The sequence below is a fragment of the Embleya sp. NPDC059237 genome (assembly GCF_042754105.1).
Taxonomy (GTDB): Bacteria; Actinomycetota; Actinomycetes; order Streptomycetales; family Streptomycetaceae; genus Embleya.
In genome coordinates this window covers 228546-286216 of the sequence record NZ_JBHZAE010000013.1, presented here as the reverse complement: position 1 = coordinate 286216, position 57671 = coordinate 228546, and the positions used below count along the sequence as shown (strand labels likewise).

Genomic DNA, 57671 nt, shown 5'->3' with positions numbered 1-57671 from the left:
CTCCAACCGCGAGATCGCCGACCGCCCGTACATGGGCGTGACGACGGTGAAGTCCCACCCGGCCACGATGATGAGCAAGACCGGCACGAACAACCGCGGACGCCTGACCGTCCCGCCCACCCGCATGGGTTTGCTCGCCCACCGACACCAACCGCGACGCGGGATGAAACGGCGGTCGGGCCGGTCCCCGAGGGTTGGGCGACAATGCCTCGCAGTGGCTTGCCGCATAGAAGTCCTTGGGGCACGGTGCGCTTGGGTGCCGCACGCGGGCACGTCGGCGGTACGAAGCCGAATTCGGCGCTTCCGCTCGTTCGCAGCTCGATTCGGGACCGGGTTTCCACCCCACGTTGCGATCGCTCGTATCCCGTCGTGGCGGTAGGGTCGCGACGCATGACCGCAGAATCACCGGCGCAGACTGTGCAACGACTGTTTCCCCTGCTCGCAGAGGGGAGGAGCGCCGAGGCGGCGGCGTTGTTCGCCGATTCGGTGTCGTTTTCGATCCCGCACCCGCCGGGCATTCCGTGGGTACCGGCAGTCGACTCGGCAGACGGCATGCGGACGTTCTTCGAGTTGCTCCAAACCCACGTACAGCCCAAGGAGTTCGACCTGCACCAGGTGATCGCGGAGGGCGACGACGTGATTCTCGTCGGGCACATGGTCTCCGAGGTCAAGAAGACCGGCCGGGACATCGATACCGCGTTCGCCCTGCACACCACGGTCCGGGACGGCCGGATCACCCGCTACCACCTCTACGAGGACACCTACGCCGTCGCGAGGGCCTACTTCGATTCCTGATAGCGACTGTTGCGCCTTCGCCACCCCGTGCGAGCGCGTCGCGGACGCGAACTGCGGGGGAGGGCCGCCACCGCGCGAATCGGCAACCTGCGCCACTCGGGGTGGTGAACGCAGTACCCGGTTCCGGGTCTCCATCCCGTGCCCGCCCGCATCCTTCCAGAGCCCAGTCCACGTCCTCGGCGACCCCCACGCCGCCTGCCGCTGCGCCGCTGTCGGCCGTGCTGTCCGTGTCGTCGTCGGGTGCGTCGTCGAGGAAGACGGGGACGACGATCCCGGCGACCTTGCCCTGTCCCGGTTTCTGCCGTAGGGCTCTGCCCACGGCCTGGGTAATGCTGACGATGCTTGACATTTCGTCGAAAATGGCCACGGCATCGACGGCCGGACAATCGATGCCCTCCCCGAGGATCCGCACGTTCACTACCACGGACAGATCGCCCGGGACCCCCGGTTCGGCGAACCGGCCCAGGACGCGTCGCCGGTGCTCGACGGAATGCTCGCCGTGCAGTCACTCGACTCGGCCCGCACGTACGTGGATGTCCGGTTCGGGAGTTCGCCCCGCAGCCGCCGGCCGACGTCGGGCGGTCCGAGGGTGAACTCCTTGGCCTCGGCGACGCGATGGTGGAACGTGATGACGGTGCGCAGCTTGTTCTCGCGCGGTCTTCAACAGCGCGGTCTGCAACGTCGCGAGCCGTTTCCCGCGCCAGGCCTCGACGGACGGGGGGAGGGCCGAGGGTGCCGCTAGCGTGGACACATGGAGCGCAGCCCGCTGGACGAATGGCAAGCAATGCGTCGTGTCGTCGACGGCGTTCGGCGCGACGGCGCGTTCGAAGCGCGGACATCCACAAAGGCCCTGGCGGCCATTGTCGGCTGTACGGTGCCGTTGCTCGCGGCGATGGCGGGGTCGTTCGCGAGTCCGAATCCCGACATGCCGAAGGTGCTCGTCCCGGTGGTGGCGGTGCTGCTGGTGCCCGTCGTCGTGTGGATCGTCTGGCTGGTCGTGCCGCGTGTGCGGCTGCGGGTCGACGCGGACGGCATTGCCGTCCGCGGGCGGCGCGTCGTGGCGTGGGAGGACGTGGCCGAGTTCCGGACCGGGATCGCCGCGGGGCGGGCACCGCAAAGCTACGTGCTGGTCGAACGCGCCGGCGCCGCCGGCCCGCTGCCACCCGTGAAGCTGCCGATTCTGCTCGACGTCGACACGGCAATTCTGCGCGCCGCACTCAACACCCTCCTCGTCGAGCAGCGCGAAGGAACCCAGCCCGGCCCCGGACCCGCCTGGCCGCGCCCGAGCCGGCCCTGACGCGCCTGGCCAGTCCGGTGACGTCGCGGGCCCAGTCGGACACGGTGCGGTTGATGCGGTGCGCGAACGTGGCCATCGGGGTGCCGAGTCGTTCCAGGCGTTGCTGGTCGGACGGGGTCATGACGGCGTCCTCGGGGCTCACGCGAATCCTCCGCGAGCCGACGGAACCAATCGATCGGACGAAGACGAAGATGCGTCGCCCCGACCCGCAGCAATGGGCCGCGGGTGGGCACACCATTGCCTGCTACGCCCGCGACACCGGACTGCGTTGGACACGTCCATCCGAAAAGTAGGCGGAGTTGCGTCTGACGCATCGACTCCGCACGGGGCCGGCACGGCTTTGACTTGGTCGGATGGGGCTGATCGCGTCCTTCGTTCAGGTGGCGGCGGGGTGTCCGGCCTGGGCTGATGGGAAATGCAACGCCACGATGTTGCATCGGGTGCAACCGTGGCAGTTGGGTGTGCGGGGCCCTGACGGACGGGCCGTTGCCCACTTCGTTCGTTCTCCTGGTCGGGCGCCATCACCGGAGTACGACGGTGACGCCGTACTCGCGCAGGAGGTTCACGGTCTCCTCGAAGTAGGACAGGCCGCCGCAGTGGTGCAGGATGTGGCCGGCGAGGGCGCGGCGGGCGATGTCGGCGTGGTGCCACACGAGGGTGAACGGGGGGACGACGCAGGGTCCGCCGCACAGGCAGTCCACTACCGAATCAAGGCATGTCCCGTAATTGGCGCCGGGGCCGAGAAGGGCTTCGCCGAGCGCCAGGAGTAGGCCGGCCCTGTCGGTGACGTGCTGTCCGTCCAGGTGGTACGTCCCGCCGGAGAGGGCCTGCGGCCCGTGCGGGCCGACGCGGGTGAGGTCCAGCCACTCGGATCGGCCCTCGGCGTCGAACCGTGCCCACTGGTTGGGCCGCGTGGGAACACCGTCGGACCAGATTTCCCAGACTGCGCGAGCGGCGCGGGTGGGGCGGTCGTCACCGGGGTCGGTGACGGTGACGTCGATCAGGGCTCCGCCCAGGACGGATGGGCGTGCCTCGACGGTGTCCGGGGCGAGGCGGTACTCGGTCATCGTCCGACCGTCGCGATCGAGGCACCGGAGCGTGATCGGGTCGCCCTTCTGCGGAACGAGACGGCGCAGCAGGGCCGGCAGCGGTTCGGCGGGTTCGCAGCCGATCAGGTGCACGGGCTGGGTGGGTCGCGGCGGGCGCGGGGTGAACAGGCCGTCGATGGAACGGCATCCGCCTGAGGGGCCGTCCCCCCGAATCGAGGGGAACCACAGGTCGAACCGCGGATTCGAAGGCAGCCGCCTGCCGCCCCGGAAGTCGTCCTCCCTCCTGACGCCGGTGCCCACGACGATGTCCACGCGCCCGGGATCGCCCGGCGTGGGCCACTGGGCCAGCACGGCCGTGTCCTGCAGGTCCCAGAAGTGGGCCGGCCCGTCGTTCGAGGGATCCACGGGCTCGATCGAGAGTTTCCGTCCCCCAGCAGCCGCACCGGTGCGGCGCCGGCCGCCACGGCCCGGACCAGCAGGCTCTCGCGCGGGCACCCGCGCAGCGTCAGGACCTCACGCGGCAACGGAGGCGCGTCCACGAACAGGCCCTCGACCTCCGCGCACCGCCCCCACAGCACACCATCCTGCTCATCGCCGATATCCCCCTGAACCAGGAGATACCGGACTGGGAAGTCCTGCTCCCACCCAACGCGTTCCTTGGACCGCACGCTTGTCCCCTGCCACCAGGCTGTCTCGGCGCGCCAACCCTACGGCTCGCCGACGCCGAAGCCCTCCGAATATCGCCTGCTTGGAATGACGCTCCCCGCCGCGTCCGACGAGTACGAGGCGACGGCCGGCCGGGCGTCGTGGCATCGCCGTCCGTTCGTCGCCTCAGGCGACGGGTTCGTGACCGCGGCCGTCCGGCGACAGGGTTGCCCGGATCATCGCCCGGGGGTGTGCACGAGGTCGCGAACGCGGCCTCCCGGCAGGTGTGTTGCTCGCAGCGACCGGGTGCGCCGGGCACGAGGACGCCGGGGGGCGCCGGTCACGGCGCCGAGCTCGCACGACCGGCGCCACGGCGGAGGAGGGGCGGCCACGACCGGGATCGGCCCGACCGACCGCACATCGCGCTCCCGCATGACGTCTCCGACCCTGGATGTCACGGACGGCGATGGGCAGTCCGATCATCTCGCCCGCCTTGCCGAACCAGCAACGACCCCACCGTGAGGCCGACTTCGGGCAACGATCGTGGAGATCGTCGTGGCCCCGGGCACGCCGGGCGGTCGTCGAGCGGGTGGCGCCGTCCCACACCACGAAGTCACAGCCGCAATCCACGAGTCCGCCGGTCGCTTGGGCCGTTGTGGCTCGGCAGCCGCTCAGAGCACGTTCTTGCGCCGCGCCGCGGTGATCCACTTCGGGAACTCGGAAAGCAGTCGGTCGTACAGCTCCTGGTCGGGGACTTCGCCGATGTCGTCCACGGCGAAGAAGCCGACGTTGTCGACCCGGCGCCCGCGCATCGTGTCGAGGCGCCTCAGGATGCCGTAGTCCGCGTCGCCGAGCCCCACGAACTGCCAGAACGCCGGTTCCTTGGACGCGGCCTTGAGTTCACGCTTGATCTGGTCGTCGCAGTAGACGCCGCCGTCGGAGAAGAACAGCACCAACGTGGGGACCGCCGAGGGATTGTCCCGCAGATAGGCGCGGACCTCGGCGATCACCTTGTGCTCTTCGTTGCCGAAGCCGACCGCCGTCATGTCGACCTGGCTCGGCAACAGCCCGTGTTCGGGCTCGTCCATGCCCGGACGTACATGCAGCCGCAGCCATTCGGGCATGTCACCCACGCGAAGGTCCGGCAGGCGCGCCGGGTGCGAGGCGAACGTCCATGCCTGCATCACACCGTCGTCCTCGAGCTTCGCCGCCACGGCCGCCATACGCTCCACCACGTCGGCGACGACACCTCGCGAATAGAGCCGATCCATGGAACCGGACGAGTCCATGACCAGGATCACCCGCGCGGCGATCCCGTCCGCGCCCTGCTTCCGCAGGCTCACGGCCACCTGCTCCTTGCGCAGGGAAAGACGTTCGCGCATCTCCGCGGGCAGCGCCTCCTCGCCTTCCCCGACCGGCACGACGGCGGGCGCGGTGGCCGGCGGCGTCGCAACCGGCTGTGCGGTGATCGGGTCCGCCGCCGGTTCGTCGTGCACCGCGATGCCGAAATCCGCGGCCAACCCGGCCAGTCCGGAGGCGTACCCCTGTCCGACGGCGCGGAACTTCCACCGACCTCGATGTCGGTACAACTCGCCGCCGACGAAGGCGGTCTCGATCCCGGCGGTCATGTCGAAGCGGGCGATCTCGGCCGCCGTCGCCGCGTCCAGCACCCGCAGGGACAGGTCGGGGACCTGGCCGAAGGTGCCGCCGTCGGCCGACGCGCACAGCAGGACCCGGTGTACCGCCTCTTCCACGAGCGCGAGATCCACGGCGATCGCATCGACGACACCGTCGGCGTCCACGTCCCTGCCCAGGTGCGCCACCGCGCCGGACGGGTGCCGCGCCTGGTTGTAGAAGACGAAGTCGGCGTCCCCGCGCACGTGTCCGACGTCGGTGAGCAGCAGCGCCGACGCGTCGACGTCCGGCACGCCGGCCCGCGCGGACCACGACAGCTCCGCGCGAACCTGCGTGGACTCGACAGGCAGGTTGGCGCCTTGGCTCAAAGATGGCGATGTCATGGCGCAATCCTGCCGAATATCGATCGTCGCGCTACAACCAGGGTCAGCCTGATCGGTGTTCCGCGGCTTCGAGCGCCCGGACCGTCGAGTGGTACGCCGCGTTCGACCACCGGCACGACACCCACGGCGACGTCCACGGGAGCGGGAGCGTGCCCCACCCCGGGGCCGGGCAGGCGCGATCCACGCGGGCGGGAGGGGGTGCACGGAACACATGGCTTCTCATCGGCCCGGGGCGAGGACCAGGGCGAGCAGGCGACACCGGTCCCCGCGGCGGGTGGGTGGTGGCACGCCCGGGCGTGGGCGACGACGAAGCCGCCTTCGACGTGTGGGCCGCAGGCGGTGGCGGCACGGCCGGCGAGTGGTTCACCCGCGCTTCGGGAACCGCTGCCGCCCCATACCGGCACGGCGGACGAAGACGAGTGGGCGCCCGGACACCCCCGCCGCAGATCGTCGATCCTGCGCAGTACTTCGTCCCGCGGTCCGATGCGGCAGCGACCTACAGGTCGGGCAGGGCTGCGAGTTCACCGCCGCAGCCGACCGTGAGCCGCCCGTCCGCGCTCAGCGTCAACGCATAGGGCGTCGACAGGAACGAACGCCGGGGGAGGGCCGATGTGCCGCCGGTGGAGAGATCCCACAGGCGACGGGTCCTGTCGGCGTGGCCGGTCGCGGCGTGCGAACGCCCCCAGCGCGCAGGGACGTCCGTTGTCGCGACGGCCACCACCCCCGCCGACCGCACCCCGGTGCCGCGCCTGTGCCCCGGTGGCCAGGTCCCACAAGAGCACCGCCGCGTCGTCACCGCGGGTGATCGCGATCGCGCGACCGTCCACTTCGGCCGCGGCGACGGCCCCGGATCCCGTCGATGGGGCCGTCCAGGGCCGGGCCGGCCTGCTCGCCCGTGGCCAGGTTCCATACGCGTACCGCGTCGTACTCGGCGGCGGCGACCGCGGTCGGGCGACCGTCCAACGACCGGCAGTATGGTGCGCGGTTCCGGGGCCGGGCAGGTCGCCGGCAGCTCGGCGCGATGCGAGTTCGGCTGTTCAGCCGTGGGCGGAGCGGCAGACGCGGGCTTCGGGGGTGTCGTCGCTCCGGCCGCTGAACCGAAACCCGAAGTCACAGGCCGCCCAGGGGTTGACGGCGCCCGTCTTGGAGGTGTCGCGCTCGGGTTGACCGCGTCGGGCCGATGTACCGGACGCGGAGGAATGGTCGGCCCGGTCCGATGCGCCGGATCCACGCGAGGACGGGGAGGATGGGGCCGATCGGGTGTCGGCGGGTGGGTTCGCCCTCTGCGGGTCGGGCGGTACGGTACCCGCCGGGGTCGCGGGTGTCGCCGGGTCGGCCGCGCCGAGCGGGGTCGTCGAGGACGGCCCGGCGCCCGACGAGCCGGCGCCGGCGTCGGGAAGCGGCGCGCCGTTGGCGGCCAGGGCGGGATCGAGGGCCCGGGTGGGGGCGGTGGCCGGTGTGCTGTCGCAGGCGGTCACGAGCAGGAGCACGAGGGCCGCCGCGGCGGCCGGGCGAGTGATGCGCACACGTTCCTCCGAAAACACGAGGTCTGTCCTGTCGGGGCTAACGTCCGCGTGCCCGAAGGGTTACTCGGGTGTTGTGCCGGCCCGCGGCGCGAGTTGCGCCTCACGGCGCGTGGTTCACGAGTTCGGGATGCTCGGGTCGGGGCGTCCTTCGGTGCCGGGCATGTCGGCTTCGGTGACCCCGCCCCGGGCAGGTCTGCCAACTCTCCGGTGGCCTCGGCGCCGCAATTCGCCGACTGATCCGTTGCCGGGGCGTGGGTCGCTCGTTGAACCGATGTCGCGACCGGCGCGTGCCACGTGCCGGTGCGGAAGCCGGGTGCCGGAATCACCCGATCGAACGACAGCGAGGAACCGGCCGCGGCCGAGAGGGTCATCCTGTTGCCGGGTCGCGCTCCACGCCCCGCCACGAGGCCGCGGATCGGTCCGAACCGCCGGGCCTCATGGGCCTGTCGCCGACCACGTCCGCGCCCACCCGAATCGTCCGAGCGCGGCACCCGAACCGTCCGAGACCTCGGGAGAACCGTTGACCAACCACACCTCCGCCGTCCCGGCCACCCCCCTGTTCGTCATCGAGTACCCCGAGGACGGGGTCGCGACCGTGGACGGCACGCCGGTCTACGTCCCCGAGGGGGCGGAAGCCCGTCACGCCGCCATCGACGAGGTCCGCTTCACGGCGTCCCTCCTCGACCGGCCCGTCCGCGCGATCGACATCGATCCGGACGGCACCCGCTATCCCCTGCTCATCGACCCGGACGGGACGCTCACGTTCTTGGCCGAGCCCCATCCCGATCCCGACCCGGACGTCCCCGACGAGGAGACACCCAGCCCGTCGAGCGAGGAGGACGCGGCACCGACCGACGACCACGACGGTGCCTTCCGCGAGTGGTGGGCCGGTGTCGACGAGGACGACGCACACGGGCAGGCGCCCGACGAGCACACCGGGGACGAGCACACCGGCGACGAGCACACGGGCGACGAGCACGGCGGGCACGAGCGCGACCCACACGGGATGGCGGACCTACCCGGATCCGCCCCGCGGCCGGCCGAGGGCCCACCCGCGCCCGTGCCCGCGCGACCGGATCGCGCTCGGCGGCGGGCCCCGCGTTCCGGCCGCCGCGTAGCGCCGGCCGCGGTCGGCCTCGCGGTCGCCGCGGCGGTCACGGTCGTCGCGTTTCTCGTCTGGCCGGACGACGAGTCCGCCGAATCCCGGACGAGCACGACCTCGCGTGCCGAACCCGCCGCGGTCGCCGCTCCGGCCGGCTGGCGACAGACGTCCGCGTGGTCGCGGTCGATCGCACCGCCGGGAGCCGGTCGGCCGAGCGTGGCGACGCTCGGGGGTGTGCTCGCCATCCTCACACCGGACCGTCGAGTCGCGCTGCTCGATCCGCACGACGGCGCGGTCGTTCAGGTCGGCGAGCCGCTGCCGGCGGGCAACGTCGCGCTGCACGCGACCGGTGACCCGACCGCGCCGGCCCTCGTCGCCGAGACCGAGGGGCGGCTCCTGGTGTGGTCCCCACTGCGCGCTCCCCAATCGTCGCGTCCGCCCACCACCGTCGAGTTCGCGCCCGGCGCCCGCGTCAGCTACGCCGGTGCTCTCCCCCTGGTGACCGGGCCCGATGGATCGGCCGCCGTGCTGCGCGGCGATGCCCTCGTTCCGGTCCGGTTGTCTCCCGGAACCGTGGCGATGGCCGCCGATACGGCGCACGTGCTCGCGGGACGCGCCGTCGGACCCTGGGAGTTGGTCGGCTTCGACGGACGGACACACGTGGTGGCTCCGCTGCCACCGCGCCCCGGCGCGCGCATGCTGCGCGTGGCCGGCGCCGGGCACGGAGTGGTCGCCGCCGTGTGGTCCGGCCCCGCGGACGGCAGCGAGACACTCGCCGTGCACGACTCCTCCTCCGGCCGGGTACTCGTCGGCGCCGACGCCCCCGCCGGATCCCTGTCGGGCGCCTGGATCCACGCGGACGGCAGTCCCCTTGCCGCGTTGGGACCGGTCGTCGTCGATCTCGCCCAGGGACGTGCATCGGTCACGCCGGGCGTCGTCGCCCGCTCCGTCGCCGGCGACCGGGTGTACGGCACGCGCGACCTCCGCCCCGTCGCGGTGTCGTCGGCCGGCGTCGTCACGATGCCGGACCGGGCCGCCGTGCCCTGGGGCATCAGCGCCGGCCGCGCGATCCTGCTCACCGGCGACGGGGACCGAGCGGTCCTGCACGCCGTGGATCCGACCCCGTGACCGAACCCGGCGGGCGCGTCCGTGGCCGCGGGCCGGGAACCGTCGAGGCGCGCCGACGCGGAGCGGGCCCGCCGCGAGCCAGGAACACGTGAACGTGCTCACGGCGGGCCTGTGCGTGCCATCCGCCCACTCGCCCGGTCGGCGGAACCGGCTTCTGGCTCCACCGTTGCCGCGGCCCGGTCGGCGACGGCAGATCGAGCAGGCGGGGGAGGGCGGCCACCACAGGCATGGCGTGGTCGGGCAGGTGGTGGGATGCCCGGCCGGCCGCCGCGCAACGAAGTCGGTCAAGTCCCGCTCGACGCTCACCGGCAGCTGCCCGAGCGCGGAGGCGGACAGCTCGATCACCGGGCCGGCACGAGTCAGCCGGACATACCGACAGCACAACATCTCGGAAAACTCTCCCGAAGAAGTGCCGGTTCGTCGGCGCCGGGCGACGGCGAACAACGTCGGGGCCCCTACGCCACGACGAACTCGTCCCCGCTGACCCGCAGCCCCCTCGAACGCACGGGGAGGTCGTCGAACCGGACGCGGCCTACGCGTTTGGCTGCGGACACCGTCCCGCCCGACATCCCGGTGGGGCCGGTGTCGGCGTGTTCCGGGACAGAACGATCCTGGGATCTCAGGAGCTTTCCACGAAGCGCGCGCCCGGCCCGGGCGTGCGGCAGACGTCTTCCGGGGCGAGGTGGCTGTGCCCCGCAGCGCACTGGAGGACGATCTCGACCGGCTCGTCGCAGGAGTTTTCATCGTCGAGGGGCCGGTGCCGGACGATGACCGACGGACCCTGCGGGTCGGCGAGGTACGTGTCGCCCCATTCCAGGAGCGCCACGAGCGTGGGACGCAACGCCCGGCCCTGCTCGGTGAGTTCGTAGGCGAAGCGCTGTCGATCCCCGGGCTCCTGATAGGGCACGCGGCGCATCACTCCCGCGATCACCAAGGTCTCGAGCCGAGTCGCCAGGAGATTTCGGGCGATCCCGAGGCGGGAGTGGAACTCGCCGAACCGGCGCGCGCCGTCCAGCGCTTCACGAACGATCAGCAGGGACCAACGCTCGCCCACCACCGAGAGGGCACGCGCCACCGAGCAGTTCATCGGGTCGATTCGCCGCGTCTCCATGTGACGAGTGTACCCATCTGGGTTTACAAGTCTTACTCAGCTCTCGTAGGCTCCGGCCTGAGTTCAAAAACTAAACTCATCAAGGAGAGCAGCCATGCCCATGCTCGACGTGTACATTCCCGACGGCGCGCTCCAGCCGGACGCCGAGGCGGCCCTGCTGAAGCGCATCACCGAGATCCTCGTCCGCAACGAGGGATTCGACCCCGCCGACCCGGTGAGCCGTTCCGTCTCCTGGCTCTGGCTGCACCGACCGGCCGGCGTCTACGTCGGCGGAGAACCCGCGGACGCACCTCGCTACAAGGTCGTCCCCTCCGTCCCCGAGGGCCAGCTCGACGAGCACAAGCGTGCGAGCGTCATCGCCGAGGTCACCGAGGCAATCCTCGACGCGGAGAACGGCGCCTGGCCGCGCGACGCCGGCCGGATCTGGGTATTCCCCACCGAGATCCCCGAGGGCCACTGGGGCGGCTGGGGCCGGATCAGGCCGCTCGCAACGATCCTCGCCCGACTCACCGGCGACGACACCAAGCGAGCCCGTGCGCTCGCGCGTACGCGAATCGCTGCCACCCGAGCCGAACACGCCCGCCTGCCCTGACGAGTGGCGGATCATGCTGCCCTGCTCTTTGTGGGCGGCGTGGTCGATGCCGTCGAGGTGAAGTACGCGCGGCCCAGTCGCCGACGCGGCTGCCCTTCTTCGTGGTCGGGTGCGGGGAGAAGTGATCGCCGCGACGACGGTCCTGGCCGGCGCCGACGAGGACTTCGCTTCGGCCGTCCGCGACGGTGAACGGCGCGGCGAAATCGGTTCGCCTCGCAGTCGCGCCGGGCGTTGGCGTCGGGGCCGGAGCAGGGTTCGTCGGTCGGTGCCCGCAGGGTGCACGGGCAGGAGACCGGCGGCAAACGGGTCGGCGTCGGCGATCTCCCAGACAAAGTCCGGCGCACGTCCCCACGGCTCGTCCATGGGATCGCTCGCGCTCTCGGCCACCTTCTTCGGCCTGGTCCGAAGACGCCCCGTTCCCGAACGCTCCTTGTCGGGAGGGGAGTTCGACATCATCGGTGCGCTGACGAACCGCCCCGCACCCCGCACGGCGGTCTTCGCGAGGAGCGAGGCGGGGTACGTGGCGCGAGTACGAACGCGAACACGACGCGCACAGGCCCCCGGGAGACGTCCCCCGAGCACCCGACCCTCGTCGGGCCCGACCCGCACCGAACGCGCGGCACCCGTGGACCGCGGCAGGTCGTGCACGTCGATCACGACCGGGCCATCGGCCAGGTGGTCCAGCGACGCCCGATGGCGCTCGTCCGACGCGGACAGCGGTCCACGACCGCCTGACGAACACAAAACCCGGTCGACCCCGTGTTCACCCGTATGGAGCAGTCGGGAGGGTGCGCCGGCGCGCTCCCCGGAAGTATGGGGCGTGGCGGAGGACGTCGGCCGGCAAGCCCGCGCCGTCCTCCCCATTCGCCCGGCGCCCGGCCACGCCCCGCCGCCGAGCGTCCAGTCCGAACCCGTCGTCGGCCCCGCCGTCGCCCGCTCGCCACAGGGCATCCGCGGATCGATCCCGGCTTTCGGCCGGCGGCTCACCGCCACGCCAGGCACGGAAGACGGAAGGCTGAAGACGATGACTGTCCTCGAACGCTCCGCAGACGTTGTTCCGCAGACCATCTCCACGTTCGCGGGCACGGGAGCATCGGGTTTCTCCGGTGATCAAGGACCCGCGACCTCCGCGAAGTTGTACCGCCCGAGCTACATGGTGCGGGGCGAGAAAGGATGCCTGTACCTGTGTGACTCCGAGAACCACCGGGTGCGGAAGATCGCGACCGACGGAACGATCTTCACGGTCGCCGGTACCGGTATGGCCGGATCGACCGGCGACGGCGGCCATGCCACGTCGGCTCGACTGAACAGCCCTTCCGGGCTCGAATCGGATGACGCGGGCAACCTCTACATCGCCGAGTACAGAGGTCACCGGGTGCGCAAGGTCTCCACCGACGGGAGGATCTCCACGGTGGCCGGCACCGGGCAGGCCGGTCACAGCGGAGACGAGGGCTCCGCCACCTCTGCTCGACTCAACAGCCCCGTGGGTCTGGCGCTCGGGGCGGGCGAGCTGTACATCGCCTGCCGCGGCGGCCACAAGGTGCGCAAGGTCTCCACCGACCACAGGATCTCCACCGTGGCGGGCACCGGCAGGGGCGGATACTCCAGCGACGGCGGTCCCGCCACATCCGCCCGGCTGAGCGACCCACACGGGGTGGCGCTCGACGACGCCGGCAACCTGTACATCGCCGAACTCCGCAACCACCGGGTGCGCAAGGTCTCCACCGACCACAGGATCTCCACGGTGGCCGGCACCGGGCAGGACGGGCACTCCGGTGACGGAGGACCCGCCACCTCCGCACAACTGAGCGGTCCGACCGGCCTGGCACTGGACCGCGCGGGCAACCTCTACATCGTGGAGTGCTGGAGCCACCGCATCCGAAAGGTCGCCGACGACGGCACGATCTCCACCGTGGCGGGCACCGGCACGGGCGGCTACTCCGGCGACGGCGGCCCCGCCACCTCGGCACAGCTCCGCAACCCACTGGCGGCGGTACTGTCCGAGGAGCAGACACTGTTCGTCACCTGCAGCGGCAATCACGGCGTGCGAGCCATCGCCCTGATGCCGCCAGGCCGATCACCACACCGGCGGCGCTCACCCGCACCCCCGGGCCCACACTCGCAGGCACCGAGTTCCGCGAACCTTTGACGGCGAAGGGCATCGGCGTGGCCGGGCATGCCCTGGGAGGCCATGAGGCATGACTGCGAGGTACCCGGGGCCGGTACTTCCTCGACGAGTTCGCTCACATGTCGGATCGGCCGCCCGTGCTCGTGCGGTTCCGCGACCGGGCGGTCACGGGTTCCAGCCGTAGACGTCGGGCCGGCCATGTTGGGGGCTCCGCCGGGCCGAACCAGACCCGGACGTCTTCTCCGGCGCGGACCGGCAGCGCGGGGTAGTCGTTCTCGGCGTGCTCGGTGCGGTGCAGCGCGTGCTCGGGGCCGAGGTGCCGGACGGCGTACGCGTCGAAGGCAGCCGCGTCGGGCGGGTGGCAGACGGTCGCGGCCACCTCGCGGGTACCGGGTTGCGGCAGGTAACCCGGCCCCCGCAACAGCAGCACGTCGTCGGAGTCGATCATGGTGGCGTTGGCCGCGTCGCGGTGCCGTCGCCACACCGGGCCCGTGTAGAACGCCTCCAGCGAGCGTCGCCGGCGGGTCAGGTCGGGGAACGCGCGAATCCAGACGAAGCGGTCCGGGTCGTCCAGGTCGCGGAATCGGCCGCCGACGGTGATCCCGACCGCCTCCTGGCCGGTCACGAACTCGCGCTCGAACAGTTCGATCAACGTCTCCCTCGCACCGGGCCGCAGGGTGTACTGCCGAAATTCGACGATGCTCATGCGCCGGTCCCCTCGGTGCGGGTGAATTCCATGATCCAGTTGAGCTCCCAGGTGCGGCCGTCGTCGGCGGAGAACTCCTGCTCCCAGCGGGCGGCATCCGGGCCGAGGCGCCACCAGGTGAAGTGCACGCGGATCGGGCGGCCGTCGTGGGTGTCCTCGCCGTGGAAGTCGCCACGGTCGCCGCTGAAGCCGCCGACGACCGGCGGATCCAGTCGGCCCGTTCGGCTGTCGGCCCAGTGGATCGACCAGCGCTCCGTCGTGCGGTCGAACAGTCGCAGGGTCATGCCCTGTCGACCGAGGGTGGGGAAAGTGATCTCGTCGATGTTGCCGGCACCCCCGAACAGCGGCCGTGCCGTGGCATGACCGGGGAACTCCTCCCAGATGTCGGGGCCCGGGTCGAGCGGGTTGGCGAGGCGGCGGTTGCTCACGTCCCAACAACCGTGCAGGAAGTCGAAATGGTCCATGCGCCGCAGGTTAGGGGCGCTCTCCTGACATCCACTGTCAGTGGATACTGGGCGACATGCGTGCGAGTCGGTTGGTCACCCTGCTCCTGCTGTTGCAAAACCGCGGCCGGATGACGGCCGGGCAACTGGCCGAGGAGTTGGAGGTTTCCGTCCGCACGATCTACCGGGACGTCGAAGCGCTCGGCGCCGCCGGTATTCCGCTGTACGGCGCCGCCGGACACGCGGGCGGCTACCGGTTGATCGGCGGCTACCGAACCCGGCTCACCGGGCTGACGGCGGAGGAGGCACAGGCCGCGTTCCTCGCCGCGCTCCCGGGGGCCGCCGCCGAACTCGGCCTCGGCGCAGCCCTGGCCACCGCCCGACTCAAGTTGCGGGCCGCCCTCCCCGCGGAGTTGCGTGAGCAGGCCGAGCGGATCCAGGAACGATTCCTGCTCGACGCCCCCGGCTGGTACGACCCCGTCGACCGGGTGCCGCACCTGGCCGCGGTCGCCACCGCGGTGTGGGCGCGGCGGGCGGTGATACTGCGTTACCGGCGCTGGCGAGCACCGGAGGAGATCGAGCGGCGGGTGGAGCCTTACGGGCTCGTCCTCAAGGCCGGCCGCTGGTACCTGGTGGCCGCCGGGCCGTCCGGGATCCGCACGTATCGGATCGACCAGATCCTCGAACTCCGGTCGCTGGAGGATGAGTTCACCGTTGACGGGTTCGACCTGGCCGGATACTGGAACGGCTACCTGGCCGACTTCCGCACCCGACTGCACACCGGACAAGCCCTGGTACGGCTCACCCCACGAGGCGCGCGCCACCTGGGCGTGACACCCACGGGCAACGGATGGACGCAGACCCGGGTGCCCATCGAGTCGATCGACCAGGCCCACGGAGAGTTCCTGCGACTGGGCACGGACATCGAAGTCCTCGCCCCTGCCGTCCTCCGCGACCGCATCGCCGCGACGATACGGACCTTGAGCGCCCGCTACGAGAGCTGACGCACGCGCGGCATGATCCGCACGGCGCGCGCGTCCCCCACGCCGGCGGGGTCGTCGACCTGCCGCTGAACCTGCACCGGGTCTGCCTGAGACGCTGCGCGAGCGCGAACGCGAGTTGTCCTCCTCGACGGCACCGTCGCCGAGTGCGACCGGAGGGCCGAGACGGTCCGCCGGAAGGCCCGGCGGACCGTCATGAGGTGCCGCGCGGCTATTTGGTGGTGTCCGAGATGAAGAGTCGGGCGAATCTCTCGATCTGTCGACGGGTCTCGACGGTCCCGTTCTGCGGGCCAAAATAGAACGGCCTCGGCAAAACAAAATCGGGGTTGTTGTTCCGCAGGATTTCCCGCTCTTCATACATGTAGTGAGAGAAGGACACCGTGTTTGCTTGGAGTTCCCGGGTTTGCGATGTGTAGACCCGGGCCTCGCTGCCGTCGAGCGGCAGAGCCATGGCGTTGCCCGCCCGGTCGCGCCAACTCGTATAACGTACGCCTTCGCTATAGGCGGCGGACAAGGCGTTCATGGCGTCCGCGACGATCCGGCGGAAACGGGAGTTCTGTTCGTAAGGGATGATGTCGTAGAGACGACCTGCCTCATGAAGGAAGTCCGAGGCATCGTAGGCTTCCTGGGGACTGCCACCGGTCAGTGAGATTTCACGATTCCAGTCCGCGTACGAGCCGGTTATCGCCGCCTCCACCGCGCGACCGCCGATGCTTGAGGCGAAGTGCCGCATCTCCGAGATGACGATCGGATTCGCGTCCATGAAATAATAGACGACGTTTGTCCGTGTCATGAATCCTGCGATGTAGAGTGAGTGCGGATTGATGAACAGCACTCCTACACGTTGATTCGCCACGTTGCGGATGTCGAGTGCGATCAATCCGCCGTTGTAGGTCTGGGTTTCACTCAAAGAACCAGCAATAGGGTGACCCGCTACGCGACGTATCTCGTCTATCGTGTCGTAATATATCTGCCTGCCGTCCTGGCCGGTGCTCTGCAGTGTGATGATATGGGTGGTGATCCACGTTATCGTGCCGGGCCGGACGTCCGCAGAGGACGGTTGGATGGTGGCCCCCAGAAAGGTGAGAGCGGCCATCATGCAGGCGAGTGCGCGGAGCACGGTTTTTCTGGTGCGGATTCCTGACATCATTATTGTGCAGACTCCGGATCCGGTCTGGTGGGATTCCTGGGCGGACGGCTGGTGAACGGGGACGGAGGGCAGCCGCTTCCGGCCGGAGGGGGCTTCCCCTGCGCCACCGGGATGGCACCGCACCGCCCTAGCCATCTTTGCCCTTGATGGTCCTGACGTACGTGCGCACGTCCTGCCAGGTGTGCAGCGTTGTGTCGAGTCCTGGGATATAGCGCGGCGAAGTGCTCGGGTTTTCGGTAATGGCGTGGGCGAAGTTCGATACATCCTGCCAGGACGATCTCAGTCGCAGAGCCTCGTTGTCGAGATACTGATGGTTGCTGCTGCCGTCCAGTGCTGCGGAAAACTCGTCGCGGTAGTGGGGGAAGCGAGCGGCTTCGGAGAATGCCGCCATGAATTTGAACATCGCCAGGGAGACCTGCTGACGCATTGTTCCATTCGCACTCTGGCGGTCGACGACACCACCCAGGGTGTATGCGGTGGAACGCATGTCGTATACGTCCGTCCGGGTCGGCTCCGCCGATACATTCTTGCGGAGGTCGGCGTACGTTCCCGCCATTCCCAGGACGGCCGGGTCGACACCGCCGTCGTTACGCCGCACCTCGTCTGCCACATTTCGGGGGGTATCCGAGAAAACGTAGGAGTTTCCGTTCCTCGCTCGGAAGCCTGCCGTGTACAGGTTCTGCGGATTCAGATACAGCCAACACAGCGGGTCGCCGTGAGCGGAGTTCAGCTGTATGACGACGAGTCCCGCCGTGCTCGCTTTCCCCATTGTTTCGTAGACGTCACCCCTGTAGACGTGCCCCGCAGCTTTCCGTAGTTCCGTGACGGCTGTCTGATATCTGTCTGTGTTGTATGCGTCCGGCAGTTCGTCGTCCAGTGTCATGACGACATACCTGGTCGTGTGGTCGGGGGTGTCCGCGCCGGCGGACTGTACGGGGGCGCTCAGTGAAAGCGCGAGGGCTCCCAGGCAAAGCACTACCGCGTGGCGGCGCCGGTAACGGCGCGGCCGAGTATTCGATGTCATCGCTGCTTGCTCCATGCTCCAGTCGACGGGGAAAGGCGTCCGGCAAGCACAGGGAGGTGTTCGTCGCATCATTCGCCTCCGAGGCGCAACTGCGGTTCACGGAGCCGGGCTCGAACCCTCCCTTGATGGGCGAACCGAGAATCTGCGTGCCGGCTTTATCCAAGTGACCGTGCAGGGTGCCTACTTGTGACAGGCAACGTGAGCGCCGGGCGAAGTGTGTCGTCTGGCCGCGTACGAGTGAGCGGGCCCGGGGCCACTTCCCGGATGCCGTCGGCGGCCCTTCGTGCGCCGCACGAGGTGGGTCGTCGACTCGTCGACGGACTCGAAGTCCGCATGGCTGTTGGGCAACGAGGCGGAGAACGAACGTGGAAACGATGATTCCGGGGAGCCGTGTGCGGGCTCCCGGAGCCGGTGTGTGGCGGGGGCGGGTGTTCAGGGGTGTCCGGCGCGGGGGCCGGGGACGGGGGTGGGCCTGCCGGCTCCGGGTGGGCGTGTGCGGGGCCCGGGGCCGGTGTTCGCCGGTGTGGCCGGGGTTTCCCAGGGCAGTTCGCGTCCGGCCGCGATCCATTCGTTCGACAGAGCGTCGAACACCGGGGTGTCCTGGCGGTCTTGGGCGGGGGTGGGTTCGGGGCGTGCGTGGAGGTTGCTCATGCACGGTCCAACGAGTGGTCCGCGTCGCGGGTTTGGTGCCGTCTCGTTTGGAGTGTGCGAAGGCGGGAGGCGGGGCGTCGCCAGACGGTTGCCCATCGCGTCGGCGAAGGTCACCGGGAACGTCCATCCCGATCCGGGGGCGGCTGCGGGTCGCTCCACAGTCGTGCCTGGGCGACCGGCGCCGTCAACGCGTCGACGTCGCCGTTCCAGCGTGGATCGCTGTGCCTCGTGCCCGTGCCGGTGCCCCCGCCGGCGCCGGTCCCCGCTCCCCGAACGATCACAGGCGAGTCGCATGCGGGCAAACAGAGCGGGCGATTTCGATCACGAATCGTCACGCTTCGACGTCGGCTTCAGCCACTTCGGCTTACGGCTGTTTCCCGGCCGGACGGCGTCCTGCGCCGTTCGAGTGGTGACGCGTCGTTCGTGTGCCCGGTCGACGCGTGGGTGGTACCTCTGGAATGGCTTCTTCGGCGGAAAGGGGAGACCCGTGTCCGATGTCGCCGCCTCACCGGCGGAGAATTCACGAATGGTTGTCACCGTGTACCAGGTCGGCCCGGACGGCACCAGGCTCGTACGCGGTTCCCGTGTCCACTGCGGTACCGCACCGCCCATTCTCGTCTTTCCCCAGGAACCACCCTGTCGGTGCTCGAACGGTTGCCGCTACCCCGCCGATGGCGGGGAGCCGGACACGCCCGGCTCGGCCGGTGCCTGATCCGTCGCAGGCGCGAGAGGTCGGGTTCCGAACCCGGTTTCCGTGGGGCTCGGAGACTTCGCCCGCAGCCCAGCGGGCCCCATCAACACGTCGGCGTGCGGGTACGCAGACCGGCCGATGCCGGAGCTCGCGTCCCCCGGCGTGCGGAGCGCGGTGATCACCGACGGCACCGGTCTCCGGCAACATGCCTCCGGAGACCGGTGCCACGCGGGACCCGCGTCAACCGAGAGCGTCGATCGGTGTCGCGCGTTCCATCGGACGGCCTGCACCCGGCGCCGATGTCGGGCGCCGGGCGTTACTCACCGTCGGGTCAGGCCGCGGCGCCGCGGTTGCCACGGCGGCGGCTGACGTAGAACAGACCGCCGCCGAGTACCAGCACCCCGCCGGCGGACGCGCCGATGATGGCCGTGCCGTTGCTGTCGCCGCCCGTCTCGGCCAACTTCGTCCCCGGAGCCGCGGTCGAGGTGACCGGTGTGGCCGTGGTCGGAGCCGAACCGGTCGACGGCGCGGACGTGGCGGGCGGAGGAGTCGTCGGCGGCTTGGAGGTGGCCGGGGTGGAAGGCGTCGGCGTGCCGGTGCACTTGTCGTTCGTGCCGCCGTTCCACCCGCCGAGCAGGTTGTCCATGTAGACGTCGTCGTAGTGCGGCAGCGGGTACTGGCCGCCGTCGTACTTCTTGTGGTTCCCGAGCAGGTCGTACTGGACGAAGCACGGCACCGGGTACTTGGTGGCGTCGAACGTCACCGCCTTGTTCTGCTTGGTGATCGTGTCGGTCTGCCAACCGATGAACTTCTGCGTGCCCGAGGTCGCCCAGTTCGGGCCCTGGGTCGAGTACGTCGACAGCTGGACCGGGTACTTGCAGCCCTGCTCGAGCAGAGACGCGAACTCGTCGCCGAGCTTGACCACGACCTTCTTGGGCCGCTCGGGCATCTGCTTGCTGCCGATGCCGGACTTCACGGGAGCGCCGTCGTTGACGGTGTAGACGAACGAGGTGTCGGTGACCTTGGTGCACTGCGGCGCCTGCGAATCCCCGGTCGCGTGCGCGGTGCCGGCGCCCACGAGCGGAAGCGCCGCGAAGGCGAGCGCGCCGACGAGTGCGGCGCTCCGAACCTTCTTGTTGACTGACTGTGACACGGTTTGAGCTCCCCGAATTGTAATGAGCGAGGCCCCGGGGCCGACGTGATCGATCCGGACGGACACGGTCGTGTCGTAGGGCCTACGCGGCGAAATACTGCCGACAACGGATACCTCGACCAAGCCCGATCGCGCTCCGAAATGATCATCTGTGCTTCGCTTTCGATGCATATGGAGAGTTGTTGTTACAAGGTCATGGCATTAATGCACCCTGTGGACCTGCCGCGGAACGCGGCGATACCCGACGTGTATCGCCGATTATCAATACGTGAGCACATTCGCCCCCGACCGTGACGGAGGATGACGGATTCGACACGGGAATGGAACTTTCCTCGCTCGATCGCCGGCGCCGGCCCGCCCGTCACCCGGTCGAGCGCAACGCCTGGCCGCCCGAAGGCGGTTGGTCCGCGCAAAATGGATGTCCGGGTACGCCGTGAAGGCGTCGGATCGGGCCGTGGAGGACGGGCAACGCCTGCCCCCCACCGACTCCGAGACCTCGCCTTCGGGTCGGAGCCGCGGCTTCTCCTGGTGAGGGTGCGGGCAACCACTGCGGGTCCGCCGTCGACGAGGTGATGTTCCTCCGCGCGACCCGGCTCCGCGGCGTGATCACCGCGTTCTCCCGCCGGGATCGTCGACCCCGGTCGATGGTCGGCCGACGATGCGGGTGAGTGCGCAGCGGTCGGCGTTCAGGGCGGCTCGGGCGGCGTTCGCGCCGCATGCTCCGTGTACGCCGCCGCCGGGGTGGGCGGAGGAGGAGGCCAGGTACAGCCGGCGGATCGGCGTGCGGGCGCGGCCGGTGCCGGGGACGGGGCGGAAGACGAACTGCTGGTGAGGCGCGGCGGACCCGCCGTTGAGGGCACCGCCGACCAGGCTTTCGTTCGCCGCTTCCAGAGCGAACGGGGAATGGATGCGCCGTGCGGTGATCCGGGCGCGGAATCCCGGTGCGAACGTTTCGATCCGCCGTTCGACGCGGTCGGCGTACTCCTGCGTTTCCGCGGTGTCCCAGCGTCCGGTCAGACGCCCGCCCAGGTCCTCGGTCACGTGTCGGGGAACGTGCGTGTACGCCCATGCCGACTCCGTTCCCGTGGGGGAGCGGGTGGGGTCGGTGGTGGTCATCTGTCCCAGGAGCAGGAACGCGCGTGAAGGCAGTCGCCCGGAGCTCACCTGCACGGCGTAGTCGGAGAGTTCCGTGAGATCGGCGGCCACGTGTACGGTGCCGGCCTCGGCCGCTCCGGCCGCGGTCCACGGGATCGGCCCATTCAGTGCCCAATCGACCTTGAATGTCCCCGGGTCCCAGGCGAATCGGCGCACGTCGTCGCGCAGCCGGGTGGGCAGATCGTCCCAGCCGACGAGGCCGCCGTACAACGTCGGCGCGGGAACGTCGGCGAGCACGGCCCTGCGCGCCCGTACCGCGCTGCCGTCCTCGGTGCGCACGCCCAGCGCGGTGCCGCCGCGCACCACCACCGTCGTCACCCGCGTCCCGCACCGCACGACGCCCCCCTTCGTGGTCAGGCGCCGGACCAGGGCGTCGGCCAGCGCGCCGGCGCCGCCCATCGGCGCGGGCCAGCCGTACTGCTGCCCGAGCATGGCCAGGAGCCACCCGAACGCCGCGCTCGGGGCCGCCTCCGGCAACAGATCGGCGTGCAGGGCACAACCCGCCAACAACATGACGGCGCCGGCATCGGAGAACTCCTCCTCGCCCAGCCTGCGCACCGGAAGGGCCAGCATGCGCGCGAACCGCAACCCGTCCGCCACACCCAGCCGCGCCGCGAGCGCCAGACCGGATCGGACCGGGGGAAACGGGGTGAGCAGCGCGTTCACCACATGCGGATCCAGACGTTCCCACAGCGTGGACAGTCGCCGCCACGCGTCGGCGTCGGAGCCGGCGAAGTCGGCCGCCAGTCCCGCGGCGGTGGCATCGACACCGCGCCGCAGCACCGCGCACCGGCCGTCACCGAGTGGATGCGCCAGGACCGCCGGGGCGTGGCTCCAGCGCAGCCCGAACTCGTGCAGGTCCAGCGCGGTGATCGCCGGCGAGGCCGCCGCGAGGGGGTGGAAGGAACTGAACGTGTCGCTCACGAAGTCCGGATGCACCCCGCGGTCGCTGTGGAGCGCGCCACCGGGCACCGCGCGGGCCTCCAACACCTCGACTCGCCATCCCCGGTCCGCGAGGATGTTGGCGGCCACGAGGCCGTTCGGCCCGGCCCCGATCACCACGGCGTCGGCGTCGTGGGTCATCCGCTGTTCCCGTTGGCGGCCTTCGAGGCCGAGGCTCCGCGTTCGGAGGCGACCTGCGGCTCCTTCTCCACCACCCGAGCGAGGTTGCGCAACATCCGGCGGTTGCGCAGATGCAACAGGGCCTCGCCCGGCGGGCCGTGCAAACGCGCGGCCGGACCACGCAGCGGATGCTCGTCCACCATGACCAGGGTCGCGGTGTCCCAGGGCAGGAGCTCGATGCCGATGCGGGCGGTTCCGAAGGGGGAGGCCACGGCCTCCAACTCCAGACGCTCGCCCGGCACGCACAACCGCACGATGCACTCGTCCCGGAACGTAAGGGGCCCGAGCCCGACCGCGTAGACCAGGTGAGCGCCGGGACGCGGCCACGTATCGTCGAACCTTTCGACGTGCCGGGTGCCCACGACCCACTCCGCGTACCGCCGGGCATCCGCGAGCACGCTCCACACGCGGGCGGGATCCGCGTCGATCAACTGCTGCCTTCGTGCCATACCCGGCGACTACCCGGCCCTGCCGACCGTATCCGGACGGCCGGGGTCGAGCGCCACCGCCCGGCCGGGCCGCGGTCCTCGTACCGATGGCCGGATCGACGCGGCACCGGCGCCGGCCGGCTGCTCGGCACGACGCGACGTGGCCTCCCGTCCTGAGCGCGTTCAACGCGTCGACCGCGCCGGACGGCGTCTCCACCGGGACGAGTCGCAGTCCGCCACTGCCCGCCCGCTCCGCTTCGCCGCACCCGGCCTTCGGAAGGACGAACACGGTTGCGTGGTCCCGTTTCGCGGCCAGGAGCTTCATCGGCAGACCACCGATCCTGCCGACCCGGCCGTCGGCGTCCATCGAGCCTGTGCCGGCGATGGTGCGTCCGCCGGTGAGGTCCTGCTCGGACAGTTTGTCCACGATCCCCAGGGCGAGAAACAACCCGGCGCTCGGCCCACCGACCTTGCCGGTGTGAAAAGCGGGCTTCGCCTGCTCGGTCGACATACCGAGGTACGTGAGAGCCGCGGCCGTGGCATCGTCCTGTGCCTTCTTCATGCCCCGAAGGTTGGTTTCGACGACCTGCTCGACCGATTTCCCGTCGGGATAGACCGACTCCTTCGGCACGACCGCGGACACCCGGAGAACAAGCTTGGAACGAGCCACGCCCGATCCGGCGGATCAACGTCGGACGGGCCACGCCCGGTTCGGTGTACCAGGCCGACGCGATATCCGTTTCGGGTGCGAAAGGGCCCGTGCAGGAGCCGTAGTCGGGCTGTCGCGTCGCCGATTGCGGGAGTCGGCGTTGCCGACCACGATGGCCGGTCCGACCGGGCTCGGCATGTTGTGGCAGGCGTTGGCGCCGTCGTTCAAAGGGCCGGCTCCGACCGGCGAACGCCACCTCGATTGCCACGAGGGATCAGGGGTTCGGCGGATTGCCTGGGGGCCGTGGTGGCGGTTCGGTGGCCGCGGACTCGGCGGCGTCCTGGATCCGGATGGCCTCGGTGATCGCGGCGGTGCGCTCCTGGGGGCTCAGGGAACCGGCGGCGTTCTCCAGTGCGGTGAAGTGGCGACGGCGATCCGCGCAGCGACTCCGGGTATTGATCCACGCGGTACACGCCGGGATGGCGGCGGCCAGGATCCACAGGACGGCCAGGAGGAAGAAGCCGATGGCTATCCACCTGGGCACGCCGACGAGCGCGGCGAGCAGAGAGCCGGCTCCGAGGGTGAGGGGAGAGAAGGGGTTGGGGGCCTGCACTGCGCGACCTTTCGGGTGGGACGGTTTCACCACTGATCCGGTCGGCCGGCTTTTCCGGCGGTCGCGGAGGCGGGTATGGCGGTTGTCGGAGCGTGTCGCGGAGCGGCTCGCGCGGGAGGTGCCCGCGGTTCGACCTCCCGGCCCCGTAGTCGTCGGGGAGTGGGCTGCTCCGTCGGCTCGGGCATCGCCTGGCCGGTCGCCTGTGGAGACGACGCCCCGATCCCCCGTGAGCGGGCTTTGTGCATTCCTCCGGACGCGCGGCGCGCGTGCGGGATTCCGTGGGGAACAACCCCAATCCGGCGCTCGGGCGCCGGGGTTGCCTTTTCTGCTGCCTGTCCGGTTGCCATACCTACTGCGTTTCCTGTGGCCTCACTGTTGTCATTCCTCTTGCCTCACCTGCTGCCGGACGACGTGTCTCCGGAACATGTGACCAGGAGGAACGCATCGCCCGGCGGGGTGGCGGCGCCGACTCTCCCTCCGGGGCGTCGTCCGGGCGCGATGGCACCTTCGCCCTCCACCTACCGGCGGAACCCGCCACGTGCCCGCTTCGATCCTGCCGGCGTCGGTCGCCGCCGAGGTCGCTGCCGTGCGCGTCGATGCTGTCGTTTCGCACGTCCGCGCCGGGCCTGCCTCTCCCGGCGCTCGCGGCCGGTCCCGCCACGGCGTCGCCGGTTCGTCGTGGGCGTCGATTCCGGCCCGGAGCAGGTGGTGGGTCTCGGCTGTCGCACGGGCCCGGTGGGGGAGTTCGGGGTTTGCGCCGGTGTCGGCCCGGTCGGCCCCGGCGCGCACGGCCAGGGGCCCGGCGACGATCCGTGCGCGGGTGCGGCCGGCGGTGTGCAGGCGGGCGTTCGCCTTCGTGGCGCGCTCGCATGCGTCGTGCTCGGTCCCGTCGGCGTGAACCGCGTACCGCCGCGCTCTCAAGATCAGCGGTCGGGCGCGCATTCCGGCCGAGGCTTCGGCGCGTTCGTGGAGTTCGTGGGTTGCGAGGGGCTCGGGCCGAACGTGGGCGATCCGGTCGGCGCGGGCGGCGACGGCGCGCGCCGAATGGTCGGCGTCGCAGTTCGGCCCCCGGGATGTGGTGATCCACGCCCGGGTCGGGATCGGGCCGTCCGCGCCGTCGCGGCGCCACCGGATCCGCACGTCCCGGGTCGGGTCCCGGGCGGGGATGTTGCCCCGGTAGCCGTCGAGGACGTCGGGGCCACGCGCCCATGCGTTGCGGCGCACGCGGACGTCGTCCCCGGGCGGCTCGCGGTACGGGCGGGCGAGGAAGTGGACGTCGGCGACGCGGGCTTGCCGGTGCGGGTCTCGACCGCCGGCGGCGATCGTGTGCCGATTGCCGTTCCTTGCCCGGGCCCTGTTTACGGCGAACGGGTACACGTGGCGACGCGGTTCGGCGGGCGGGGCCTCGTTGTCGCCGTCCCGCCGCCCGGCCGGCTGGAGCATCGCGCAGCCGAGCAGGTCGGAGGCGGCTCGGCGTTCGTCGAGGTCGCTGCCGCGAAGGGAGCCGGGCATCGCGTACGCGCAGGTGTCCCGCGAGCGGGCGACGTCGAAGTCCATGTTCCCGACGGTGACCTGCCCCCCGGGGTGCCGGTGTGCCTCGGCCGCCGCGGCGCAGCGGTACACCGCGTTCATATCGATCCCGGCCACGGCGATCCCGGTCACGTCGGCGACCGCGCGCATCGTGTCGACGAAGGCGTGGGCGGGGAGTTCGCGGCGCGGATGCGATTCCTGTTCGCCGGCGGCCGGTCGCTCGCCGGTTCGGGGCCGCAACCGACGCCCAGAGCTGGTGCCTTGCCGCGATCGGCGTCGGTGAGCGGCAGCGTGCCGGGCTCGACCCCGACCCCGTTCGGATCGTCGCAGACGCGTTCGGGAGGCTGCTCGACGGCGGGGTGGACGTCGACCCCGCGGCAGCGGGTCGTGACCCAGCGGTATCCGGTCCGCGCGTGTGCGGCGAGCTTGGTCACCGCCCGCCCCGCCCGGCAACGCCCCGGCGCACCGGCAGCGTTGGACTTGGCGAAACGAATCGGAGATGTCCGGGATCCCGCTCGACGACGACCATGATCAGGAGCGTGCCGCCGACATGAGGCGTCGGCGGTCGTCGAACGCGGGACGGCTGCCGACAGGCCGGGGCGCGGGGACGTTCGGGTGGTGGGAGGATGGTCGCAGAGGTGATCTGCACGGACGAGTCGAGCGCGCGACCGCGAAGTCCGAGTCGCCTCGTCGAGGTACGCGGCGGGGGAAACTTTCGGACAGGGCAGCGGCAGCGCCGATAACCCGTGAGACACCACGTGTTTCGGGGCGTCGAACTCCTTCGTGTGGCCGGAACATCCAGTGTCGGACAGCCGGCCGGCAGGCCATGTGGGCATGGCTTGCTTCGCTTTCTGTTGCTCGGCGGGTGGGTTGGTGCACGTGTCGCGCCCCCGGTTCGCTCCGATCGTGTGAGTCATCGGACCGGGCGTGCGATGGGAGGACTTCGGTGTGGCCGAATATGGCGCCACACCTATGGGCTACCCATCGGGTTGGTTTGAATGCTCGGAGTAGCGGCGTGATCGAAGCGTTCGGCCCACTACGATCCGAAGGCACGCCGCAAGTGCCCGCCCTCGCGCGCCCTGCGGGAGCGCGCACGCCCCTGTACGGATCGTTCGGGAACGCGCCCCCGGCCGGCGTCGGTTGCTCCGGCACGGACGCGGACTCGTGGGTCGTGGGATTCCGGCGGAGGTGAATTCGTCGGTCATCGTCGAGCCGGCACCACTGCCGATGACCGACATGAGCACGGACGTGCCCAGGGCGCCGCCGATCTGCAGGGCGGTGGCCCGCAAGGCCACCGGCCACGCCGCCGTCCTGGACGGGTGCGTTGCCGACGATCGCGTCCGAGGACGCAGCCATGACCATGCCGGTACCGAGGCCGAGCGCGACGAACGGCGGCCACATCACCGTGTATGAGGAAGCCGGTCCCGCGAGCGCTCCACCCGCGCAGGCGGCCCGCCCGGAGGGTTGCGTCCACGTCGGATCCGTGGCGTTCCGGACGCATCCGATCGCCTCGGACGTCCGGGCCCGGGTTGTGGCAGTGCGGCGTGGGCGGCGGCCGGCTCTCCCGGCTGGGACTCGGCCACACTACGACCGTTGTTCGACCAGGCGTCCGCGACCCTGCAGTTGAGGACCTACCCGAGGCAGGACCGGCCGCGCAAGGACTTGCACACCGGTTCACCCCCGCGTCGTCCTGCGGTGCCGGCGGTTCGAGTCGCGGTGGACGGTGTCGTACTGCTCGAGGAGGGGGCGGCCACGGTCCCACGATTCCAAGTGGCCGTCCTTCTCGGCCTGTCGGCGGGCGATGCCGGACAGTGCTTCGAGGACGATGCGGCTGCCGAGCATCGCGGTGATGTCGGCGTGGTCGTGGCCGGGGGCGACCTCGACGATCTCGGCGCCGACGATGGGCAGTTCGTAGGCCAGGCGGCGCACCGCGTCCAGGAGTTGGCGGGAGGTCAGGCCACCGGGCTCCGGAGTCCCGGTTCCGGGGGCCATTCCCGGGTCGACGACATCGACGTCCACCGAGAGATAGACGCCGTCGCAGTCGTCCAGTGCCGTGCGGGACGCCTCGGCAAGGCAGGTCTCCAGGCCACGTTCGACGATCTCGGTCATCTCGTACGAGCGCATGCCCTGTTCGGCCATCCACTCCAGAGTCTCGGGGCCGGGCCAGTAGCCTCGCAGGCCCAACTGCAGGAAACGGTCGCTGCGGGCCGCGCCGGATTCGAGGAGTCGGCGCATCGGCTGGCCGTGGGCGATGAGGGACCCGTGGCAGATGTCGCCGGTGTCGGCGTGGGCGTCGAAGTGCACGACCGAGACCCGGCCCCAGCCGACCGCACGTGCCACGCCGGTGACGTTCGGGAGGGCGATGGAGTGGTCGCCGCCGAGTACGAGGGGAATCCTGCCGGCGGCCGAGACGGTGTTCACCGCCTGCTCCAACGCGGCATGTGCCTCTTGCGCGTTGCCGCTGAACATAATCACGTCGCCGGCGTCCTTGACGCGCAGGTCGAGAAGTCCGTCCACACCCAGCGCGAGGGAGGGCCGGCTGCCCTCGTGTTCGAGGTAGCAGGCCTGCCGGATGGCCTTGGGTCCGAACCGGGCGCCCGAACGGTACGAGGTACCGCCGTCGTAGGGCGCGCCGAGAATGACCACCTGGGCGTCATCCCACGTCGAGGGTTCCTCCAGGTCGCACGGCGGGACGCCCAGGAAAGTGACGTCGGGGCCGTACATCGCGCCGAAGCGGGTCATCGAGAGTCCTTTGCATCACGCGGAACCGGCCGCTGGGTCAACTGTCGCGGTGCGGCGCAATACGGATACTCGGCGAACGGGTTCGTTGCCGGGCGAAGACGTTCGCGGAAGCGAGTACACATGCGCCGGGGCTGCCTCCCCGCCGCGGACGCCGCCGCACCGGCTTAAATCCTCACAGCCTTGCGCTACTACAGGTATGGACGAGCTTTCGACGGCACTCCATATGGTCTATGGAAGGCTGCGCGACACCTGCCCGGGTGATGCGGTTCGGTCAGTGCGTCTTTCGCGTTGCTGCCGCGCGGTGCAGTTCCTCTCGCAACCGCCCCACCAGAGCAGGTTGTGTGTCACGGGGGGCGAGGAACCGGATACTGCGAGAGCCGAGCATCTGCACAGCAGGGCGGACGACGACGTCGTACCCCTCTTCCAACGCGAGCTCGGGTACCAGAGCGACGGCGGTGCCGGCCGCGACGAAGCCGTGGAGCACACCGTAGTCGTCGGTTCTGAGCACGGTGCGGGGTCGGAATCCGAGGGACTGGCACGTCGCGAAAAGAGTCTGGTCGCTGGGGTCGTACGAGCCGCGAGAGACGATCCATCCGTCGTCGGCGAGCAGTTCGATGTCGACGGGACCCACTGTCCGCGCTTGAGGGTGCGATGCGGGGAGCAGCACCCGGTACGGATCGTCGAACAGGGTTTCGGCCCGCATGTCCGCGCCGTATCCCGCCCTGCCTCCGCCGATGTCGTAGATCACGGCGCAGTGCAAGGACCCGGCTCGTACGTGTGCGATCAGATCGAGTGGCTCGGCCTCGAGCAACTCGAGCCGTACATCCGAACCGATCGCGGCATCCCGCACAGCCTGGGGGAGCAACCGCGAGGCCGCGGAGCGGAAGGCACCGATGCGCAGCGTCGACACACCGTGTTTCATCCGGGCCTCGACATCCGCCTCGACCGCATCGATCCGGTCGAGCACGGCACCGGCATGCTCCAGGACCATCGCGCCGAGGTCCGTCAGGACCGCCCCGGTGGGACTGCGCTCCACCAGCTTGGCCCCCAAGTGCGCCTCCAACGCCCCGAGATGGTAGCTGATGGTCGGCTGTCCATAGTGGAGTTCGCGCGCGGCCCCAACCAACGAACCACTCGAGGCAATGGCCCGGAGTACCTGAAATTGGCGAAGATCGAGCATCCATACATGCTATGTATGCCGGTGGAGCAGCCGGCGCCGAGGGCCATCGGCGAGTGCGGTGCGATTACCGGGGTGTGGCCGAGCGCGGTCGTCGTTCATGCCGGTTTCCATGTACGTGTGGTGACTGACCGAGACCGGTGAGGTCGACGAGAAATCGTCGGAGACGACGGCTCGCACCGACCACGAGGGTGCCCGCCATGCCGCCGGTGACGGACGACCAGGTACACCGCACCGAGCTCGGACGGAACTTCGCTCGCGGGTCGAAATCGTGTCGACCGGATGGCGGAGCGCACGCTCGCCTTCTCGATGCGCCCCGGCGGGGGCCGCGTGGCGTGGCCCGTCATCGCGCCTGCGTAGGGCAGCAGGACGGCGAGCATCCGCCATGCGGCCGTGTCGAGTTCCGTGTATCGGGCGGCGCGGTCGACGATGGTCGGGTCGGGTGTTCCCGGATGTTTCCCGGGCCGGTGAGCGTCACGTTCTCGTTTGTGCTCGCGTCGCGGCCTCGACGATCATCTTTCCGATGTTGGCGCCGCCCAGCATGGACACGAACGCCTCCACGATGCGTTCGAAACCCACGACGATCGTCTCGTCCGACACCAGGCGCCCGTCGCGCAGGAGGGACGCCGCGAACGTGTACAACTCGTCCCGTACGTGCGTGTGGTCGCGCACCAGGAAGCCCTCCATGCGCAGGCTCTTGTTCACGAAGTCCGCGTGGTCGAAGCGCACGGGCGGGGTGTCCGGCCGGTTGTACTGGCTGATCGTGCCGACCCGCACGATGCGCCCGCGTTCCCGCAGGGCGCCGACCGCTGCCGCGAGATGGTCGCCGCCGACGTTGTCGACGAACACGTCGACGCCGTTCGGGGCGGCCCGCGCGAGGAGGTCGGCCACCGGGCCCTTCCGATAGTCGAAGACCTCGTCGTAGTCGGCCCGTTCGGTCAGGTACGCCGCCTTGGCCGGCGATCCCGTGCTGCCCACGAGCCGCCCGGCACCCATCAGGCGGGCGAAACGGCCGACGGCGGTACCGACACCGCCCGCCGCGCCCGAGACGAACACGTCCTCGCCCCCGCGCAGCGGCGCGATACGGGTGAGGGCCACGTACGCGGTCAGCCCCGTACCGCCGAGCAGGCCCAGGTGCGCCGACAGGGGCACACCCGGCAGGTCCGGAAGTATGTGTGTCTCCTCGGGACCGACCACGGCATGGGTACGCCATCCTCGGCGGTGGAAGACCACGGTGCCCTCGGGCAGTTCCGGAGTTCGGGAGGCGACGACCCGGCCGAGCGTACGGCCCTCCAGCGGAGCGTCGAGGGCGAACTCGGCGTCCATCATCTCGCGATGGTACGGGTCCACCGACCAGTACAGGTTCTCCACCAACGCCGTGCCTCGCGCCGGCTCGGGAGGCGGCGCCTCGACGAACCGGAAGTGCGCGGCCGTGGGGAAGCCGTCGGGGCGGGCGATCTGGTGGACGGTGACCGCCGTGGTGTTCGGCAGGAGCGCGTTCATGACACGCACCGTAGGCAGGAATGCCGGGGCGGGGCAGGGGGTTGCCCTCATGACCGATCCGTATCCATGAGCAGCCCTCATGTCCGCAGGTGGGAGCCCCGATGACCAACCCCGCCGAGCTTTCCCCCCAGGAGCTTCGGATCCTGGTCGCAGCCGCCGATTCGGGAAGTTTCTCGGCGGCCGCCGCGACGCTGGGCACCACACAATCGGGCGTCTCCCATGCCGTGCGCGGCATCGAACGCAAGGTCGGCGCCGTCCTGTTCGCACGCGGTCGAACCGGTGCCCGGCCCACCGCGGCGGGCACGACGGCCGCGGCGCACGCACGACGCGTACTGCGGATGCTGGACGTCCTGGTCGTCGACGCCCGCGCGGCGGCCCGCGGCACGGGCACCGACGAGGCCGCCGACGGCCCACTGCAGATCGCCGCCTTCCGCAGTGCCGCCCTCCACCTGCTGCCGCCCGTACTGGAACGCCTCGCCGCCCGCCGGCCCGGCATCGAACCACGGGTGCGGATCGTGCGCGAAGTCGGCTCCGGCACCGCCGGAGAGGTGGTGGCGGGACGCGCGGACGTGGGCATCGCCACCCTGGGGACCGCGACGCCGACACCGCCCGGGTTGGTCGCCGGCGTGCTCCTGGAGGAGCCCTACGCGCTGGTGCACCCGGCCGGACACCCCGCGCCCCGCTCGCTGCCGCTGGTCGACTGGACCGAGAATTGTTCCTCGTACACCCGCGAGTGGTGGGCGATCCAGGAGTGGATACCCAGGGCCACGATCGAGGCGGAGGACGACGGAGCCGTCCTGACCATGGTGGCCGGCGGCCACGGCATGGCCATCATGCCCGCTCTCTCCCTCGCCGCCGCACCGTCCACTGTGCGGATCACCGATCTCGGCCCCGGACGCCCCACCCGCTCGGTGGGCTACGTGACCACACCCGAACTCGCCGCGTCCGCCGCCGTGCGGGCGCTCGTCCGCGAACTCCGCCTCGCTCACACGGGCGCCGTCGCGCCGCCTGCGTGGCACACCGGGGACGAGCCGGAGGCGGTTCCGCGCGATTGAGCTCCTTCGGGTATGCCCGAACCTCGCCCCGAGGGTCGGGGTGCCGCTCGTCCTGCGGACGCGACGTCCCACGGCGGCTTCGATCGAACCGGGCCGACGCGGACCCGTTCCTGTTCGACGAGCGTCCTTTTCCCACAAGCGATTTCGTCACACACGAAGCGGCGCACACGCGGGAGGACGGACACACACCGGCCGCCGAGCGGCCGATCCGCTCCGTTGCGGCCGGCTTCGGGAGTCCTGGGCCGACTCAGCGGGCCGTCGGAGCCGGCGGCGCGACCGCCTCGCGCAGCTCGTCGGCGGCCTGGGTGATGAGCCGGGAGAGGGAGGCGTCCGGGTCGGTCAGCCAGCGAGCCGTGGCGCGCCGGTGGATCGCCAGCACCACGTCGATGACGAAGCGTGCCTTGCCGGGCTCGACGCCGCGGCGCTCCAGCGCCCGCGCCAGCGCGTCGGCGATGTCGGCGAGCTTGATCAGATCACGCTCGGCCAGTGCCGGGTTGGCGGCGATCACCCTGACGCGGCGCAGCAGGAACTCGCGCGGGCGAAAGATCTCCTCGGCGGTTCTCAGCGCGGTCAGCAGCGCCTCGATCGGCGTGAGGTCCGGGTCGGTCGCCTCGAACCGGGCGACGAGGTGGGCCTCGAGTTCGTTACCGGCGAAGAGGACTTCCCGCTTGTCGGGGAAGTAGCGGTAGAAGGAGCGCTCCTTCAGCCCGGCGGCGCCCGCGATCTGCGCGACCGAGGTGCGCTCGAACCCCTGCGACTCGAACAGTTCGAGCGCCGCGCGCTCCAGCCGACCCTGTGCGTCGGATTCCCATCTCGGCATACCCACCAGGTTACGACAACAGAAGCTGTCGTCGGCTGATATGTTGATGACAACAGATGCTGTTATCACTTGGGAGATCGGCATGAAGGCTCTCCAATTCGACCGGTTCGGTTCCCCGGACGTGATCGTGCTCCGCGACGTCCCACAGCCGGAGCCGGAACCCGGTCGGATCCGGATCGCCGTGCGGGCGTGCGGCCTGACACCGGCCGACTGGCATGTCGTCGACGGTCTCCTCGCCGACCGTCTGCCGCCGCTGCCGCGCGGGCTCGGCTTGGAGGTCGCGGGCACCGTCGACGCGCTCGGTGAGGGCGTCACCGGTGTCCGGATCGGGGACCGCGTGTTCGGCCCGGCCACCTTCGACGGCCCGACGGCCGGCGCCGCCGAGTACGCGCTGATGCCGGCCTGGGCACGCATCCCCGAAGGCGTCACCGCCGAGCAGGCCGCCGCGCTGCCGATGGCGGCCGAGACGGCGTGGCGCGCGCTCGACGACCTCGGCGTCCGGCCGGGTGAGCTGCTGCTCGTCCACGGCGCGGGTACCACCGTGGGTGAGGCGGCGGTGCGCCTCGCCCTGTACCGGGGCATTCGGGTGATCGCCACCGCCGGGCCGACTCGGGCCGCCGCCCTGGAAGAGCTCGGCGCCCGGGTGACCGCCTACGGCGAGGGCATGGTCGAACGCGTCGGCGCACTGGCCGGAGGCCGCGTCGACCGCGCCCTGGACACGTCGCCGACCGGGGGCCGGATCGACCGCGCCGACCAGCCCAGTCCGGCCGGCGGGTCGCTGCCGACCCTGATCGAGCTGACCGGGGATCCCGACCGTGTCCTCACCCTCTCGGACTTCGCCGCCGCGGCCGACTTGGGCGTGCGAATCACCACCGAGATCCGCTACGACCGGATGGACGAGTTCGCCCGGCTCGCCGGCGAAGGCGTCCTGGTCGTACCGGTCGCCCGCACCTACACGCTCGACCGGATCCGGGAAGCGGCCGAGCTCAGTCGGTCCCGCCGACCCGGCGGCAAGCTCATGCTCGTCCTGTGATCGCCCTGCCGACCCGGTAGAGCGAGACCACCTCGACGAGGAGCGGGGCCAGGCCTCTCCTCCTGGTCCGGGGCGCCCCTGCCGTCTTGGTGCGGAGCGGCGAGTTGCAAGAGCGGCTTGCCCACCAGCGGCCCCGATGCCTCGCAGCACGGGTGTGGATCGAGTACGGACGGTTGTGCGATCCTCGGGAACCCGGGGTGGCCCGTCGGACAAGACAGGGTGTGACCATCACCGCGATATCCGACCGCGAGTTGTGGGAGAGGGCGTGCGCAGGTGATCCCGAGGCGTTCGGGGTCATCTTCGACCGACACTCCCGTGCGATCTTCAACTACCTGTCCCGCCGTACCGCTTCGTGGGTCGAGGCCGAGGATCTGACGTCTGTCGTCTTCCTGCAGGCATGGCGTCATCGAAGCGCCGTCACCCTGGACCGGGACAGCGCGCTGCCGTGGCTGCTGGGCATCGCCCGCAACACCGCCGCCAATGGCGGGCGGGCTCGCCGTCGCTATCAGGCGCTCAAGGAGCGCCTTCCCACGCCGTCACCGGTCCCCGACCATGCCCAGGACGTCGCCGATCGCGTCGATGAGGAACGCGCCCTCGTCGCGTTGCGCGGATCCGTCGCCCGCCTGCCCGCGCACGAACGCGAGGTGATCGAACTGTGTGTGTGGAGCGGACTGGACCAACAGGCCGCCGCCACCGCACTGGGCGTGGCCGTGGGCACCATCAAGTCGCGTCTGCATCGCGCGCGCCGCCGACTCGGCGACGACCTGCGTGAACACGCACCGTCCTCCCGCAACACCCACGCCATCGCCGAGGAGACATCGTGAAGTCCTCGAACACGATCCCGGCCGAGCGGGAGCTGCCGCACAGCGCAGCCCGCCGCGCCGAACTGCTTGCCCTCCTCCCCCTCACCGACTCCCGGCCACCGCAACTGCCCACGATCCGACGGCGAATTCAGGATCGGCTGATACCGCCGCGCCGGGTACTGCTGCCACTGGCCGCCGCGGCTACGGTCGCGGGCCTGGTCACCGGCGTCCTGCTCGGGATCTCCGGCGACGACCGGGCCACCCGGGACCCGGGACCGGCCGGCTCGCCGTCGGCAGTGCCCTCTGCGGCAGGCCCCGCGCCCTCCGTCGTGGGTCGCCCGCTGCCGCTCGGGCAGGTGCCGGTACCCGCGGAGATCGCGGTGTCCGACGCCGAGGCTGCGCGATTCGTCGCCGCGTGTGCCCTCTCCCGACCCGCCCCCACCGCCGCGAGCGGATACCGCCCGTACTTCACGGTGCGCAGCCCGCAGGCCGCCGAGCCCGGGCACATCTACGCCGTCGCGGTCGACCCGGCCGGACGCCATGCGTTGCACTGTTCGGGTTCGACTTCGCCCGTGGCTCAGTGGGTCCAGTCGGATATCGAACTGCTGACGGGGACCATTGAGGTGGACAACAGCGGCGGTACCAAGTCCGGTGCCGGCTGGACCGATTACGCCGCAGGCCGCTACAACGCCCCCGTGGCGCGGATCACCATGGACCGGGGCACCGGCGAGCGCGCGGCGATCATGTCGGGCGGCGTCTGGTACGCGGCGGAGACCGTCGGGTACACGCACGAGGCCGCCGATGCGTTCCAGGCCGGGCGACTTCCCCGGATCCGCGGCTACGACGCGGCGGGCAAGCTGGTGTGGGATTCCGACCGCGACATCCCGAAACCGGGTTCGGCGGAATGTGTCCGCACCCCCGACGGCCGGGTTCTCAACTACAAGGGCCGCGCCGAACCCGACCCGGCCACATGCCGCCCGGCACTGCCCTGGACCGCCGGCGACCGATGAGCGACAGCCGGCCGACCTGATTTCGAGCGGTGGCCACGTACCCGTGAACGCCCTCGACGAGAAGCCACACGAGGAATGGTTCGATCGATCGAACCCGCCTGCGGGGTCGATGTCCGCAGCGGCGAAGTAGGCAGGCGGCACGACCGAAGGGTGCTCAGCGGGATCGTGTGGAGGTTTCCCGGCACGGCTTGGCGGTACGTGCCGGAGCGGTACGGGTCGTGGGCGACGTTGCACACCCGGTTCCGCCGGTGGGCCGCGGACGGCACGGCCGCGCAGGCCCGGGCGGACGCGGCCGGCGACATCGACTCGTCGGTGTGCGTGGACTCCACGACCGTTCGCGCGCAGCCGGTGATCCGACTTCTGCCGGGCCTTTCGATCTGCATACGGCATGCCTCCCAGGGAGTATCGAAATGTTCACGCTCCCGAAGCCGTGCGAGAACGGACAAGAACCGTGCAGGCCACGACAAGGACCCTCCGGCCGTTTCTCGTACGCTGGTTCCGGGCAGAAGAACCGATCCTTCCGACCCGAACCGGACTTCGTACAGGTGGCTTCGTTCACTTTCGGTTCGTCTGGGATCGGCACACCTCTCCGTCCGGCTTTCGGCGCGGGGCATTGATCAGGTGGCGCCGAGTGGGCGCGGTCTCAGTCGAGGCCGGCTTCGCGGCTCCGTCCGAAACACGTTGCTGACAGGGCCCTGATCAGCCGGCGTGTTTCGCCGGCCGCGCCGACCACGGCGGCGCTTATCGGTCTGGTCGCAGCCGGTCGTGATCGAGGTATGGGTGAAAGGTAGGTATTTCTGACGTGCGCTATTTCGCCGTGGGGTCTCGGTCGGTTCGAGAGGGCCGGTGGCCGACGGCGCGACGCCGTCGTCGCGAGCCGGACCGCGAGGGCGTTCCTCGCCGCCTCGTATCCCTGAACGACCCTTCTCGGAAGCCCTCTTGTAGCATCCCTGCGATGGGTACGGGGAGCCCGCCCACAGGGCGGCGCGATGGTGTGGGACGTCGGATAGGTCCGTATCTCGTCGAGCGACCGCTCGGTGAGGGGGGCATGGGCCGGGTATATCTCGCGCGTCCGGCGGACGATGCGGCGGGCAGGCCGGTCGCGGTCAAGGTCATCCACCCGCATCTTTCTCGGGATCCGTCGTTTCGCGCGCGTTTCGCGCGCGAGGTGGCCGCCGCGCGGGCGGTGCGGAGCCCGCACCTCGTGCCGTTGGTGGCGGCCGACCCGCAGGCGGAGGAGCAGTGGCTGGCCACGGCTTACGTGCAAGGCCCTTCGTTGCGCGAAGTGGTCGACGAATTGGGCGGGTTCGGAGACTACGCGTTACGGGGCCTCGGAGTTGCCCTCGCGGGTGCGCTGCGCGACATCCACGCCGCAGGGCTCGTGCACCGCGATCTCAAGCCTTCCAATGTGTTGATGGACGCCGACGAGGGACCGTTGGTGATCGACCTGGGCATCGCGCGCGCCGCGGACGCGACGAAGCTGACCGGTACGGGCGTGTTGGTCGGCACACCCGGCTACATGGCTCCCGAGCAGTTGATCCTCGCGGGCTCGGCCCCGCCCGCCGATGTGTTCGCGCTCGGTGCCGTACTCGCTTTCGCCGCGACCGGCCGTCGCCCGTTCGGGGTCGGACCCGCTCACGTCGTCGGGTACCGCGTCACCACGTGCGAACCGGACCTGGAAGGCGCGGCCGATTGGATTCTCCCGATCCTGCTCGGATGTCTCGCGAAGGACCCCGCCCAGCGGTCGACCCCGGACGATGTGATCGCGTTCCTCGATCCGAAGGGGTACAGGGCCTCGCCGTCGCCGGCACCCGTGCGGGTACGGCGATGGCGACCCGTGCTCGCGGCCGTGACCTCGTTGGCCGTCGCGGTGGGGGCGGGTGTCGCGATGACGCTCGGAGACGAGGGCGCCGCACCCGACGCCGCGGGCGGCCCGTCAACCACGTCCACGGCGCCGGCCGCGCGGCCACCCGTGATCGAGACGGCCGAACCCACCGCCTCGGCGTACCCGCCCGCCCCCAAGCTTCCCGATCCCACGAGCGCGCTCACCGGTGCCGCGTCGCCGGCGTCGTGGACGCGCGCCTGGAACGAGACGTTCGCGTCGCGGGATGTCTCCACGACGAATCCGCCGGGGAGCGCGGACGGGCCCTACGCGATCGACGCGTGGTTGACCGATCGGGTGCTGGTCGGTGTCGGCGGCACCGATGTTCGCGGCACGGATCCGGACACCGGCCGCCGGTTGTGGACACTACGGCCGCCCGGGGCGGGCATGTACCCCTGCCAGGCGGCGCGCGACCTCGACGGCAACGTCGGGATCGTGATCTTCGGCGCGGTCGTGAACAGGATTCCCACATGCGATCGTGTGGTCGCCGTGGACATCTCTACCGGCGAGGCGTTGTGGGACAAGCCCCGCCCGGGCCGGAACACGGACCACTTCGAAAACGATGCCTCGGCACAGCCGGTGGGCGTCGGCCACGACCGAGTCGTCCTGCGCTCCGGAGACGTGCTGACGGCCTGGAGCCTGCGCGACGGTGCCCTCGAATGGGAGCACGACCTCGCGGCGGAGGGCTGTTCGCTGCAGACCGCGGTCGTGGGGCCGTCCACCGTGGCCGAGGGTGTGATGTGCGGCCCCCGCGACAGGAAGGGCACCGACCGGGCGCGGACGATCCGTTCGGTGAACGTCGCGGACGGACGTGTGCGCTGGACGAGTTCGCTGCCCGGCGGGGTACCGATCGACCGGATCGAGATCGCGGAACCGGTGACCGTGAGCCTGCCCGGTCCCGGCGGCGATCCGGGACCGCTCGTCGTGTTCGACGCGAACGGCAAGCCGGGCCCTCGCCTGCAGACCTCCCAGGACTTCGGAGCGTTGGCGCCCGAAGAGCGCAACCACCTCCAACTCGCCCCGGCCGTTTTCGGCTGGAAGAACACCGTCGTGGTCCTGGTCACCGAGGGCGGCTGGAAGATGCCGAGGGGGATCGCCGCCGTCGACGCCGACACGGGGCGGGTGCGCTGGCATCGGAGCAGGCCCGAGGGTGGTAAGACGTTCATCCTGGGTGTCGACGACCAAGGCGTCCTGGCGCTCGCCGCGGACGAGCCTCGCGGGCTGACCCGGTACGCCCTGGCAGACGGCGCGCCCCGCCCTGCCGGCACGTTGCTCGAAGGCGGTTCGCAGGCCTCCTACAACTACGCCGCGGCCCGACTGGCGGGAAACAATCTGATGCTGGTCACCGGCCGGACAACGGATCCGGGAGTGGTCACGATGTGGAAGCCGCAGGGGTAGGCGCCTCGTGCGCAGATGTGAGGAGCGACCATGACGCGCGACGGGGCGCAGCCGTTGGAGCCGGGCGATCCGGAAAGAATCGGCGGGTATCGGCTGGTGGCGCGACTGGGACACGGCGGCATGGGGCGCGTGTTCCTTGCCGAGGACGATGAGGGCCATCGGGTCGCGGTCAAGGTCGTGCACGCCGAGTTCGCGGCGGATCCTGATTTCCGCACTCGCTTTCGGCGCGAGGTGAACGCGGCGGAGCAGGTCCTCAGTTACTTCACCGTGCCTCTCGTCGACTCCGGCCCCGACGCCGAAGTGCCGTGGTTGGCGACGCAGTTCGTCGATGGGCCGGCTCTGGGCGCGTTCGTGCGCCGAGACGGGCCGCTGTCTATCGGGCGGCTGTGTACCCTGGCCGCCGCGCTCGGCGAGGCGTTGATCGTCATCCACGCCGCGGGCATCGTGCACCGTGACCTCAAGCCGTCGAATGTACTGATGGCCGAAGACGGTCCACGGGTGATCGACTTCGGGATCGCGCGCGCGGCCGACGACGACGAACTCACCCGCACCGGTGCCGCGTTGGGCACCCTGGGGTATGCCTCGCCCGAGCAGCTGACCGGAGACGAGCCGGTGGGTGCGCCCGGTGACGTGTTCGCGCTGGGCGGGGTGTTGCTGTTCGCGGCCACCGGTCGCGAACCCTTCGGGGACGGTCAGCAGGCCGCGGTGGTGTACAGGACGGTACATCAGGCACCGGATTTGACCGGTGTTCCCGCACTCCTGCGCGATCTCGTGGAGTCCTGTCTCGCCAAGGATCCCGGCCGGCGTCCGACGCCGAGGGAAGTCATCGCCGCGGCGCGCGCCGCGCAATCGCGGTTGGGGAAGCCGGCGCGGTCGAACGGCGGCGAGGATGCGGTGCCCTCGGTCGACGAGCGGGTGACACCTGATGCGGACGATCGCGAAACCTCGGCCCCGTTCCCGCCCGCGCCCACCCTGCGCATCGCGGAACGCGAAGGTTCGGACGAGAAGGGGCCCGCCCGGATATCGCGTTCCGGTGTACTCGCCTTCGGCGTGGTCGCGTTGATCCTGTGCGTGCCGGCCGGCCTGTGGCTGCTCGGGCCGGCCCACGAGGATCGGTCGCGGCCGCGCACGAGTGCCCAAGCGGGCAAGCCGTCCGGTGCGCGCGTCGCGGGAGTGACCGCGGCGGGCGATCGGCACCGGATCTGGACCGCGTACAACGTCGACAAGAGCGTGGACACACGTTTGTGGGGAGTGTGGAGCGACGACAACGTGATCGTGCGGATCGATGCCTCGGGAGTGCGGGGGTACGAGGCGAAGACCGGACGGCAGTTGTGGATCGCCGCACCACCGGCACCCGATCTGGTCCCGTGCCACGCGTCGAACGGAAACACGGCCACCAGCGACGGGGTGGGCGTGGTCGTGTTCGGCAAGCCGTTCGAGAGCCCGACCACCTGCGAGGAGGCAGCCGCGTACGAGATGGCGACCGGTCGCCTGTTGTGGCACCACACGGTCGGCCGACCGGACGGCCCGAATCTGGCGGCCGTGCACGGTGATGTGGCCACCGTCGCGGCAGAGGACGGCATCCGCGGCTTCGATCGTTCGGGCGGTGTCGAACGCTGGCGAATCCCGTGGCGCGAGGCGGGCTGCGAACGGCTGGACGTCACCCTCTCCCGATCCGCGTTGCGCGTTCGCGAGCGATGCGAGGATCCCCGTCTGACGCTCGCCTACCGGATACTCGACATCGACCCGGCCACCGGCAGGGTCCGTGGCCGGATCGACCTGCCCGACGCGAACTTGGCCCTGGAGGCGGAGACGTTCGCGTACGAGACGAAGCCCGATGGCCTCGTCTTCGTGCGGCCCGATGGCGGCAGGACCCGCGGACTGCCTTTGGCGCAGCCGTTCGGCACGATCTCCACGCTGGGTTTCGGCGACGCGGACACCTTCGTCACAACGGCCGACAAGCGCGACGCGAGTGGCACGGTGGCGACCGAGATCGTCGCCTTGGACGCCGCTTCCGGGACGGTCCGCTGGCATGTTCCGCTGGCCACCGTGGAGGATTTCGCGGTGCTGGCGATCCAGGGTGGGTCCGTATTCACGGTCGAGCGCACGTCGACCGCTTTCGACCGGCCGGACGTTCGGGTGCGGGAGCGTCGACTCCGTGACGGAACGGTGGTCGCGACCGGCACACTCCCGCAGGAATTCGTCCTCGGCTCGGCCGAGCGGGTGGTGGCCACCGGAACCCTCGTGGTCGCGATCGACAGCCGCAGCCGACCGGGCCTGGTGGCCTACGACGTCACGACCGGTTGACCGCCGCAAGCGCCTGCCCGTTTGGCGGCCGGCGACACCGGCGCCCCTTCGCGGCGCTATCGGGCCGGCTGCTGCATCGTGGCGCAGTGGATGCCGCCGCCTCCGCCCATCAGCCGGTCGACGTCGAGTTGGACGACGGTGCGTCCGGGGAACGCGGCGGCCAGAGTGGTGCGGGCCGCCTCGTCCTTGGGGCGGTCGCCGAACTGCGCGGTGATCACGGCGCCGTTGACCACGTGGAAGTTCAGGTAGGAGTCGACGAGGTCGCGTTCGGTGGAGCGGGGTGTGTCCGGACCTTCGACGGTGATCACCGCGAGGCGCCGGCCCCGGGCGTCGGTCGCGGTGGACAGGGCGGCGAGTTGCCGGCGCGCGTCCCGTGCCCAGACGTCGTCGCGGTCACCCGGGGGAACCTGAACCATGACGACGCCGGGCCGGATGAAGCGCGAGGTGACGTCGATGTGGTCGTCGGTGATGTCGCGGCCCTTGATGCCCGGTACCCACAGCATCGTGTCGGCTCCGTACGCCCGCAGCACCGCCGCCTCGATCCGCGCCTTGTCGAGTCCCGGGTTGCGGTTGGCGTTGATCAGGCTGCTTTCGGTGGCCATGACCGTGCCGTCGCCGTCGGTCTCGACGGCGCCCGGCTCGCCGACGAAGTCCGCGCGACCGAAGGCCAGACCCTCGTATTCGGCGACGTACTCGGCGACGCGCGCGTCGTTGCGGTGGGTCTGCTTGCGGCCCCAGCCGTTGAAGCCGAGCCCGAGCGCGTCGAGTCCGCCCGTGTCGCCGGTCCGGAAGAGCGGGCACGTGTCGCGCATCCACAGGTCGTCGGTGGGGATCTCGGCGGTGACCGTGACACCGGAACCGCAGCGGGCGCGCGCCTCGGCCGCGGCGCGTTCGTCGATCGCGCACATCACCACCGGCTCGAACGCGGCGATCGTCCGGGCGATCAGCGCGATGTCCGCCTGCACACCGCCGAGTCGGCGGCCCCAGATCGAACGATTCGCCGGCCACGACATCCAGGTGCGTGCGTGGGGGACGTCGTCGGCGGGTACCCGACGTCGCGGTGCTTCGTCGACCGACGCCGCGGCCGTGCCCGCCGACGCGGGCCCGGCGCCGACGACGGCGGCGCCCCACTCGGCGGCACGCCGCAGGAGGCCTTTGCGGGATGAGGGTTGTTCGGGCATACGCCTCTCCGATTCGGGAGCGGTTGGGCGCCGTGCGCGCGCCGCGCGGGGACGACAGGACAGCGGGGATCGCCCGACGCGGGTTCGCCCCGCCACCACCAGCCAGGTCCCCACGTCCGGCGGCGCGGCCTCGCGGGGCGCGTCCGTCCCCGTCCCGCCGAATCGGCCGCCGGGTCCGGTCATCGGCCCGCGGGCGACGGCGGGGCGGGCATGTCGTGCGTGGCGCAGTGGATGCCGCCGCCGCCCGCGGCGATCGCGTCGATGGACAGCGGCACCACGGTGCGGCCGGGGAAGTGGTCGCGCAGGATCTGCCGCGCGCGGTCGTCGGCCCTGACGTCGCCGAACCGGGGCACGAACACCGCGCCGTCGGCCACGTAGAAGTTCGCGTAGGAGGAGACGAAGCTCGCGCCGTGCCCGGTGATCGCGTCCGGATCGGGTTGCGGAAGCTCCACGACGTCCAGGCGCTTGCCGGCGGCGTCGACGGCGTCGGTCAGGACACCCTTTGCCTGGTCGCTCGCGCGGGACCAGGAGTCCGGGGGAGCCCCGGGGAACGCCCGGTCGAGCAGGACCGCGCCCGACGCGGTGAACCGGACCAGGCTGTCGACGTGCGCGTCGGTGATGTCCTCGCCCCGCACACCTGCGAACCAGATCACGTGGGTCACTCCCAGGGTTCGCCGGAGTTCGTCCTCGACCTGTTGCCGCGACTTGCCCGGGTTGCGGTTGGCGTTGACCACCGAGCTCTCGGTCACCATCAGGGTGCCGCGGCCGTCGGTCTCGAACGACCCGCCCTCGGCGACGAGTGGAGCGACCACCCGCGGAATGCCATAGCGCGCGAGCAGGGTCCGGCCGACGTTCGCGTCGTCCCCGTGCGGCTGCTTGTTCCCCCACCCGTTGAAGTTGAAGTCCACCCCGGTGACCGTCCCGGAGTCCTCGACGAACACCGGGACCGTGTCGCGCGCCCACAGGTCGTCGACGGCGAGCGTGATGACCTCGACCCCTCCTCCGCACGCGTCGCGCGCCGCGTTCTCCTGGCCGAGGGAAGCCATCAGGACGACCGGCTCGTGCTCGGCGACGGCGCGGGCGATCCGGGCGATGTCGTCCCGCACGGGCCCCAGGTCGTCGCCCCAGATCGCCGCGGAGGAGGGCCACGACATGAACGTCCGCTCGTGGCGCTCCCATTCCGCTCCGAACACGCGCCCGCCGACCGAGGCCGGCGGGGACTGCGGCGCCGCCGTCCCCGAGGCGTGCGGCGACGGCGCGGTCGACGGCTTCGCCGCGTCGGATCCGCCCGAATCCCCGCACGCGGACGCTGCGGACCCGAGCACGGCCAATCCGGCGAGCGATTTCAACGCGGCACGACGGGACCACGCGACGGACATGGCGGCTCCGAAGTCGACTCGGCGGATGTGGCACCGTCATCCCCGGGGGATCCGGTCGGCAGCCTGTACCCGCAAATTCGCGAAGGACGCCCGAAACGCCCGCGCCGCGTCGGATCGGGTGACGCACGGTGCCCGTGGGGCCGGGGCCGGGGTGGCGAAGCCGTATCACGCTGTCGTGTCGTCGTTCCGGAGTGCGCGCCGTGCCGCGCCGATGGCGTGTGGGTCCCAGCCCGGTCGAGGCACGGAGTTCATGAGCAGTCGGGTGTAGGCGTGGTTCGGCAGGGCCAGTACATCGGCGGTGCGTCCGGATTCGACGATCCGGCCGCGGCGCATGACGATGACGTGGTCGGTGACGCACCGGACCACGCCGAGGTCGTGGGTGATGAACAGGTAGCCGATGCCGGTGGCGTCGCGGATGTCGGCGAGCAGGTTGAGGATCTGCGCCTGTACGCACACGTCGAGTGCGGCTACGGCCTCGTCGAGGACGAGGATCGTGGGCTCGACGGCCAGTGCCCGGGCAATGGCGACGCGTTGCCGCTGTCCGCCGGACAGTTCGCGGGGGAGCGCGGCGGCGGCCCGGGTGCCGAGGCCGACTTGGTCGAGGAGCTCGCGGATCCGCGGTGCCGGATCCGTGCCGGGCCGGTGCAGTTTGAGCGTCTCGCGGAGCACGGCCTCGGCGCTGGTGCGCGGGTCGAGTGACAAGTAGGGGTCCTGGAAGACCATCTGGATCTGACGGGCGCGGGCGAGGCGTTCGGCGCGGCCTCGAGGTCGCGTCGTGCGGTCCTGTCCGCGGACGCGGACGTGCCCGGCGTCGGCGCGGTCCAGTCCGACGACGATGCGGGCCGTCGTGGTCTTCCCGGAGCCGGATTCGCCGACGATCCCGAGAGAGCCGCCGTCCGGCAGGGTGAAGGTGACGTCGTCGACGGCTCGTACGTCGCCGAACGTCCGGAACAGCCCGCGGACTTCGAGGAGGGGGTCAGGCATTGCCGGGCGTCCCTTCGAGACGGTCGCTGTGGTGGCAGCCGGCGGTGTGTGCGGGTTCGCCGCGCGCGGGCATGCTTCGGGGCGCCTCGGTGGTGCACAGGTCGGAGGCGTGGGCGCAGCGCGGTGCGAAGGGGCAGCCGGCCAGTTCCCGGCGCAGGTCCGGGGGTTGGCCGTCGATGGCGGCGAGTCGGTCCTGTGGGGCGTCCAGTCCGGGCGTGGAGTCCAGGAGTGCCTTGGTGTAGGGGTGGCGGGGTCGGGCGAACACCGATGCGGCGGGGCCCGTTTCGGCGATACGGCCCGCGTACATGACGTAGACGCGGTCGCTGATCGCCGCCGCGAGGCCCAGGTCGTGGGTGACGAACAACAGTCCGGTGCCGAAGCGTGCGCGCAGATCGCCGAGCAGGGCGACGACCTCGGCCTGGGTGGTCACGTCCAGCGCGGTGGTCGGTTCGTCGGCCAGCAGCAGGGTCGGGTCGCCCATGAGGGCGGCGGCGATCATCACTCGTTGGAGCATGCCGCCGGAGAGATGGCCGGGGTATCGGCGCAGCACGTCGGTGGTCAGTCCGACGGCTTCGAGGAGTTCGCCGGCGCGGGCCTGTGCGGCGGCGGGGGTCATGAGCTTGTTGAGGCTCACGCTCTCGGTGAGAAAGTCGCCGACGCGGCGCAGTGGGTTGATGGCGGCGCGTGGGTCCTGGAAGATCATGGCCGCGGTCCGGGTGCGCAGATGGCGCAGTTGTCGGGCATTCATGGTCAGGACGTCGTCGCCTGCCACGTGCACGGTGCCCTCGGTGCCGGCCCCGGCGGGCAGGAGACGCAGGACGGTGCGCGAGGTGAGTGTCTTGCCGGAGCCGGATTCGCCGACCAGGGCCACGGTCTCGCCGGTGCCGACGGTCAGGTCGATGCCGTCCAGGACCGGTCGGGCGGTGCGTGGCAGGCGCATGCGAAGGCCGCGGATGTCCAGCGCGGCGTGGGAAACCTCATGGGCCGCGGACGGCGCCTTGCCCGCCGGGTTGTGCTTCGTGGTGTTCATCGGTTCCTCCCGGCGACCTTGTCGGCCCAGCGTTCGCCGACCACGTTGAACGCGACGACGGTCAGGATGATCACCAGGCAGGGGACGATCGCGGACAGCGGGTAGCCGCTCTGGATGGCGGACTTGCCGTCGAAGACCATGCGTCCCCAATCCGGGGTGAGGGCGGGTACGCCCAGTCCGAGGAAGGACAGGCCGGCCAGGTCGATGAGGGCGTAGCCGAAGTTGACGGTGCATTGGGCCAGGACGACGGGGGCGATGTTGGGGACCACGTGCCGCAGGCAGACGTCGGTGGCCGAGTGGCCCTGGACGCGATATGCCGCCACGTACGGGCGTTCGCGTTCGGTGAGCACGAGGGAGCGGGCCAGCCGGGCGACATAGGGCAGGTACGCGATCGACAGCGCGACCACCGGGGCGAGGAGGCCTTCTCCGTATACCGACGTGAACAGGATCGCGAGGAGCAGTCCGGGGAAGGCCAGCGTCAGTTCGGTGGTGCGGGACAGGAGCGAGTCCAGCCATCCGCCCCGCCACCCGGCAACCACGCCTACGGCGCCGCCCGCGAGTGTGGAGAACACCACGACCCCGAGCGGGCCGAGCAGTGAAGTGCGGGCGCCCACCACGAGTCGGGACAGCGTGTCGCGTCCGGCCGCGTCGACGCCGAGCGGGTGGTCGCCGGACGCTGCCGCGAGGGCGTTGCCCAGCTCCACCGTGTTGGGGTCGTGCGGGGCGATCCACGGCGCGAGCACGGCGACCGTCACGACGAGCCCGACGAAGCCGGCGCTCGCCAGGTACAGGGGACCGCGGCCGGGTGCGCGCAGCCGCGCGAGTCCGGGGCGGCGTACGAGCGTCATGGTCATCCGGTGGCCCTCGTTCCCAGGGTGATGCGCGGGTCGACGACGGGCAGCAGGAGGTCGATGATCAGGTTCACGGTCATGAACAGTGCGACGATGATGAGGGAGATGGCCTGGACGACGGGGAAGTCCTTGGTGGTGGAGGAGAGTTCGAGAAGTTGGCCGACGCCGCCGACGCTGAACGCGGTCTCGACGAGGACGGTGCACACCAGCAGGCTGGAGACGATCAGTCCGGCGGTGGTCAGCACCGCGCCGAGGGCGTTGCGGAAGACGTGACGGCTGATGACGTGCCGTTCCGGGATGCCGCGGCTGCGAGCGACGGCGACGTGTTCGGAGGTGAGTTGCTCGAGCATGGCGCTGCGGGTCACCCGGGCGAGCATCCCGACCAGGTACAGCGCGAGCGCGATGGCCGGCAGGGTCAGGTGCCACAGCATGGCGCCGATGCCGTCGCCGCTGCCGCTCCCGCTGGAAGGGAACCAGCCGAGTTCGACCGCGAGGAAGCCTTGCAGCAGGATGGCCGCGACGAACGCCGGGGTGCCGATCGCGAAGGTGGTGCCGACGAGGATCGCGGAGTCGGTCGCGCCGCCGCGCACGGCGCCGGCCCAGCCGAGCGCGAGCCCGAGCAGCACCACGAGGACCAGGGCCATGCCGACCAGCAGCAGTGTGGTGGGCAGGCGGGAGGAGAGCAGGTGGGACACGTCGGTGCGGTATTCGATCGAACGGCCGAAGTCGCCGTGCAGGATGTTCCCGAGCCAGCGCGCGTACTGCTCGATGAACGGGTCGTTCAGGTGGTATTGCCTGTCGATCGCCGCGAGGGCGGCCGGGGACGCCGACCGCCCTCCCAGCAGGAAACTCGCCGGATTGCCCGGCGCGAGGTACATCGCGCCGAAGACCACGAACGAAGCGCCGAGCAAGGTGGCGGCCATTTCCAGCAGCCGCCGGACGGCGAATCTCACGAAGTTCACCCCGCGGCCCCCACATCCGCCGCCCACGGGTAGTACATGTACGCGATGGTCGTCGGCGCGCCGGTGATCTTCTTGTTCAAAAAGACCGTGGACGGCCATTCGGCGATGGGCATCCACAGCACGTCGTCCGCGGCCTTCCGCTGGAGTTTCGCCTCCAGCGCGAACCGCTGCGCCGGGTCGTAGGTCTCCGTGATCTTCGCGACCAGCGTGTCGAACTCGGGGTCGCTGTAGCCGGCGTGGTTCTGGTAGCCACCGGTGCGGAAGTTGCGCAGCAGATCGACCGGGTCGGTGACGGACAGGTAGTACGTCTCCGGAAACATGTCGATGCCTTCGCGGGCCTTGGGGTCGGTGAACAGCGCCGAGAACGCGTCCGGGGCGATGGTCTTCAACTCGACCTTGAGGCCGATCCTGGCGCCGGCGTCCTGGATCGCGGTGGCGACGAGGGAGACGTCCTGGCCGATCGGGCTGGTGGCGACGGTGACCGTCCTGCCCTTGGCGCCGGCCTCCTCGACGAGCTTCTTCGCCTGCTCGATGTCCTGTGTGCTCGACGGCAGGCGGTCGAACGCGGCGGACTTCGCGTCGTCCGGGGCACCGGCCCAGGCGGCGCGCGGGGTGAGGGAGGTGGTGGGTGTGCCGTTGCCCGCGAGCGCGGTCTTGACGATCCCGGGCCGGTCCAGGGCCATTGACAGGGCCCTGCGCACCCGGACGTCGGAGAGGGTGCCCTTCATGCTGGTGACGTTGACGTTGAGGGTGCTCAGACCTTCGCCGAAGTACAGGGTGCCCTTGCCGCTGGTACGCAGCCGCTCGTAGCTCTCGCTCGGTATGAGGAAGCCGCCGTCCACCTCGCCGCCGAGCATCGCGTTGGTGCGTGCCGACGCGTCGGTGAGGAACTTGAACTCGACGTGCTTGGCCCTGGCCCTGCTGCCCCAGTAGTCGTCGAAGCGTTCGAGTTCGAGGGATTGGCCCTTGGCCCAGCCGCCGAGCTTGTACGGGCCGGTGCAGGCGAGGCCGCCGGTGGTGCCGTAGTCCTTGCCGGCGGCCTCGACGCCCTTCCTGCTCGCCACGACGCCGGCCGCGGTGGCCATCAGTTGGGGGAAGAGGGAGTCGGCCTGCTTGAGTTTGACGCTCACCTGGAGCGGTCCGGTCGCGGTGACGGTGTCGACGTTCTCGAACGACTCGGCCCACGCGGCGCCCAGGTCGGGGTTCATCTGGCGGCCGAAGCTGTAGACGACGTCGTCGGCGGTCATCACCGACCCGTCGTGGAATCTCACGCCCGGCCTGAGATCGTAGACCCACGTGGTGGGGTCCGAGTTGGCCGCCTTCTCGGCCAGGCCCGGTGCCAGGGTCAGTTGCGGCGTCCAGCGCATCAGACTCTCGCAGACGTTGGACAGCACCGTGTTCTGCGGATAGTCGAACGCGGTGATGTAGTCCAGGGAGAGCGGTTCGGCGTACAGCGCCCAGCGGAACGAGTCGATGTTCCCCTTGGCCGGCGGGGTACCGGGGGAGAGTCGGTAGTTCGCGGCCTGTCGGGCCGGGTCGTGCTTGGGCGGTCCGGAGCAGGCCGCGACCATGGCGAGGGCGGCCACGGCGGCGACCGCGGGCGGCGCGGCCCGTCGCGCTCGTCCGAGGGGGGTGGGCCCGGGTCTGGTCATCGGAGGTTCCCTTCGGTGGTCGTCGGGTGCGCTGCGGGGATCTGCTGGGTGATGCAGTGGACGCCGCCGCCGCCGAACGCCACGGTGCGGGTCGGGACGCCGACGACCTTGCGGTCGGGGAAGGCGGACTGGACGATCGCGAGCGCACCCGCGTCCTCGGGGTGGTCGGCGATAGGAACGATCACGCCGCCGTTGGCGATGTAGAAGTTGAGGTAGCAGACCTCGATGTCGCTGCCGCCCCACGCGACGAACGCCGTCTGGGGGACGTCGACGATCTCGAACGGGCGTCCCTGCGCGTCGGTGGAGGCCTCCAGTACCGCGCGGTTGGCGCGCATGCGCGCGTAGTCGGGGTGCGCCGGGTCGGCGGGCAGTTGCACGATGACCTTGCCGGGGGCGGTGAACGCGCAGACGCCGTCTACGTGTCCGTCGGTCTCGGTGTCCAGGAGCCCGCCGTACGGCAGCCAGATCACCTTGGTGACGCCCAGCCGCGCCTTCAGTTCGGTCTCGATCTCGGCGCGGGTCATGCCCGGGTTGCGGTTGGGGTGCAGCAGGCACTGCTCGGTGGTGATGAGTGTGCCTTCGCCGTCGACGGTGATGGCGCCGCCTTCGAGGATCATCGGGGAGTCGATCGGCGGGTCGCCGAGCGCGTCGATCAGGGCTGCGGCGATCCTGTCGTCGGCGTCCCACGGATGGTGCTTGCCGCCCCAGGCGTTGAAGCGGAAGTCGACGCCCGCCCGCGAGCCGGCTTCGTCGAGCACGAAGATCGGGCCGGAGTCGCGGAACCACGAGTCGTCGATGGGCAGTTCGATGATCCGGATGCCGTCGCCGCAGAGTGCGCGAGCGTCCTCGGCGGCACCGGGGACGGTGACCATGGTGACGGGCTCGAACTCGGCGATGGCGCGGGCGACGGCGGCGTACTCGTGCTTGGCGTGGTCGAACATCTCGCCCCACAGGTCCGGCCGGGTGGGCCAGGCCATGAGGCAGCCGTCGTGAAGGGTCCACTCGGCCGGCATTCGGTACGTCATGGGCTTCTCGTTTCGTCGTGCGCGGTGAGGCGCGGTTCGGTGCGGGCCGACGGGTTCCGGGGATGGCGGGGATTTCAGAGGAAGTACAGGCGGTTGAGGGAGACTTCGTCCGCGGGTTCGGAGTGCAGCGGGGCGCCGTCCAGGGTCACCAGGCCGGTGCGGGCGTCCACCTGCACCCGGCCGGTGCGCGCGTTGCGCACCATGTCGGCGGGGCCGATGCCCCGGGTGCCGCGGACGGCGACCCGGCGGCGGCGCGTGGTCATGCCGTCGTACGGCCGGTCGGCCGACCCGGCGTCCGCGGCGGCTCGGCTGACGAAGGCCACGGACAGGTCTGCGGGCGTCGCGCCGTGTCCGCCGAACAACGGACCCATCACCAGCGGCTGACAGTTGTCCGTGGCGGCGTTCGGGTCGCCGGTGACGCCGTAGGCCGGGAAACCGGACTTGAGGACCATCTGCGGCTTGGCCCCGAACGTCGCCGGGCGCCACAACACGATGTCCGCCAACTTGCCGACCTCGAGCGACCCGACCTCGTGGGAGAGTCCGTGCGCGATGGCCGGGTTGATGGTGAGCTTGGCGATGTAGCGGAGCACACGCGCGTTGTCGTCGTGCGGGCCGTCCCCGTGCGCCGGGCCGAACTCGTGCTTCATCTTCCCGGCGACCGCGAAGGTACGCCGCACGGTCTCGCCCGCGCGGCCCATGCCCTGGGCGTCCGACGACGTGATGCCGATGACGCCCAGATCGTGCAGGACGTCCTCGGCGCCCATCGTCCCCGCCCGGATGCGGTCGCGCGCCATGGCGGCGTCGCCGGGCAGGTCGGTCTTGAGGCCGTGGACGGCGACGATCATGCCGTAGTGCTCGGCCACGGCGTCGCGCCCGAACGGCAGCGTGGGATTGGTGGACGAGCCGATGACGTTGGCGACCCCGGCCATCTTGAGGACGTTCGGGACGTGACCGCCGCCGCAGCCTTCGATGTGGAAGGCGTGAATGGTGCGCCCGTCGAGCACGGAGAGGGTGTCCTCCACCGACAGGCACTCGTTCAACCCGTCGCTGTGCAGCGCCACTTGCACGTCGTGGTCCTCCGCCACCCGCAGCGCGGTGTCGAGGGCGCGGGCGTGCGCCCCCATGTCCTCGTGGACCTTGAACCCGCAGGCGCCACCTTCCGCGAGCGCTTCCACGAGTGGCGCCGGGTCGGAAGCCGAACCGCGGCCGAGGAAGCCGATGTTCACCGGCCACGCGTCGAAGGAGTTGAAGGCGTGCCGCAGCGCCCACGGCGAGTTGACGCCGACGCCCCAGAGCGGGCCGAACTCCTGGCCGATGATCGTGGTCACGCCCGACGCGAGCGACGCCTCCATGATCCGCGGGCTGAGCAGATGGACGTGCGTGTCGATGGCGCCGGCGGTGGCGATCAGGCCCTCCCCCGACACGATCGCGGTGCCGGTGCCCACGACGACGTCGACGCCGTCGAGGGTGTCCGGGTTTCCGGCCCGCCCGATCGAGGCGATGCGCCCCTCGCGGATGCCGATGGACACCTTGCGGATGCCCTGGATCGCGTCGATCACCACGACGTTGCTGATCACCACGTCGCAGGTCTCGCGGACGGTCACGGCCTTGAGGTGCAGGCCGTCCCGGGCGGTCTTGCCGAAACCCGCGAGGAACTCGTCCCCGCCGGCTTGTGCGTCGGAGCCGACCCGGACCACCAGACCGGAGTCGCCCAGGCGGATCCGGTCACCCGCACGGGGGCCGTGCACGGCGGCGTACTCACGGGCGTCGAGGGGGGCGCCGCTCATGCGCGTTCCCGTCCGCGCCCGGGCTTCGGCGCAGCCGCGCCCGGGGCATCGCCGGCGCCGGGGGCCGCGCCGAGGTAGCCGCACGCCGCCGCGCGGCGCAGCGCCTCGGCCTTGGCGCCCGGCGCGTCCAGCGGTCCGTCGACCAGGCCGGCGAAGCCGATCGCGACGCGCGCGCCGCCCATCGGCACGAGGCCGACTTCGACGTCGGCGCCGGGGTCGAACCGGGTCGACACGCCCGCGGGCGCCGCCGGCCGCATGCCGTAGGCCGCCGCCCGGTCGAAGTCGAGGCGCGGGTTGGCTTCGAAGAAGTGGAAGTGTGAGGTCACACTGATCGGCACCGAGGCGGTGTTGCGCACCATGATCCGGGTCACCGGTTCCGGCCCGGCGACGGCCCCGGTCGCCGGGATCACCGCGCCGGGCGCGGCGTCGCCGTAGCCGGGATGGCCGAACGGGTCGGTCACCACGGCAAGTCGGGTGCCGTCGGGGAAGACGGCTTCCACGTACACCTCGGTGACCAGGTCGACGACGCCGGGCAGCACGTCGTCCGGGCCGAGCACACGGCGGGCGGCCTTGACGGCGTCTGCGAGCCGGTGTCCCGCGCGGGCCGTTTCGCACACGGTGTCGGCGATCAGCGCGGTCGCCTCGGGCATGTTCAGCAGCAACCCGGCATCCCGGCGACGGCGCGCCAGCTCGGCTGCCGTGAACAGCAGCAGCCGATCGCGCTCGGTCGGGGTCAACTGCACGGTGTCTCCAGGTGGTTCGTGACATGCGGGACGGGGCATCGCACTAGGGCGTGTCTTCGATCTCTCGTCGAGCTCCGCGGCGTGAGCGCAGCGAGGAGCCCGAAGGGCGGATGCCGTGCATCGGTGTGCCGGAGAAGCAGGTGCATAGTGGTTCCATTCGCCTGTTTCTCCGGGGCGGTGAGGTGCGGTGCCGGGTGTCGTGGTGCTCGGCGGGAGATTGAAGACACGCCCGAGTCCTCGCGTGAGGAGTGCGGGTCCGCCCTCGGCAGCGCCTACTTGGATGCCGGGGCGGCGGGTTGGTCGTGGGTGGCGCAGTGGATGCCTCCGCCACCGGACGCGATGGCGTCGATCGTGACGGGCACGACCTCGCGGCCGGGGAAGTGGTCGCGCAGGATCTGCCGCGCCCGGTCGTCCGCGCGCTTGTCGCCGAAGCGCGGCATGAACAGCGCGTCGTTGGCCACGTAGAAGTTGGCGTAGCTGGAGACGAACGTGTCACCGCGGCCGGTGATCAGGTCCGGGTCGGGTTGCGGGAGGTCGACGACCTCGAAGGGCTTGCCCCGGGCGTCGACGGCGGTCTTCAGCACGGAGCGGGCCTGGTCGCCGGCCCGCGACCAGGAGTCCGCGGGGCCGCCGGGGAACGCGGTGTCCAGCAGGACGGCGCCGGACGCGGTGTACCGGACCAGGCAGTCGACATGGGCGTCGGTGATGTCCTCGCCGCGGACGCCCGCGAACCAGACGACCCGGGTAACGCCCAGGGTCTGCTTGAGCCCGTCCTCGATCTGCTGCCGGGACTTGCCGGGGTTGCGGTTGTCGTTGACCACCGAGCTCTCGGTGACCAGCAGTGTTCCGTGGCCGTCGGTCTCGAACGAGCCGCCTTCCGCCACCAGGGGTGCCTGGTTGCGGGGGAGGCCGTAGTGCGCGAGGACACCGCGCGCGACCCGGCCATCGTTGCCGTGCCGCTGCTTGTTCCCCCAGCCGTTGAAGTTGAGATCGACGCCGGTGACCGCGCCGCCTTCCTCGACGAAGACCGGGACGGTGTCGCGTGCCCACAGGTCGTCGACGGGCATGGCCAAAACCTCGACGTCCTTCCCACAGGCGTTTTGCGCCGCGGCCTGCTGGTCCGCGCCGGCCAGGACGACGACCGGCTCGTACCCCGCGACGGCTCGCGCCAGCCGGGCGATGTCCTGGCGTACCGCGGGCAGGTCCGCGCCCCAGATCCCGGCCGAGGCGGGCCAGGCCATGAAAGTGCGCTCGTGCCGGTCCCATTCGGCTCCGAACCTCCGTGATCCGGCTTCGGCCGTGTCCGGACCCCCTCCCGGCGCGCCGCGACCGGCACCCTCCCCGGGAGCGTCGGACGTGGAGTCCTCGGTGCACGCGACGGCACCGAGGGCGACGACACCGGCACCGAGCAGACCGCGCAGAACGGCGCGGCGGGACGGGAGGGCAGCGGACATGGGGAACTCCGGGAGGGGTTGTGCGGTGGGCGTCGGGAACGACCGGCGCCGGTGGGGATGGGGGCGGGGCGGTCAGGCCACCGGTTCCTGCATGGTGGAGCAGTGGATGCCGCCGCCTCCGCCGCCTATTCGGTCGGTGTCCAGCTGGACCACCAGGCGGCCGGGATAGGCGGCGGCGACGACCCGGCGGGCCGCCTCGTCCTTGGTGCGGTCGCCGAACTGGGACATGACCACGCCGCCGTTGCAGACGTGGAAGTTGACGTAGGAGTCGACGAAGTCCGGGTTCGTCGATCGGATGGTGTCCGGGCCGTCGATGCGGATGACTCGGAGCCGACGGCCCCGCGCGTCGGTGGCGGCGGACAGGATCGCGAGCTGGTTGCGGGCGTCCTGGGCCCAGATGTCGGTGCGGCTCGCGGGCGGGACCTGCACCATCACGACGCCGGGGCCGATGAAGCGCGAAGTGGCGTCGATGTGGTCGTCGGTGATGTCTTGGCCCTTGATCCCGGGCACCCAGATCATCTTGCTCGCGCCGTAGGCGGCCAGCACCGCCTGCTCGATCTGTGCCCTGGTCATGCCGGGGTTGCGGTTGCTGTCGACCAGGCTGGACTCGGTGGCCAGGACGGTACCGTCGCCGTCCGTCTCGACGGCGCCGCCCTCGCCGGTGAATCCGGCGCGGGTGAAGGCGAGTCGGTCGTACGCCGCGATGCCTGCGGCGACGCGGGCGTCCTTGGCGTGGGTCTGCTTGTTGCCCCAGCCGTTGAAGCCGAGGCCGACGGCGTCGCGTCCGCCTTGGCCGTCGGTGCGGAAGACGGGCGCGGTGTCGCGGGCCCACAGGTCGTCGACGGGAATCGAGCTGATGACGGTGACCGTCGAGCCGCACTTGGCGCGCGCGGCGCTCGCGCCGGAGGCGTCCGGCGCGCACATGACCACCGGCTCGAAGCGCGCGATCGTCCTGGCGATCAGGGCGATGTCGTTCTGCACGCCGCTCAGCTGACGGCCCCAGATGGACGAACTGGTCGGCCAGGCCATCCAGGTGCGGACGTGCGCGACGTCGTCGGCCGGCACCCGCAGGGCCGCCGCGGCGCGCGCGGCCGGGGCCAGGACCGCCTGGCCGCCGACCGCGAGACCGGCGGCGCCGAGGACGACGCCGAGCACACGGCGACGCGAGGGTCCGGCGACGGACTCCGGTGTGGAACCGGAAAGGGTGGTGCGCGATCCATGCATGGCTGACTCTCCCTGTCGGGTGGTAGCTCCGCCGCTCGGCGGCACGGATGGACGAACTCGCGGATGCGTGGGGATTACCGACGGCACAGGGCGCACATGGCACCTGCGGTCCCGGTCCGGCGTGCCCACACTGTTTCACTGACTGAAAATTCAGTCAATAGCTCGGAGCGACAACGGCCGCTGGGGTTTCGGGCGGGATCGGGGACCGGTCGCGTCCGCGTGGGCGGGCCCTGCGGTGTTCGCGGGGGTGGACGGAGGCATCGATCGGCCGCCCCGCGGCGCGGATCAAGCGATGCGGGAACGAGCCCGGAGATCAGAGGTTCGGTGAGGGCGGTGTGGCGCCCGCAGGCACGTCCTGCGGGGGCAGGTGCCGCGCAGGGCGCCTCGGCCGATGGCCGGGGGTCTCTCAGCCGTGGTCGAGGTGGGACAGCTCGGTGTCGATCGCGGCGAGTATGAGGGTGCGGGCGTGGTCGAGCGTCAGTCCCTCGCTCAGCCAGCGCCCGCTGAGTCCTTCGAGGAGCGCGGTGAGCCGTTGGGCGGCCTCCAGTGCCCGCCCCGCGGGCGCGGCCGGCAGGACCGCCGTGATCAGGTCGGCGACCTCGCCGTCCCACACATGTGTGGCCTCGGCGAGGTCGGCGCGCAGCAGGGCGTCGAACATCGCGCTCGCCCTCAACTCGCCCCACGCGGTGCTGTTCTCGCGGACTTCGGCGGTGTCCTGGAACTCCAGGAGCAGCGTCTGCTCCAGCACGGCCCGCGGGTCTGTCGGATGCTCGGCGGCGACGCGGTCGGCGGTGTACCGCTCGGCCCGGTCGTTGATGAACCCCAGGGTCGCGCGCAGGACCCCGGCGCGGTCCTTGAAGTGGTAGTAGATCAGCCCGTTCGACACGCCGGCCTCGGCGGCCAACTCCTCGATGCGCAGCCCGCGTACCCCGCGGCGGGCGATGAGCCGCGCCGCGGCCTCCATGATCACGGTACGACGGTCGGCGGCCATGGCTCGACACCCTACCCTTTGGCCCCCCGTGCACCGTGTGCCACACCCGTTGCCAAGCGGTGATCGAGGACTTGACCGCACGCTACGATGACTGAATATTCAGTCAGTCAAGGAATGGGTGGCCCTGTGCCGCCCCGGTGGGGTGGCAGGGTGTCGAGCCGTCAGTTGTTGATCCTGGAAGCCGCCGCCGGGCTCATCGCCCGGCGCGGGGTGCGCGGCCTGCGGGTGGAGGAACTCGCCGCCGAGGCCGGAGTGTCCGTCGGGTTGGTCTACTACCACTTCGGAGACCGGGTGGGACTCATGCGGCACACCTGGGAGTTCATCAACGAGCGCGCCGAGCGCTACACGCGGTCCGAGACCGATCCGGACCTGGATCCGCGCCGCCGGCTGGAGGAAATGCTGATGCTCGAACTCCAGGACGCCCCCGAGGTGCGGGAGAACAGCACGGCTTGGGGAGAGTTCCGGGCGAGCGCCGTCTTCGTGCCGGAGTTGGGTCTTCAGGTGCGCGAAGCCACTACGCACTGGGTGCGGGATGCGCAGGAGTTGATCCGCCGTGGGCAGGACAGCGGCGACATCGCCTCGACCGTGGCCCCGGTCGACGCGGCCGAGCGACTCACCGCCCTCGTCGAAGGCCTCAGCGAGCGCTGGTTGGCCGGCTCACTTCCCCTGGATCGGGCGCATTTCCTGCTACGGAGGGCGCTGGCCCTGGAACTCGGATCGCGGCGGCACGCCTGACCTGCCCGGTCCGACGCGGGCTCGCCTCCTCACCGCCTCAGCGCGGGGCGCGGGCCGGAGCGGTGACAGGGCACGAACCGCACCGGTGGGCAGGAGTACTCCGGGCCCCATGCGATGTCCCCGCCCCGGCCCCACGCCCAGGCCCTGTCCGGCGGATCTTGGCGGGTCCGCGCCGCCCGGCACCGGACGACGCGGCCTGATCCACCAAGATCCGCCGGGCAGGGCCTGGCTAGGCG

At 70.9% G+C, this 57671-nt stretch carries 45 protein-coding genes and 6 pseudogenes (1 of these 51 only partly in view); 16 read left to right on the top strand and 35 right to left on the bottom strand.

Annotation, left to right across the window (positions count from 1 at the left end):
* Both ACFXKZ_RS35100 and ACFXKZ_RS35095 read left to right on the top strand, forming a co-directional pair.
* Positions 1–379, top strand: partial view of a LuxR C-terminal-related transcriptional regulator gene (locus ACFXKZ_RS35100; protein WP_380006037.1) — the 3' portion only. Its footprint begins 131 nt before the window's first position; the window shows 379 of its 510 coding nt (coding positions 132–510); the start codon falls outside the window, past its left edge; the stop codon is at positions 377–379.
* A gap of 11 nt (positions 380–390) precedes the next feature.
* A complete protein-coding gene (locus ACFXKZ_RS35095) occupies positions 391–795 on the top strand; it encodes a nuclear transport factor 2 family protein (RefSeq protein WP_380006035.1) in 405 nt (134 codons plus the stop codon).
* Here ACFXKZ_RS35095 and ACFXKZ_RS35090 read toward each other — a convergent pair.
* Positions 734–1300 carry a helicase-related protein gene (locus ACFXKZ_RS35090; RefSeq protein WP_380006119.1) on the bottom strand — a complete coding sequence of 189 codons (567 nt, stop codon included), beginning with the start codon at positions 1298–1300 and terminating at the stop codon, positions 734–736. The two genes, ACFXKZ_RS35095 and ACFXKZ_RS35090, sit on opposite strands and share 62 nt — an antisense overlap.
* 246 nt (positions 1301–1546) lie before the next feature.
* Here ACFXKZ_RS35090 and ACFXKZ_RS35085 point away from each other — a divergent pair, with 246 nt between their 5' ends.
* Entirely contained in the window at positions 1547–2092 is a 546-nt protein-coding gene (locus tag ACFXKZ_RS35085; RefSeq protein ID WP_380006033.1) for a hypothetical protein, read from the top strand.
* A 521-nt stretch (positions 2093–2613) separates the two neighbouring features.
* On the opposite strand, the gene ACFXKZ_RS35080 is transcribed toward ACFXKZ_RS35085, so the two are convergent.
* The 4 genes from ACFXKZ_RS35080 to ACFXKZ_RS35065 form a co-directional block, all read right to left on the bottom strand.
* Positions 2614–3546, bottom strand: a complete 933-nt coding sequence (locus ACFXKZ_RS35080) for a barstar family protein (protein ID WP_380006031.1) — start codon at positions 3544–3546, stop codon at positions 2614–2616.
* Between the two features lie 911 nt (positions 3547–4457).
* Positions 4458–5804 carry a VWA domain-containing protein gene (locus ACFXKZ_RS35075; RefSeq protein WP_380006029.1) on the bottom strand — a complete coding sequence of 449 codons (1347 nt, stop codon included), beginning with the start codon at positions 5802–5804 and terminating at the stop codon, positions 4458–4460.
* Positions 5805–6300: 496 nt separating this feature from the next.
* The gene (locus tag ACFXKZ_RS35070) at positions 6301–6522 is read right to left on the bottom strand and encodes a hypothetical protein (RefSeq protein WP_380006027.1); all 222 of its coding nucleotides are present in this window, start codon (positions 6520–6522) and stop codon (positions 6301–6303) included.
* A 319-nt stretch (positions 6523–6841) separates the two neighbouring features.
* Complete coding sequence (locus ACFXKZ_RS35065) at positions 6842–7330, bottom strand: hypothetical protein (protein ID WP_380006025.1); 489 nt, start codon at positions 7328–7330, stop codon at positions 6842–6844.
* 520 nt (positions 7331–7850) lie between these two features.
* On the opposite strand from ACFXKZ_RS35065, the gene ACFXKZ_RS35060 reads away from it, so the two are divergent.
* Positions 7851–9560, top strand: coding sequence for a hypothetical protein (locus tag ACFXKZ_RS35060; protein ID WP_380006023.1), 1710 nt, complete (start codon positions 7851–7853; stop codon positions 9558–9560).
* Positions 9561–10179: 619 nt separating this feature from the next.
* On the opposite strand, the gene ACFXKZ_RS35055 is transcribed toward ACFXKZ_RS35060, so the two are convergent.
* Positions 10180–10671, bottom strand: a complete 492-nt coding sequence (locus ACFXKZ_RS35055; protein WP_380006021.1) for a winged helix-turn-helix transcriptional regulator — start codon at positions 10669–10671, stop codon at positions 10180–10182.
* A gap of 94 nt (positions 10672–10765) precedes the next feature.
* Between ACFXKZ_RS35055 and ACFXKZ_RS35050 the strand changes: the two genes are divergently transcribed.
* Both ACFXKZ_RS35050 and ACFXKZ_RS35045 read left to right on the top strand, forming a co-directional pair.
* Positions 10766–11263, top strand: a complete 498-nt coding sequence (locus tag ACFXKZ_RS35050; RefSeq protein WP_380006019.1) for a hypothetical protein — start codon at positions 10766–10768, stop codon at positions 11261–11263.
* Positions 11264–12287: 1024 nt separating this feature from the next.
* The gene (locus ACFXKZ_RS35045; protein ID WP_380006017.1) at positions 12288–13412 is read left to right on the top strand and encodes an NHL repeat-containing protein; all 1125 of its coding nucleotides are present in this window, start codon (positions 12288–12290) and stop codon (positions 13410–13412) included.
* Positions 13413–13506: 94 nt separating this feature from the next.
* Here the strand turns inward: ACFXKZ_RS35045 and ACFXKZ_RS35040 are convergent, their stop codons facing one another.
* Together ACFXKZ_RS35040 and ACFXKZ_RS35035 are read right to left on the bottom strand one after the other, a co-directional pair.
* Entirely contained in the window at positions 13507–14097 is a 591-nt protein-coding gene (locus ACFXKZ_RS35040) for an NIPSNAP family protein (protein WP_380006015.1), read from the bottom strand.
* Entirely contained in the window at positions 14094–14561 is a 468-nt protein-coding gene (locus ACFXKZ_RS35035; protein ID WP_380006013.1) for a hypothetical protein, read from the bottom strand. Before ACFXKZ_RS35035 ends, ACFXKZ_RS35040 begins: the two co-directional genes overlap by 4 nt.
* Before the next feature lie 56 nt (positions 14562–14617).
* Here ACFXKZ_RS35035 and ACFXKZ_RS35030 point away from each other — a divergent pair, with 56 nt between their 5' ends.
* Positions 14618–15544 carry a helix-turn-helix transcriptional regulator gene (locus ACFXKZ_RS35030; RefSeq protein ID WP_380006011.1) on the top strand — a complete coding sequence of 309 codons (927 nt, stop codon included), beginning with the start codon at positions 14618–14620 and terminating at the stop codon, positions 15542–15544.
* Positions 15545–15752: 208 nt separating this feature from the next.
* Here ACFXKZ_RS35030 and ACFXKZ_RS35025 read toward each other — a convergent pair whose 3' ends face one another.
* From ACFXKZ_RS35025 to ACFXKZ_RS34965, 13 genes and pseudogenes are all read right to left on the bottom strand, one after another.
* Positions 15753–16640: a hypothetical protein gene (locus tag ACFXKZ_RS35025; protein ID WP_380006009.1), complete on the bottom strand. Its 888-nt coding sequence runs from the start codon at positions 16638–16640 to the stop codon at positions 15753–15755.
* 178 nt (positions 16641–16818) lie between these two features.
* Entirely contained in the window at positions 16819–17574 is a 756-nt protein-coding gene (locus ACFXKZ_RS35020; RefSeq protein ID WP_380006007.1) for a ribosome-inactivating family protein, read from the bottom strand.
* A 573-nt stretch (positions 17575–18147) separates the two neighbouring features.
* On the bottom strand, positions 18148–18366 hold the full coding sequence (locus tag ACFXKZ_RS35015; RefSeq protein WP_380006005.1) for a hypothetical protein: 219 nt from the start codon (positions 18364–18366) through the stop codon (positions 18148–18150).
* 1022 nt (positions 18367–19388) lie between these two features.
* Positions 19389–20210 carry an LPXTG cell wall anchor domain-containing protein gene (locus tag ACFXKZ_RS35010; RefSeq protein WP_380006003.1) on the bottom strand — a complete coding sequence of 274 codons (822 nt, stop codon included), beginning with the start codon at positions 20208–20210 and terminating at the stop codon, positions 19389–19391.
* Between the two features lie 606 nt (positions 20211–20816).
* Positions 20817–22448 (bottom strand): phytoene desaturase family protein, encoded by a 1632-nt coding sequence (locus ACFXKZ_RS35005; protein WP_380006117.1) that lies wholly within the window; start codon positions 22446–22448, stop codon positions 20817–20819.
* Positions 22445–22936, bottom strand: a complete 492-nt coding sequence (locus ACFXKZ_RS35000; protein ID WP_380006115.1) for an SRPBCC family protein — start codon at positions 22934–22936, stop codon at positions 22445–22447. The genes ACFXKZ_RS35005 and ACFXKZ_RS35000 overlap by 4 nt, the downstream gene beginning before the upstream one ends.
* A 259-nt stretch (positions 22937–23195) precedes the next feature.
* Positions 23196–23426: pseudogene (locus ACFXKZ_RS34995) on the bottom strand (S16 family serine protease); the annotation flags it as partial.
* Between the two features lie 412 nt (positions 23427–23838).
* Positions 23839–24177 (bottom strand): hypothetical protein, encoded by a 339-nt coding sequence (locus ACFXKZ_RS34990; protein ID WP_380006001.1) that lies wholly within the window; start codon positions 24175–24177, stop codon positions 23839–23841.
* A gap of 378 nt (positions 24178–24555) precedes the next feature.
* Positions 24556–25947: a hypothetical protein gene (locus ACFXKZ_RS34985; protein WP_380005999.1), complete on the bottom strand. Its 1392-nt coding sequence runs from the start codon at positions 25945–25947 to the stop codon at positions 24556–24558.
* Positions 25948–26879: 932 nt separating this feature from the next.
* Positions 26880–27186, bottom strand: a pseudogene (locus tag ACFXKZ_RS34980) (MFS transporter); the annotation flags it as partial.
* A 195-nt stretch (positions 27187–27381) separates the two neighbouring features.
* Positions 27382–28449 carry an agmatinase gene (gene speB / locus ACFXKZ_RS34975; protein WP_380005997.1) on the bottom strand — a complete coding sequence of 356 codons (1068 nt, stop codon included), beginning with the start codon at positions 28447–28449 and terminating at the stop codon, positions 27382–27384.
* A gap of 271 nt (positions 28450–28720) precedes the next feature.
* The gene (locus tag ACFXKZ_RS34970; protein WP_380005995.1) at positions 28721–29629 is read right to left on the bottom strand and encodes a LysR family transcriptional regulator; all 909 of its coding nucleotides are present in this window, start codon (positions 29627–29629) and stop codon (positions 28721–28723) included.
* Between the two features lie 471 nt (positions 29630–30100).
* A complete protein-coding gene (locus tag ACFXKZ_RS34965) occupies positions 30101–31129 on the bottom strand; it encodes a zinc-binding dehydrogenase (protein ID WP_380005993.1) in 1029 nt (342 codons plus the stop codon).
* Positions 31130–31230: 101 nt separating this feature from the next.
* On the opposite strand from ACFXKZ_RS34965, the gene ACFXKZ_RS34960 reads away from it, so the two are divergent.
* Positions 31231–32184 (top strand): LysR family transcriptional regulator, encoded by a 954-nt coding sequence (locus ACFXKZ_RS34960; protein ID WP_380005991.1) that lies wholly within the window; start codon positions 31231–31233, stop codon positions 32182–32184.
* Positions 32185–32431: 247 nt separating this feature from the next.
* Here the strand turns inward: ACFXKZ_RS34960 and ACFXKZ_RS34955 are convergent, their stop codons facing one another.
* Entirely contained in the window at positions 32432–33004 is a 573-nt protein-coding gene (locus ACFXKZ_RS34955; RefSeq protein ID WP_380005989.1) for a TetR/AcrR family transcriptional regulator, read from the bottom strand.
* 82 nt (positions 33005–33086) lie between these two features.
* Here ACFXKZ_RS34955 and ACFXKZ_RS34950 point away from each other — a divergent pair, with 82 nt between their 5' ends.
* From ACFXKZ_RS34950 to ACFXKZ_RS34925, 6 genes and pseudogenes are all read left to right on the top strand, one after another.
* A complete protein-coding gene (locus ACFXKZ_RS34950; protein WP_380005987.1) occupies positions 33087–34037 on the top strand; it encodes an NADP-dependent oxidoreductase in 951 nt (316 codons plus the stop codon).
* A 221-nt stretch (positions 34038–34258) separates the two neighbouring features.
* Positions 34259–34861, top strand: coding sequence for an RNA polymerase sigma factor (locus ACFXKZ_RS34945; RefSeq protein ID WP_380005985.1), 603 nt, complete (start codon positions 34259–34261; stop codon positions 34859–34861).
* On the top strand, positions 34858–35850 hold the full coding sequence (locus ACFXKZ_RS34940; RefSeq protein ID WP_380005983.1) for a hypothetical protein: 993 nt from the start codon (positions 34858–34860) through the stop codon (positions 35848–35850). Before ACFXKZ_RS34945 ends, ACFXKZ_RS34940 begins: the two co-directional genes overlap by 4 nt.
* Positions 35851–35925: 75 nt before the next feature.
* A pseudogene (locus tag ACFXKZ_RS34935) lies at positions 35926–36192 on the top strand (transposase); the annotation flags it as partial.
* A 613-nt stretch (positions 36193–36805) separates the two neighbouring features.
* A complete protein-coding gene (locus tag ACFXKZ_RS34930) occupies positions 36806–39130 on the top strand; it encodes a protein kinase (RefSeq protein WP_380005981.1) in 2325 nt (774 codons plus the stop codon).
* A 30-nt stretch (positions 39131–39160) separates the two neighbouring features.
* Entirely contained in the window at positions 39161–41437 is a 2277-nt protein-coding gene (locus ACFXKZ_RS34925; RefSeq protein ID WP_380005979.1) for a protein kinase, read from the top strand.
* A 56-nt stretch (positions 41438–41493) separates the two neighbouring features.
* Here ACFXKZ_RS34925 and ACFXKZ_RS34920 read toward each other — a convergent pair.
* Positions 41494–42477 (bottom strand): annotated as a pseudogene (locus ACFXKZ_RS34920) (agmatine/peptidylarginine deiminase); the annotation flags it as partial.
* Between ACFXKZ_RS34920 and ACFXKZ_RS34915 the strand changes: the two are divergent.
* Positions 42359–42952 (top strand): annotated as a pseudogene (locus ACFXKZ_RS34915) (hypothetical protein); the annotation flags it as partial. The pseudogenes ACFXKZ_RS34920 and ACFXKZ_RS34915 sit on opposite strands and share 119 nt — an antisense overlap.
* On the opposite strand, the pseudogene ACFXKZ_RS34910 reads toward ACFXKZ_RS34915, so the two are convergent.
* The 12 genes and pseudogenes from ACFXKZ_RS34910 to ACFXKZ_RS34855 form a co-directional block, all read right to left on the bottom strand.
* Positions 42837–43997 (bottom strand): annotated as a pseudogene (locus ACFXKZ_RS34910) (agmatine deiminase family protein); the annotation flags it as partial. The pseudogenes ACFXKZ_RS34915 and ACFXKZ_RS34910 overlap by 116 nt on opposite strands.
* A gap of 165 nt (positions 43998–44162) precedes the next feature.
* A complete protein-coding gene (locus ACFXKZ_RS34905) occupies positions 44163–44981 on the bottom strand; it encodes an ABC transporter ATP-binding protein (protein ID WP_380005977.1) in 819 nt (272 codons plus the stop codon).
* Positions 44974–46011, bottom strand: a complete 1038-nt coding sequence (locus ACFXKZ_RS34900) for an ABC transporter ATP-binding protein (protein WP_380005975.1) — start codon at positions 46009–46011, stop codon at positions 44974–44976. Before ACFXKZ_RS34900 ends, ACFXKZ_RS34905 begins: the two co-directional genes overlap by 8 nt.
* Positions 46008–46865, bottom strand: coding sequence for an ABC transporter permease (locus tag ACFXKZ_RS34895; RefSeq protein WP_380005973.1), 858 nt, complete (start codon positions 46863–46865; stop codon positions 46008–46010). The genes ACFXKZ_RS34900 and ACFXKZ_RS34895 overlap by 4 nt, the downstream gene beginning before the upstream one ends.
* Positions 46862–47815, bottom strand: a complete 954-nt coding sequence (locus ACFXKZ_RS34890) for an ABC transporter permease (RefSeq protein ID WP_380005971.1) — start codon at positions 47813–47815, stop codon at positions 46862–46864. Before ACFXKZ_RS34890 ends, ACFXKZ_RS34895 begins: the two co-directional genes overlap by 4 nt.
* Positions 47816–47820: 5 nt before the next feature.
* Positions 47821–49476: an ABC transporter substrate-binding protein gene (locus ACFXKZ_RS34885; RefSeq protein WP_380005969.1), complete on the bottom strand. Its 1656-nt coding sequence runs from the start codon at positions 49474–49476 to the stop codon at positions 47821–47823.
* Positions 49473–50501, bottom strand: a complete 1029-nt coding sequence (locus ACFXKZ_RS34880; RefSeq protein WP_380005967.1) for an agmatine/peptidylarginine deiminase — start codon at positions 50499–50501, stop codon at positions 49473–49475. The genes ACFXKZ_RS34885 and ACFXKZ_RS34880 overlap by 4 nt, the downstream gene beginning before the upstream one ends.
* Before the next feature lie 74 nt (positions 50502–50575).
* Complete coding sequence (locus ACFXKZ_RS34875) at positions 50576–52288, bottom strand: urease subunit alpha (protein WP_380005965.1); 1713 nt, start codon at positions 52286–52288, stop codon at positions 50576–50578.
* Entirely contained in the window at positions 52285–53031 is a 747-nt protein-coding gene (gene ureA / locus ACFXKZ_RS34870) for an urease subunit gamma (protein WP_380005963.1), read from the bottom strand. The genes ACFXKZ_RS34875 and ureA overlap by 4 nt, the downstream gene beginning before the upstream one ends.
* A gap of 272 nt (positions 53032–53303) precedes the next feature.
* Positions 53304–54485 carry an agmatine/peptidylarginine deiminase gene (locus ACFXKZ_RS34865; protein ID WP_380005961.1) on the bottom strand — a complete coding sequence of 394 codons (1182 nt, stop codon included), beginning with the start codon at positions 54483–54485 and terminating at the stop codon, positions 53304–53306.
* 72 nt (positions 54486–54557) lie between these two features.
* Positions 54558–55709, bottom strand: coding sequence for an agmatine/peptidylarginine deiminase (locus tag ACFXKZ_RS34860; protein ID WP_380005959.1), 1152 nt, complete (start codon positions 55707–55709; stop codon positions 54558–54560).
* Between the two features lie 406 nt (positions 55710–56115).
* Positions 56116–56700, bottom strand: a complete 585-nt coding sequence (locus ACFXKZ_RS34855; RefSeq protein WP_380005957.1) for a TetR/AcrR family transcriptional regulator — start codon at positions 56698–56700, stop codon at positions 56116–56118.
* Between the two features lie 150 nt (positions 56701–56850).
* Between ACFXKZ_RS34855 and ACFXKZ_RS34850 the strand changes: the two genes are divergently transcribed.
* Positions 56851–57435 (top strand): TetR/AcrR family transcriptional regulator, encoded by a 585-nt coding sequence (locus ACFXKZ_RS34850; protein ID WP_380005955.1) that lies wholly within the window; start codon positions 56851–56853, stop codon positions 57433–57435.
* Positions 57436–57671: the final 236 nt, after the last annotated feature.

Coding starts and splice junctions, on each gene's coding strand:
- ACFXKZ_RS35095 (WP_380006035.1), top strand. CDS start 391: ATGACCGCAGAATCACCGGCGCAGACTGTGCAACGACTGTTTCCCCTG.
- ACFXKZ_RS35085 (WP_380006033.1), top strand. CDS start 1,547: ATGGAGCGCAGCCCGCTGGACGAATGGCAAGCAATGCGTCGTGTCGTC.
- ACFXKZ_RS35075 (WP_380006029.1), bottom strand. CDS start 5,804: ATGACATCGCCATCTTTGAGCCAAGGCGCCAACCTGCCTGTCGAGTCC.
- ACFXKZ_RS35055 (WP_380006021.1), bottom strand. CDS start 10,671: ATGGAGACGCGGCGAATCGACCCGATGAACTGCTCGGTGGCGCGTGCC.
- ACFXKZ_RS35050 (WP_380006019.1), top strand. CDS start 10,766: ATGCCCATGCTCGACGTGTACATTCCCGACGGCGCGCTCCAGCCGGAC.
- ACFXKZ_RS35045 (WP_380006017.1), top strand. CDS start 12,288: ATGACTGTCCTCGAACGCTCCGCAGACGTTGTTCCGCAGACCATCTCC.
- ACFXKZ_RS35040 (WP_380006015.1), bottom strand. CDS start 14,097: ATGAGCATCGTCGAATTTCGGCAGTACACCCTGCGGCCCGGTGCGAGG.
- ACFXKZ_RS35035 (WP_380006013.1), bottom strand. CDS start 14,561: ATGGACCATTTCGACTTCCTGCACGGTTGTTGGGACGTGAGCAACCGC.
- ACFXKZ_RS35030 (WP_380006011.1), top strand. CDS start 14,618: ATGCGTGCGAGTCGGTTGGTCACCCTGCTCCTGCTGTTGCAAAACCGC.
- ACFXKZ_RS35025 (WP_380006009.1), bottom strand. CDS start 16,640: ATGATGGCCGCTCTCACCTTTCTGGGGGCCACCATCCAACCGTCCTCT.
- ACFXKZ_RS35020 (WP_380006007.1), bottom strand. CDS start 17,574: ATGACACTGGACGACGAACTGCCGGACGCATACAACACAGACAGATAT.
- ACFXKZ_RS35015 (WP_380006005.1), bottom strand. CDS start 18,366: ATGAGCAACCTCCACGCACGCCCCGAACCCACCCCCGCCCAAGACCGC.
- ACFXKZ_RS35005 (WP_380006117.1), bottom strand. CDS start 22,448: ATGACCCACGACGCCGACGCCGTGGTGATCGGGGCCGGGCCGAACGGC.
- ACFXKZ_RS35000 (WP_380006115.1), bottom strand. CDS start 22,936: ATGGCACGAAGGCAGCAGTTGATCGACGCGGATCCCGCCCGCGTGTGG.
- speB (WP_380005997.1), bottom strand. CDS start 28,449: ATGACCCGCTTCGGCGCGATGTACGGCCCCGACGTCACTTTCCTGGGC.
- ACFXKZ_RS34970 (WP_380005995.1), bottom strand. CDS start 29,629: ATGCTCGATCTTCGCCAATTTCAGGTACTCCGGGCCATTGCCTCGAGT.
- ACFXKZ_RS34965 (WP_380005993.1), bottom strand. CDS start 31,129: ATGAACGCGCTCCTGCCGAACACCACGGCGGTCACCGTCCACCAGATC.
- ACFXKZ_RS34960 (WP_380005991.1), top strand. CDS start 31,231: ATGACCAACCCCGCCGAGCTTTCCCCCCAGGAGCTTCGGATCCTGGTC.
- ACFXKZ_RS34955 (WP_380005989.1), bottom strand. CDS start 33,004: ATGCCGAGATGGGAATCCGACGCACAGGGTCGGCTGGAGCGCGCGGCG.
- ACFXKZ_RS34950 (WP_380005987.1), top strand. CDS start 33,087: ATGAAGGCTCTCCAATTCGACCGGTTCGGTTCCCCGGACGTGATCGTG.
- ACFXKZ_RS34930 (WP_380005981.1), top strand. CDS start 36,806: ATGGGTACGGGGAGCCCGCCCACAGGGCGGCGCGATGGTGTGGGACGT.
- ACFXKZ_RS34925 (WP_380005979.1), top strand. CDS start 39,161: ATGACGCGCGACGGGGCGCAGCCGTTGGAGCCGGGCGATCCGGAAAGA.
- ACFXKZ_RS34905 (WP_380005977.1), bottom strand. CDS start 44,981: ATGCCTGACCCCCTCCTCGAAGTCCGCGGGCTGTTCCGGACGTTCGGC.
- ACFXKZ_RS34900 (WP_380005975.1), bottom strand. CDS start 46,011: ATGAACACCACGAAGCACAACCCGGCGGGCAAGGCGCCGTCCGCGGCC.
- ACFXKZ_RS34895 (WP_380005973.1), bottom strand. CDS start 46,865: ATGACCATGACGCTCGTACGCCGCCCCGGACTCGCGCGGCTGCGCGCA.
- ACFXKZ_RS34885 (WP_380005969.1), bottom strand. CDS start 49,476: ATGACCAGACCCGGGCCCACCCCCCTCGGACGAGCGCGACGGGCCGCG.
- ACFXKZ_RS34880 (WP_380005967.1), bottom strand. CDS start 50,501: ATGACGTACCGAATGCCGGCCGAGTGGACCCTTCACGACGGCTGCCTC.
- ACFXKZ_RS34875 (WP_380005965.1), bottom strand. CDS start 52,288: ATGAGCGGCGCCCCCCTCGACGCCCGTGAGTACGCCGCCGTGCACGGC.
- ACFXKZ_RS34865 (WP_380005961.1), bottom strand. CDS start 54,485: ATGTCCGCTGCCCTCCCGTCCCGCCGCGCCGTTCTGCGCGGTCTGCTC.
- ACFXKZ_RS34860 (WP_380005959.1), bottom strand. CDS start 55,709: ATGCATGGATCGCGCACCACCCTTTCCGGTTCCACACCGGAGTCCGTC.
- ACFXKZ_RS34855 (WP_380005957.1), bottom strand. CDS start 56,700: ATGGCCGCCGACCGTCGTACCGTGATCATGGAGGCCGCGGCGCGGCTC.